Annotated in this window: 45 protein-coding genes and 5 pseudogenes; 27 read left to right on the top strand and 23 right to left on the bottom strand. The window is 68.8% G+C overall.

Annotation, left to right across the window (positions count from 1 at the left end):
* Positions 1 to 135, top strand: a pseudogene (locus DLJ53_RS36265) (VapC toxin family PIN domain ribonuclease); the annotation flags it as partial.
* A gap of 149 nt (positions 136 to 284) precedes the next feature.
* Here the strand turns inward: DLJ53_RS36265 and DLJ53_RS36270 are convergent.
* Positions 285 to 475, bottom strand: a pseudogene (locus DLJ53_RS36270) (IS630 family transposase); the annotation flags it as partial.
* A 256-nt stretch (positions 476 to 731) separates the two neighbouring features.
* Between DLJ53_RS36270 and DLJ53_RS33250 the strand changes: the two are divergent.
* The 3 genes from DLJ53_RS33250 to DLJ53_RS33260 all read left to right on the top strand — a co-directional run bounded on the left by DLJ53_RS33250 (position 732) and on the right by DLJ53_RS33260 (position 2,705).
* Positions 732 to 1,271: an RBBP9/YdeN family alpha/beta hydrolase gene (locus DLJ53_RS33250; protein ID WP_111352618.1), complete on the top strand. Its 540-nt coding sequence runs from the start codon at positions 732 to 734 to the stop codon at positions 1,269 to 1,271.
* 145 nt (positions 1,272 to 1,416) lie between these two features.
* Complete coding sequence (locus DLJ53_RS33255) at positions 1,417 to 2,133, top strand: sulfite exporter TauE/SafE family protein (protein ID WP_244935222.1); 717 nt, start codon at positions 1,417 to 1,419, stop codon at positions 2,131 to 2,133.
* Between the two features lie 59 nt (positions 2,134 to 2,192).
* Positions 2,193 to 2,705, top strand: a complete 513-nt coding sequence (locus tag DLJ53_RS33260) for a 2'-5' RNA ligase family protein (protein WP_162409803.1) — start codon at positions 2,193 to 2,195, stop codon at positions 2,703 to 2,705.
* Between the two features lie 36 nt (positions 2,706 to 2,741).
* On the opposite strand, the gene DLJ53_RS33265 is transcribed toward DLJ53_RS33260, so the two are convergent.
* Positions 2,742 to 4,121, bottom strand: a complete 1,380-nt coding sequence (locus DLJ53_RS33265; RefSeq protein WP_111352621.1) for an aminotransferase-like domain-containing protein — start codon at positions 4,119 to 4,121, stop codon at positions 2,742 to 2,744.
* A 131-nt stretch (positions 4,122 to 4,252) separates the two neighbouring features.
* The gene (locus DLJ53_RS33270; protein ID WP_244935223.1) at positions 4,253 to 5,062 is read right to left on the bottom strand and encodes an aminotransferase class IV; all 810 of its coding nucleotides are present in this window, start codon (positions 5,060 to 5,062) and stop codon (positions 4,253 to 4,255) included.
* Positions 5,063 to 5,337: 275 nt separating this feature from the next.
* Here DLJ53_RS33270 and DLJ53_RS33275 point away from each other — a divergent pair, with 275 nt between their 5' ends.
* The gene (locus DLJ53_RS33275) at positions 5,338 to 6,264 is read left to right on the top strand and encodes a LysR substrate-binding domain-containing protein (protein WP_162409805.1); all 927 of its coding nucleotides are present in this window, start codon (positions 5,338 to 5,340) and stop codon (positions 6,262 to 6,264) included.
* On the opposite strand, the gene DLJ53_RS36475 is transcribed toward DLJ53_RS33275, so the two are convergent.
* Together DLJ53_RS36475 and DLJ53_RS33280 are read right to left on the bottom strand one after the other, a co-directional pair.
* Positions 6,243 to 6,374: a hypothetical protein gene (locus tag DLJ53_RS36475; protein WP_280525539.1), complete on the bottom strand. Its 132-nt coding sequence runs from the start codon at positions 6,372 to 6,374 to the stop codon at positions 6,243 to 6,245. The genes DLJ53_RS33275 and DLJ53_RS36475 overlap by 22 nt on opposite strands.
* The gene (locus DLJ53_RS33280) at positions 6,347 to 6,736 is read right to left on the bottom strand and encodes a cupin domain-containing protein (protein WP_244935224.1); all 390 of its coding nucleotides are present in this window, start codon (positions 6,734 to 6,736) and stop codon (positions 6,347 to 6,349) included. Before DLJ53_RS33280 ends, DLJ53_RS36475 begins: the two co-directional genes overlap by 28 nt.
* A gap of 126 nt (positions 6,737 to 6,862) precedes the next feature.
* On the opposite strand from DLJ53_RS33280, the gene DLJ53_RS33285 reads away from it, so the two are divergent.
* From DLJ53_RS33285 to DLJ53_RS33295, 3 genes and pseudogenes are all read left to right on the top strand, one after another.
* A complete protein-coding gene (locus DLJ53_RS33285; protein ID WP_244935225.1) occupies positions 6,863 to 7,972 on the top strand; it encodes an alpha/beta hydrolase family protein in 1,110 nt (369 codons plus the stop codon).
* The gene (locus tag DLJ53_RS33290; RefSeq protein WP_162409807.1) at positions 7,969 to 8,424 is read left to right on the top strand and encodes a GNAT family N-acetyltransferase; all 456 of its coding nucleotides are present in this window, start codon (positions 7,969 to 7,971) and stop codon (positions 8,422 to 8,424) included. Before DLJ53_RS33285 ends, DLJ53_RS33290 begins: the two co-directional genes overlap by 4 nt.
* Positions 8,425 to 8,471: 47 nt before the next feature.
* Positions 8,472 to 9,632, top strand: a pseudogene (locus DLJ53_RS33295) (YbfB/YjiJ family MFS transporter).
* Between the two features lie 102 nt (positions 9,633 to 9,734).
* Here the strand turns inward: DLJ53_RS33295 and DLJ53_RS33300 are convergent.
* Genes DLJ53_RS33300 through DLJ53_RS33310 form a run of 3 tightly spaced genes read right to left on the bottom strand, consistent with a single transcriptional unit; the run spans position 9,735 to position 11,085 of the window.
* On the bottom strand, positions 9,735 to 10,106 hold the full coding sequence (locus DLJ53_RS33300; RefSeq protein ID WP_111352625.1) for a cupin domain-containing protein: 372 nt from the start codon (positions 10,104 to 10,106) through the stop codon (positions 9,735 to 9,737).
* Complete coding sequence (locus DLJ53_RS33305) at positions 10,103 to 10,495, bottom strand: nuclear transport factor 2 family protein (protein WP_111352626.1); 393 nt, start codon at positions 10,493 to 10,495, stop codon at positions 10,103 to 10,105. The genes DLJ53_RS33300 and DLJ53_RS33305 overlap by 4 nt, the downstream gene beginning before the upstream one ends.
* Positions 10,492 to 11,085 (bottom strand): LysE family translocator, encoded by a 594-nt coding sequence (locus DLJ53_RS33310; protein ID WP_111352627.1) that lies wholly within the window; start codon positions 11,083 to 11,085, stop codon positions 10,492 to 10,494. The genes DLJ53_RS33305 and DLJ53_RS33310 overlap by 4 nt, the downstream gene beginning before the upstream one ends.
* A 296-nt stretch (positions 11,086 to 11,381) precedes the next feature.
* Here DLJ53_RS33310 and DLJ53_RS33315 point away from each other — a divergent pair, with 296 nt between their 5' ends.
* Together DLJ53_RS33315 and DLJ53_RS33320 are read left to right on the top strand one after the other, a co-directional pair.
* Positions 11,382 to 11,852 carry a PaaI family thioesterase gene (locus tag DLJ53_RS33315; RefSeq protein WP_111352628.1) on the top strand — a complete coding sequence of 157 codons (471 nt, stop codon included), beginning with the start codon at positions 11,382 to 11,384 and terminating at the stop codon, positions 11,850 to 11,852.
* Positions 11,853 to 11,952: 100 nt separating this feature from the next.
* Entirely contained in the window at positions 11,953 to 12,762 is an 810-nt protein-coding gene (locus DLJ53_RS33320; protein WP_111352629.1) for a nucleotidyltransferase domain-containing protein, read from the top strand.
* A 321-nt stretch (positions 12,763 to 13,083) separates the two neighbouring features.
* Here the strand turns inward: DLJ53_RS33320 and DLJ53_RS35400 are convergent, their stop codons facing one another.
* Complete coding sequence (locus tag DLJ53_RS35400; RefSeq protein WP_162409809.1) at positions 13,084 to 13,239, bottom strand: hypothetical protein; 156 nt, start codon at positions 13,237 to 13,239, stop codon at positions 13,084 to 13,086.
* A 265-nt stretch (positions 13,240 to 13,504) separates the two neighbouring features.
* On the opposite strand from DLJ53_RS35400, the gene DLJ53_RS33325 reads away from it, so the two are divergent.
* The 5 genes from DLJ53_RS33325 to DLJ53_RS33345 all read left to right on the top strand — a co-directional run bounded on the left by DLJ53_RS33325 (position 13,505) and on the right by DLJ53_RS33345 (position 18,563).
* Positions 13,505 to 14,131 (top strand): (2Fe-2S)-binding protein, encoded by a 627-nt coding sequence (locus tag DLJ53_RS33325; protein ID WP_111352630.1) that lies wholly within the window; start codon positions 13,505 to 13,507, stop codon positions 14,129 to 14,131.
* Positions 14,131 to 15,132, top strand: coding sequence for an FAD binding domain-containing protein (locus tag DLJ53_RS33330; protein ID WP_111352631.1), 1,002 nt, complete (start codon positions 14,131 to 14,133; stop codon positions 15,130 to 15,132). Before DLJ53_RS33325 ends, DLJ53_RS33330 begins: the two co-directional genes overlap by 1 nt.
* Complete coding sequence (locus tag DLJ53_RS33335) at positions 15,132 to 17,300, top strand: xanthine dehydrogenase family protein molybdopterin-binding subunit (protein ID WP_111352632.1); 2,169 nt, start codon at positions 15,132 to 15,134, stop codon at positions 17,298 to 17,300. The genes DLJ53_RS33330 and DLJ53_RS33335 overlap by 1 nt, the downstream gene beginning before the upstream one ends.
* Positions 17,301 to 17,434: 134 nt before the next feature.
* Complete coding sequence (locus tag DLJ53_RS33340; protein ID WP_111352633.1) at positions 17,435 to 18,016, top strand: dioxygenase family protein; 582 nt, start codon at positions 17,435 to 17,437, stop codon at positions 18,014 to 18,016.
* 25 nt (positions 18,017 to 18,041) lie between these two features.
* The gene (locus DLJ53_RS33345) at positions 18,042 to 18,563 is read left to right on the top strand and encodes a DoxX family protein (protein WP_111352634.1); all 522 of its coding nucleotides are present in this window, start codon (positions 18,042 to 18,044) and stop codon (positions 18,561 to 18,563) included.
* Here DLJ53_RS33345 and DLJ53_RS33350 read toward each other — a convergent pair.
* The 5 genes and pseudogenes from DLJ53_RS33350 to DLJ53_RS36285 form a co-directional block, all read right to left on the bottom strand.
* Positions 18,560 to 19,243, bottom strand: a pseudogene (locus DLJ53_RS33350) (alpha/beta hydrolase); the annotation flags it as partial. The gene DLJ53_RS33345 and the pseudogene DLJ53_RS33350 overlap by 4 nt on opposite strands.
* A gap of 57 nt (positions 19,244 to 19,300) precedes the next feature.
* Positions 19,301 to 19,501 carry an alpha/beta hydrolase family protein gene (locus DLJ53_RS36275; RefSeq protein ID WP_202913499.1) on the bottom strand — a complete coding sequence of 67 codons (201 nt, stop codon included), beginning with the start codon at positions 19,499 to 19,501 and terminating at the stop codon, positions 19,301 to 19,303.
* A gap of 78 nt (positions 19,502 to 19,579) precedes the next feature.
* Positions 19,580 to 21,067 carry an adenylate/guanylate cyclase domain-containing protein gene (locus tag DLJ53_RS33355; protein ID WP_111352635.1) on the bottom strand — a complete coding sequence of 496 codons (1,488 nt, stop codon included), beginning with the start codon at positions 21,065 to 21,067 and terminating at the stop codon, positions 19,580 to 19,582.
* Positions 21,068 to 21,303: 236 nt separating this feature from the next.
* The gene (locus DLJ53_RS36580) at positions 21,304 to 21,630 is read right to left on the bottom strand and encodes a helix-turn-helix transcriptional regulator (protein WP_342353618.1); all 327 of its coding nucleotides are present in this window, start codon (positions 21,628 to 21,630) and stop codon (positions 21,304 to 21,306) included.
* 153 nt (positions 21,631 to 21,783) lie between these two features.
* Positions 21,784 to 22,163, bottom strand: a pseudogene (locus tag DLJ53_RS36285) (AraC family transcriptional regulator); the annotation flags it as partial.
* A 201-nt stretch (positions 22,164 to 22,364) separates the two neighbouring features.
* On the opposite strand from DLJ53_RS36285, the gene DLJ53_RS33365 reads away from it, so the two are divergent.
* From DLJ53_RS33365 to DLJ53_RS33375, 3 genes are read left to right on the top strand one after another with little or no spacing between them, the layout of a single operon-like run.
* The gene (locus DLJ53_RS33365; protein ID WP_111352652.1) at positions 22,365 to 23,087 is read left to right on the top strand and encodes an SDR family oxidoreductase; all 723 of its coding nucleotides are present in this window, start codon (positions 22,365 to 22,367) and stop codon (positions 23,085 to 23,087) included.
* A gap of 56 nt (positions 23,088 to 23,143) precedes the next feature.
* The gene (locus DLJ53_RS33370) at positions 23,144 to 23,437 is read left to right on the top strand and encodes an Atu4866 domain-containing protein (RefSeq protein ID WP_202913506.1); all 294 of its coding nucleotides are present in this window, start codon (positions 23,144 to 23,146) and stop codon (positions 23,435 to 23,437) included.
* On the top strand, positions 23,434 to 23,946 hold the full coding sequence (locus DLJ53_RS33375; RefSeq protein ID WP_111352637.1) for a nuclear transport factor 2 family protein: 513 nt from the start codon (positions 23,434 to 23,436) through the stop codon (positions 23,944 to 23,946). The genes DLJ53_RS33370 and DLJ53_RS33375 overlap by 4 nt, the downstream gene beginning before the upstream one ends.
* 108 nt (positions 23,947 to 24,054) lie before the next feature.
* Here DLJ53_RS33375 and DLJ53_RS33380 read toward each other — a convergent pair whose 3' ends face one another.
* The 6 genes from DLJ53_RS33380 to DLJ53_RS33405 form a co-directional block, all read right to left on the bottom strand.
* Positions 24,055 to 24,669: a class I SAM-dependent methyltransferase gene (locus DLJ53_RS33380; RefSeq protein WP_111352653.1), complete on the bottom strand. Its 615-nt coding sequence runs from the start codon at positions 24,667 to 24,669 to the stop codon at positions 24,055 to 24,057.
* Positions 24,670 to 24,695: 26 nt separating this feature from the next.
* Entirely contained in the window at positions 24,696 to 25,340 is a 645-nt protein-coding gene (locus DLJ53_RS33385; RefSeq protein ID WP_111352638.1) for a DedA family protein, read from the bottom strand.
* Between the two features lie 72 nt (positions 25,341 to 25,412).
* Positions 25,413 to 26,345, bottom strand: a complete 933-nt coding sequence (locus DLJ53_RS33390; RefSeq protein ID WP_111352639.1) for an SDR family oxidoreductase — start codon at positions 26,343 to 26,345, stop codon at positions 25,413 to 25,415.
* Between the two features lie 97 nt (positions 26,346 to 26,442).
* Positions 26,443 to 26,913, bottom strand: a complete 471-nt coding sequence (locus DLJ53_RS33395; RefSeq protein WP_111352640.1) for a DUF2147 domain-containing protein — start codon at positions 26,911 to 26,913, stop codon at positions 26,443 to 26,445.
* 118 nt (positions 26,914 to 27,031) lie between these two features.
* Entirely contained in the window at positions 27,032 to 29,350 is a 2,319-nt protein-coding gene (locus DLJ53_RS33400; protein WP_111352641.1) for a xanthine dehydrogenase family protein molybdopterin-binding subunit, read from the bottom strand.
* Positions 29,351 to 29,358: 8 nt separating this feature from the next.
* On the bottom strand, positions 29,359 to 29,823 hold the full coding sequence (locus DLJ53_RS33405) for a (2Fe-2S)-binding protein (RefSeq protein ID WP_111352654.1): 465 nt from the start codon (positions 29,821 to 29,823) through the stop codon (positions 29,359 to 29,361).
* A gap of 259 nt (positions 29,824 to 30,082) precedes the next feature.
* Between DLJ53_RS33405 and DLJ53_RS33410 the strand changes: the two genes are divergently transcribed.
* The 5 genes from DLJ53_RS33410 (at position 30,083) to DLJ53_RS33430 (ending at position 36,227) form a co-directional block, all read left to right on the top strand.
* A complete protein-coding gene (locus tag DLJ53_RS33410) occupies positions 30,083 to 31,144 on the top strand; it encodes an AraC family transcriptional regulator (protein WP_111352642.1) in 1,062 nt (353 codons plus the stop codon).
* Positions 31,145 to 31,316: 172 nt separating this feature from the next.
* The gene (locus DLJ53_RS33415; RefSeq protein ID WP_162409811.1) at positions 31,317 to 32,291 is read left to right on the top strand and encodes an AraC family transcriptional regulator; all 975 of its coding nucleotides are present in this window, start codon (positions 31,317 to 31,319) and stop codon (positions 32,289 to 32,291) included.
* A 95-nt stretch (positions 32,292 to 32,386) separates the two neighbouring features.
* On the top strand, positions 32,387 to 33,055 hold the full coding sequence (locus DLJ53_RS33420; protein ID WP_244935226.1) for a (2Fe-2S)-binding protein: 669 nt from the start codon (positions 32,387 to 32,389) through the stop codon (positions 33,053 to 33,055).
* Positions 33,055 to 34,074, top strand: coding sequence for an FAD binding domain-containing protein (locus DLJ53_RS33425; RefSeq protein ID WP_111352644.1), 1,020 nt, complete (start codon positions 33,055 to 33,057; stop codon positions 34,072 to 34,074). Before DLJ53_RS33420 ends, DLJ53_RS33425 begins: the two co-directional genes overlap by 1 nt.
* On the top strand, positions 34,074 to 36,227 hold the full coding sequence (locus DLJ53_RS33430; RefSeq protein WP_111352645.1) for a xanthine dehydrogenase family protein molybdopterin-binding subunit: 2,154 nt from the start codon (positions 34,074 to 34,076) through the stop codon (positions 36,225 to 36,227). The genes DLJ53_RS33425 and DLJ53_RS33430 overlap by 1 nt, the downstream gene beginning before the upstream one ends.
* 89 nt (positions 36,228 to 36,316) lie before the next feature.
* On the opposite strand, the gene DLJ53_RS33435 is transcribed toward DLJ53_RS33430, so the two are convergent.
* Entirely contained in the window at positions 36,317 to 36,730 is a 414-nt protein-coding gene (locus tag DLJ53_RS33435) for a hypothetical protein (RefSeq protein WP_111352646.1), read from the bottom strand.
* A gap of 466 nt (positions 36,731 to 37,196) precedes the next feature.
* Between DLJ53_RS33435 and DLJ53_RS33440 the strand changes: the two genes are divergently transcribed.
* The 4 genes from DLJ53_RS33440 to DLJ53_RS33450 all read left to right on the top strand — a co-directional run bounded on the left by DLJ53_RS33440 (position 37,197) and on the right by DLJ53_RS33450 (position 41,697).
* Complete coding sequence (locus DLJ53_RS33440; RefSeq protein WP_202913502.1) at positions 37,197 to 38,351, top strand: replication initiation protein; 1,155 nt, start codon at positions 37,197 to 37,199, stop codon at positions 38,349 to 38,351.
* A gap of 543 nt (positions 38,352 to 38,894) precedes the next feature.
* Positions 38,895 to 39,350: a hypothetical protein gene (locus DLJ53_RS34975; RefSeq protein ID WP_146620182.1), complete on the top strand. Its 456-nt coding sequence runs from the start codon at positions 38,895 to 38,897 to the stop codon at positions 39,348 to 39,350.
* 75 nt (positions 39,351 to 39,425) lie between these two features.
* Positions 39,426 to 40,601, top strand: coding sequence for an AAA family ATPase (locus DLJ53_RS33445; protein ID WP_211100729.1), 1,176 nt, complete (start codon positions 39,426 to 39,428; stop codon positions 40,599 to 40,601).
* A 46-nt stretch (positions 40,602 to 40,647) separates the two neighbouring features.
* Positions 40,648 to 41,697 carry a ParB/RepB/Spo0J family partition protein gene (locus DLJ53_RS33450; protein ID WP_111352648.1) on the top strand — a complete coding sequence of 350 codons (1,050 nt, stop codon included), beginning with the start codon at positions 40,648 to 40,650 and terminating at the stop codon, positions 41,695 to 41,697.
* A gap of 309 nt (positions 41,698 to 42,006) precedes the next feature.
* Here DLJ53_RS33450 and DLJ53_RS33455 read toward each other — a convergent pair whose 3' ends face one another.
* Entirely contained in the window at positions 42,007 to 42,336 is a 330-nt protein-coding gene (locus DLJ53_RS33455) for an addiction module antidote protein (RefSeq protein ID WP_202913503.1), read from the bottom strand.
* Positions 42,320 to 42,634: a type II toxin-antitoxin system RelE/ParE family toxin gene (locus DLJ53_RS33460; RefSeq protein ID WP_111352650.1), complete on the bottom strand. Its 315-nt coding sequence runs from the start codon at positions 42,632 to 42,634 to the stop codon at positions 42,320 to 42,322. Before DLJ53_RS33460 ends, DLJ53_RS33455 begins: the two co-directional genes overlap by 17 nt.
* Between the last annotated feature and the right edge of the window lie 482 nt (positions 42,635 to 43,116).

The following is a 43,116-nucleotide window of genomic DNA, read 5'->3' on the forward strand; positions in this document are numbered from 1 at the left end:
CACGTTCCGGATCCTCGATCCGAACGCGACGCGTTGATCGCGGCAACCGCCCTCGTCCATGGCCTCACCGTGGTCACCCGCAACCGCAAGGACTTCGAGCCCACGGACGTCACGATTTTGGATCCTTGGCGATAGCGGGAGCCAAACCGGCTAGCCGTTTCGCGCTTGCAAGCCGCGATTTCGGCCTACATCACTGATGGATAAAGCATATTATCATATGCTTACCGGCGCTATCGGCACTATCGGTTTGGCATTCGTCGAAATTCAAAGCTGACTAACTGGACTCAGCAGGACGGTAGAGTACTTCGCGCACAATCCGGGTCATATCCTGCGGCGGTGAAGTAGGCGCGGACCTCGGCAGGTGCGACGAGGTCGAGGAGGTCGCCGATGCGCTCCCACAGGCCGGCGACGGTGCGTTCACAAGCGCCTTGATCTTGGCGACGGCCATCTCGATGGGATTGAAGTCGGGGCTGTAGGACTGGTCGCGCCTTTTGGGACGGATTGGCAGGGATGGCACATCGGATCCTTCGCGCGCCGCGCCGCTCCGGCGCCAGCGAGGCCACCACCTTTGACTGAGCCGTCGGCCACCTGAGCGATCCTGGCCTTGGAGTGAGATCAGCTCACTTTCCCATCGCCAAGGTTCCGCGGCATGAGGACGAAGAGCTGTCTTCAAAACGGATGGGTAGCAGCCTGCCCGACCCCACGGCGCCACTGAGATGAGCGGAGAGCGAATGCCCGAAACCATCGTGCTTCCCGGGATCGGCGGTTCGGGGGAGACCCATTGGCAGACCCGCTGGGAGGCCGACGACCCGTCGTTCGTCAGGTTCAGACCTGCGGACTGGGATCGTCCGGACCTCACAGACTGGCGCGATGCGCTCGAGGCGGCGATCGCCCGGACGGACCAGCGGGCCGTGCTCGTGGCCCACAGCCTCGCCTGCCTGCTCGTCGTCCATGCCGCGGCGCGCATCGCGGGTGCGGTTCGGGGGGCCTTCCTCGTCGCCGTGCCCGATCCGCATGGTCCCGCATTTCCCGAGGAGGCCACCACGTTCCGCGACGTTCCCTCGCGCGCTTTGCCGTTTCCTGCGCTGATCGTCGCCAGCTCCGACGACCCTTACGGCTCGAGCGAGCACGCACACCGCCGTGCGCGCGAGTGGAATGCCGGGATCGTCGTGATCGGGCCGCACGGGCACATCAACGGGGCGAGCGGCCTCGGGCGATGGGAGGAGGGGCGCAGGCTCCTCGACGCGTTTCGTGCCGGGCTCGGAGGCTGAGGTGCGCGACACCGGCGCGCGAGCCGCGTCCGTCACCGCCAGGCAGCCGGGTCGGACGGCGACCGCGCCGCAGACGCCGACCTCTGGCGGACCGACAAGCCGGTGGTGGGACTGAGCGATGGACCTTCTCGACATCGTCCTCCTCGTGGCGGCGGGCATCGTGGGCGGTGCATGCAATGCGATCGCGGGAGGGGGAACCTTCTTCACGTTTCCGGCGCTGCTCGCCGTCGGTGTGCCGCCGGTCACGGCGAATGCCACTTGCGCGATCTCCATCTGGCCCGGTCATGCGGCGAGCCTCCTCGGCTATCGAAAGGAATTGCGCCGTCAGGCGGGGCGGCTGACGTCGAGCGCACCGGCCTTCGTGCTGGGGGCGACCGTGGGCGCGGGGCTGCTCGCCGTGACCGGGAACGGGCTGTTTCGCCAGCTGATCCCGTGGCTGCTGCTGACAGCGACACTGCTGTTCGCGGCCGGTCCGAGACTGCGGGCCTGGATGATCGCCCGCCGGTCCGGCGAGGTGCCGCGATGGGCGGCGTTCGCCTGCGATTTCGCGGTCGCGGTCTATGGCGGCTATTTCGGCGCCGCGCTCGGCATCCTCCTGATGGCGGTCCTGACGCTCGTCGGGCTCGACGACGTGAACGAAGCGAACGCCGTCAAGAACGCCTTCGCGACGATCGTGTCGAGCCTCGCCGTGGCGACCTTCGTCGTGGTCGGCATGATCGCGTGGGGGCCGGGTGCCGCGGTGCTCGCCGGTGCGATCGCCGGTGGCTATCTCGGCGCGCGGCTCGCCCGATGGGTCAGTCCCTCGGTCCTGCGCGGCGCCGTCATCGCGGTCGGGCTCGCGCTGACCGTCATGTATCTCTAGACGCCCCGGGCAGGGGGAGCGCCGTTTCCCTCTCGCCCCTGCAAGGCCGAATATCCCCGATGCTCTACGTGCTGGCGTTCCCGAAGTTCGCTGAGACGATGGCCCGCTCCATCGATCGCTTTCGCGCACTGCACGAGCCGGAGCGGGCGCGATTGGTCGGGCCGCACGTCACGCTGGTCTTCGCCCTGTCCGAGGCGGACGCCGACGGTGTTTGCGACAGCTGCGGCAGGGCCGCCGCGCAGACGCCCCCGATGGACATCGCCTTCGATCACGTCGAGATCGGCGACGACCCCTACGAGAAGACCCACAAGATATTCATGCTCTGCTCGACCGGCAGCGGCGCCCTCGTCGCGCTGCACCGAAGGCTTTATCGTGGCCTGCATCGCGAGGGCGACGCCGAGTATCGTCCGCACATGACCATCGCCACGAACGCCGCGAGGGAGAGGCTGGAACACCTCGATCCCGCGTCGATCGGAGCCTTTCCCGTTCGCGCCGTGGTGGACGCCATCGACGTGGTCCAGATCACCGGCGGCGCGCTCGAGACGGTGAGGACGATCCCGTTTTCGGCGTGACGGCGTGGCATTTCGCGACGTGGCGCCGGCGCTAGTCTAGCGAAGATGCGCGTGATGGGCGGGCCTCTCCGCCGCCATCGCGTCGAGGATCGAGCGTATCGCGCGAAGCGCGCCGTCCAGATCCTCCAGCGTCGGCGCGCCGATGCAGAGCCTGACGCCCGAGGTGGGATCCTCCGGGTCCGTGCGGGTGGCGGACGGCGGCGTGACGTGGATCGCGTGGGACCGGGCTGCGAGCTCCAGATGCTCCGCGTCCTTGCGCGGGAGCGGAAGCCAGACGTGGTATCCGTCGTGGTCGCAGCGGCGCATCGCATCACCCAGAAGGCTGGCGCAGAGGGCGCGGCGGCGGCGCGCCTCCTCGCGAATGGCCGCGCCGATGATGTCGGCGGTGCCGTCCGCCACCCACTGCTCCATCACCGCGCAGCTCAAGGTTGACACCAGCAGTCCGCCCGCGTGAACCGCCGCTTCGGCGCGGTCGACCATCGATTGTGGCACCACGATGCCGCCGATCCGCAGCGAGGGATTGAGCGTCTTCGACAGGCTGTTGACATAAAACACCCTCTCCGGGGCGAGGACGGCCAGCGGCGGACGCGCGGCGCCCGCATAGAGCGCATAGACGTCGTCCTCGACGATGAAGCGGTCGTGCGTGCGGCAAACCGCGACGATCTCCTGCCGCCGCGCCATGCTCATCGTCCCCGTCGTCGGGTTGTGCATCGTCGGGGTCAGGCAGACCGCGGCGCGGTCCTCGCGCCGGTCCGCCAGCGCCCGATCGAGTGCGCAGGGGAGCATCCCCTCCCCGTCCATCGCCACGGGAACGAGCTTCAGGCCGAGATGGCGGGCGAGGCCGATGATGCCAGGGTAGGTCTGCGTCTCTGCGAACACCGTCCCGCCCGGACCGCACAAGGTGGCGAGGCTGACGGCGAGGCCATGTTGCGCCCCGTTCGTCAGGAGAAGACGGGCGGGGTCGGCGTTCATGCCCGAGCGACGGAACCATCGGGCGACTTCGGTTCTGAAGCGCGTGTGCCCGGCGAGTGGGGGATAGGCGTTGAAAAGGCCCGCGTCGGCCTTCCTGGCGACGGCGGCGAGCGTCTTCGCGAGGGTTCGCTCGCCGAGGGCGGCCGGCGGCGCATTGCGCGACAGGTCGATGAGATCCCCCGACCGCCTCGCCGCGGCGGCGACGAAGGTGCCGCGACCTTTCACTGATCGGACGAGCCCGCGCCGCTCCAAAACGCCGTAGGCCTTGGTCACAGTTCCGATGGCGATGCCGAGCCGCCAGGCCAGATCGCGGTGGGCCGGCAGGCGGTCGCCGCTCTCCAGCCGGCCGGCGAGAATGTCCTGCGCCAGTGCCGCCACGAGGGCGTCGAGGGGCGAGGTATGGTCCCCCGAGAGGCGCGGCCGCCAGGGCGATTGGATGCGCATTCACCAGACTCGATAGTGTCACGTGACGCTTTTGTATTTTGAGCGAAGTGTCGCGTCCAATACGTTCGAGGGAACGGTGCAGGTATCCTCGAATGGACAGACGACGATTGATCGGCCGCATGGACGCGCGGTCAAACGAGGGCTCGAGCGCCGACCGCGCGCCTTTCGCGGACCGAAGCCTGAAAATCGGCGATGAGGGCCCGCGTGATCGGCCCGACCGGCCACCGCGACCGGCGCTCGCCCTCCATCAACTCCACCACGGGCTGGATCTCCACCGACGTGCCGGCGACGAAGACCTCGTCGGCTCGACGAAGATCCTCCAATCTTACCCTCCGCTCCTCGACCGCGAGGCCGCGCCGGGACGCGAGGGCGAAGACGTGGCGTTCGGTGATGCCGTCGAGGAAGCAATCCGCGACGGGCGAGATCAGCGTCTCGCCCTTCACGAGAACGACGTTCGTCGAGGTGGTTTCGGCCACATGGTCGTGGGCGTCGAGCATCAAGGCGTCGTCGAACCCCGCATCGAGCGCAGCGTGGCGGGCGAGCGTTCCGATCATGTAGAGGCCGGAGCATTTCGAGGCGGTCGGAGCGGTGTCCGGCCGGGGCCGGCGCCAGGTGGCGAGCTGAAGACGGATGCCGGCATGGCTGCGGCCGAGCGCGGCGGGGGTGGGCCAATCCCATGCCGCGATGGCGATATGGACGCTCGCCCCGCGCGCGGCGACGGAGGCGCTTTCGCTGCCGCGCCACGCGACGGGCCGGACGTAGGCGTCATGCAGCGCGTTGGCCCACAGCACGGCCTCCACGGCTTTGGTGAGCTCCAGCTTCGCGCGCGGCAGGCCATAGCCGACCCACTCAGCGGACTGGGCGAGGCGCTCCAGATGGGCCTCGCCGAGGAAGATCCGGCCGTCATAGGCGCGCATTCCCTCGAAGACGGCGCCGCCCATGTGGAGCGCGTGGGTGAGAACGTGAAGCCGGGCCTCGGCCCACGGGACCAGAGCACCGTCGAGCCAGATCAATCCGGCGCGGTCGTCGAAGGAAAGCATGGCGGCGTCGCTTTCGGCTGGTGGAGATGGCTGACGGACCGCACTTTCGCGCGCACCCGTCAGCGAGTGCGAGTGAGATCTCGTCATCCTCGCCTGAGGTTCCGTCCCGCGCATGGGGCGACGGGGGTCGGACCGGAAACAGGCACGCGCAAACGGACGTTCGAATGACCGAACCCATGCACCTCGCCGCGCCGCTCAATGCCTTGAGAGCGTTCGAGGCGGCCGCACGCCATCTGTCGATCAAGCAGGCGGCGGCGGAGATCGGCGTCACACCCTCGGCCGTCAGCCATCAGCTGCGCATCCTGGAGCAGCTCCTGGAGGTGGACCTGATGCGGCGCGCCGGTTCTCGCCTGGAACTCACCGAGACCGGCCAGACCTTGGCCCCCGCCCTGACCGAAGGCTTCACACGGATCATCGAGGCCGTCGCCAGCCTGAAGAGCGAACGCAAGCTCGGCCCGCTGCGCCTGTCGATGTTGCCGACGTTCGCCGCCCACTGGCTGTCGCCGCGGCTCGGCGCCTACCCCTTCGCGCGCGCGGGATACGAACTCCTGATCTCCACGACCCAGACGGTCGTCGATCTCGGCGCGGGGGTCGCCGATGCATCGGTTCGGCAGGGGCGCGGTGAATGGCCGGGCGTCATCGCCGAGCTCCTGTTCGAGGAGCACGTGACGCTCCTCGGCCATCCGAGTTGGGCGGGGAGGGACGATGCGGCGCTGCGCAAGGCGATCTCGCAGACCAACCTCTTCCTGTCGCAGCACCGGCGCGACGACTTCACTCGCTGGAACGCCACGTTGCCCGGCGGTCCGATCACGCCGGCGGCGATCACCATCGTCGATTCCGCGGGCCTGGGGCTGAAGGCCGCGATCGACGGCGCGGGGCTGACGTTCGCGGGCGAGGAGATCGCGCAATGCGATATCGCGGAGCGGCGTCTGGTCACCCTGCTCGATCATCGCGTTCCCGCCGACGCCGGATACTATCTTTGCTATCCAGCGGCGCTGGCCCGTGATCGCCGGGTCAGGAACCTCAGGGCCTGGATGCTGAATGAAGCCGCGACGGCGGCCGGTCCGCGGCCTGCCCCGGCTCAGCTCTCGCCGTGCCAGTAGTCGACGCCGCTCCCGGTCAGGACGGTGAGTTCCACCCGCCGCGCGGCCTTGTCGCCGCCCGGCGGCGAGCCGGCGAAGACCGTCATCTTGCCGCTGTCGGGATATTCCATGACGTCCGGCTCGTGCATGCTGCTGAGGCGAGGTAGCGGAGCGGCACGGCACCGACGGCGCGGATCTGGTGCGCCGTCTCCGCCCCGCCGGCAGGGCAGACCACGACGTCGCCGAAGCCGATCGCATACTCCTGCCCTCCACGGCGGAGCACTCCTTCCCCCTGGAGGATCACGAACATCTCGTCGTTCGCGTGATGCGCATGGTAGGGCCAGGCCATCTTCCCGGGCGGCACTTCCACATAGCGCGATCCCAGACGCCGCGCCCCGGCGGGCGCGCCCACGGCCGCCATGCGCGCCTCGAAGCGGTCGCCGTGTGAGTGAGTGACGAGCGGGAGGGACTGGAGCCGGACGACGGGTTTCATAGGTCTTCGCCTCACTGTGTGTACGTCGAGCCGAACCTTCGCGCGGGGGACGACGGATCCGCCGGCCTCGGCCGGGCAAGGGCTCCCCCGAACCGGACCCGGCCCGCCGGGCAGGGAAGTCGAGGGATGTTCGACGCACAAATGAACGCTCCTCACGCCAGCGCGAGGGATGCTCATTCGACACCCGCCCCGTCTCGTCCGCGTATTGCGCACCGACGCGAGCAACCCGATCGGAGGGGAGGCGTGACGAACCAGACCACGGGTACGCGGCCGCCGGGCCGGACAGACCGTCGCCGCAGCGCGGCCCCCTTGCGCCTCTGCGCCCCGGATGGCGTCCCTCTGGGCGGCTTCGTGTGGCGCCACGGCGAGACCGCGCGGCCGGTGGTGGTGATCGCGCCGGCGACATCGGTCCGGTGCCGGTATTATGCGCGCTTCGCGGACGACCTGTTCGCCAAGGGCTTCGACGTCGTCACGTTCGATTACCGCGGCATCGGCGAGTCCCGCCCCGTGTCGCTGCGCGGCTTCAGGGCCGACTGGGTGGATTGGGGCGAACACGATCTCGAGGCGGCGCTTCGCTATGCCGTGGCCGAGTTTCGAGGGGCGCCGATCCACGTGGTCGCCCATTCGATCGGCGGGTTCGCCCTCGGCCTCGCCCCGTCGAACCGAAAGATCGAGCGCATCCTCACCGTGGGGGCGCAGTTCGCGCATTGGCGCGACTACGGTGCGGCGCGGCGTTACCGGATGCTGTGGAAGTGGCATGTCGCCATGCCCGCTTTGACGCAGATATTCGGCTACTTCCCCGCCAAGCGGCTCGGTTGGATGGAGGACACCCCCGCGGGCGTCGTCCGCGACTGGAGCCGCATGACGGCGCGTTTCGAGGACACGGTGCGCCGCGGCAGTTTCATCGCCGGCGAGCGCGAGTCCGAACTCCTCGTCCGGCGTTTCGCCGAAGTGACGGCGCCGATCCTGGCGATCGGTGTCGGCGACGACACCCACGGGACGCCCGCTGCGGTCGACCGGCTGCTGGCTTATTTCACGGCGAGCCTCAGGCGACATCGGCGGATCGCACCGTCCGACATCGGCGCCCCGTCGATCGGCCACTTCGCCTTCTTCCACGACCGCTTCAAGGACAGCCTGTGGCCGCTGGCGCAGCTATGGCTCCGCAATGGCGAGATCGCCCCCGATGCACCCGGGCGGATGGTGGCCGAGATGCTGCCGCGGCAGGCCGGGCGATGACGACGATCAGACTGGCCACCCGTGACGATCGGGCCGGGTGGGAAGCTCTCTGGTGCGCCTGTTGTGCCCATTTCCGCGCCGACCTGATGACCGCAGAGGTTGTAGCCGGGATCTGGCGAAGGATCCTCGACCCGCAGTTCCCCATGCAGGCATGGTTGGCTTTGGGCGATACCGGAGCCGTCGGGCTGGCCCATACGATCCTCCACCCGCGCACCTTCTCGCTGAGGATGGTCTGTACCCTCGAAGATCTGTGGGTGGCCCCCCACGCACGAGGCCAGGGCGCGGCGACGGCGCTGATCGGCCACCTCGCCGATGTCGGCAGGCGGTCTGGGTGGGATCGTGTGCAATGGGAAACCGGGTTGGACAATCAACGAGCGGCCCGGCTCTATGAGAGACTCGCCACGCCTCGTCCCACCAGGACCTATCAGATCGACCTCGTGTCCCGGCCATGACGCAGCGGCCCGCAGCACGTCCCCGAAACGATCTGGCAATCGTGGCTGTGCTCGCGCTGGCGCCGGCCATCGGTCTCGGCATCGCTCGCTTCGCCTACGCGCTGATCCTGCCGGACATGCGCTCCGATCTCGGCTGGTCCTACGCGCAGGCCGGATGGATGAACACGTCCAACGCCGCCGGCTATCTCCTCGGTGCGTTGCTCGCCGCGCGGGCGATTTCGGCGATCGGCACTTTCCGTGTCCTGGCCGCCGGTGCGTAGGCGTGTATGCTGGCGCTCCTCGTGTATGCGCTGGTTCGCCATCCCGTACCACTCAACGCGGCGCGGCTGCTGGCTGGGATCGGTGCGGGCTTCACGTTCGTGTCGGGCGGTGTCCTCGCGAGCGGCCTCGCCCAGCGCAATCCGGCACGCGCCTCGCTGATGCTCGGGCTCTTCTATGCAGGTCCGGGCCTCGGCATCGTGCTGTCCGGCCTCACCGTCCCCTTCGTCCTTGCCTGGTCCGGGCCGGGTTCGTGGGCAAGGGCATGGGCGGCACTCACCATCTGCTCCTTTCCGTTGGCGATCGTGCTGCAAGTCGCGCGTGGCGAGGGCTCGGCCGACCTGCGTCCTCGTCGAAACATGCTGCGCCTTCGCAGCATCGGCTGGCTTCTCAGCGGCTATCTTCTCTTCGGCGCCGGCTACATCGCCTACATGACCTTCATGATCGCCTGGGTTCAAAACAGCGGCCGGGACGCGTCTTTTCAGGCCCTGTTCTGGGTCATGATCGGTGTCGCCGCGATGACTTCGCCCTGGGTCTATGCCAAAGCACAGCGGCGGCTTTTTCATTGTCATGCTTTTGCGGTCCTGATGGGGATCACCGCACTGGGGGCCGCGCTCCCGCTCCTGTCGGACGCGACGCCCGTCCTGCTGGCCTCGGCCGCGTTGTTCGGCAGTGCGTTCTTCGCGGTGGTCGCGTCGACGACGGTCTTCGTGCGCCGCAACGTCTCGCCGGAGGGCTGGGCCGGCGCAATCGGCACGCTGACCGTCACCTTCGGTGCCGGCCAGATGCTCGGCCCGGTTGCGATCGGCTTCCTTAACGACGCCTTGCAGAGCCTCTCCGGCGGCCTCTGGGTCTCGATGTTCCTGCTCGTCCCCGGCGCTCTTTCGGGCGCCATCCAGTCCGATATCGGGATTGAGGGATCCAGGTCGGGGCCTGTCCGCGGGAGATGACGAGGCCGCCCATCGGGCGGATCGTACCGTCGCACGTTTTCGATCGTCGATGCCGCGCCGGTGACGCCCTCCGCGACGCGTGAAGGATTGGGCGCGCCGGTCTCAGATGACGGCCGCCGTCCAGTCGCTCGTCGTCACGGTCAAGCGATCGCCGGTCGTGGTGGGGCTCGAGCAGAGGAGAAATCGCAGGTTCACCACATCCTCGTTGCGCACCCAGTGAGGCTGGCCCGCCGGCACATGGATGCCTTGCCCCGGCGCCACGCGGGACACCCCGTCGGGCGTTCGGACCGTCATCCGCCCCGCCAGGACATAGAAGAACTGATGCGCACGGCGGTGCATGTGCGGCTCTTCAGCCGTCCCGGGGGGCATCGCCTCGTGCCGCACCTGCAGATGATCGAGCTCCAGCAGCCTCCAGCCGGTGCACGCCTCGCCCCATGAATAGACGTTCTGTTCGCCTCCCTCGACCGGCTTCATGCGTTCGCCTGATCGGCCGGCGCCTCATGGAACGCTTCTCCGTAGATCAGCCGTCCGCCGCGAAAGCGCATCAGCTCGGGGGAACGGACCGTGCGTCCGCCCGCGTGTGAGACGTAGTGAACGACGACGGTCTGGGCGGCAGGGTCGCAGACCGCCGATACGAGGTGGAACCGCAGGTGCGGCACTCGGGCAAGGGCGGTCGTCCAGTACGCCAGGAGCGCGGCGCGGCCTTCGACGGTGGCGCTGCCGGTGAGGGTCGCGGCCAGCGGGCTGACGAATGTCGCGTCGTCGCTGAATGGCGCGATCACCGCTCCGACGTCATGGCGATTCCAGGCGTAGATCCACGCCGCGGCGTGGTCTTCGAGGTGTTTTCGCGACAGGTGCGTCATATCCAGAAGAGTCCTGCTGTCAGGGCCGCGAGAGCGGCCATCGCCCGGTTGAGGAAACGAAGTTTCTCCGGATCGCGAAGCATCTTGCGAAGGCCCGCGCCGAAGGCGGCCCAGACGGCCATGCACGGCAGGCCGACGACCGTGAACACCGCGCAGACGAGCGCGAGGCGGACCGTGTAGCCCTCTCCCGGAGCGAGGAAGGACGCGACGACGGTGACGGCGATCAGCCAGGCCTTGGGATTGACGAACTGAAACACCGCCGCTTCCCCGAAGCCGATCGGGCGCGCGAGCGGGGCATCCCGGAGCTCCGCCGCGCGCCACAATTTCCCCGCGAGCCACAGGAGATAGAGCGTGCCGACCAGCTTGAGGCCGAGCTGGATCCGGGGCTCGAACGCGAAAACGGCGCCGAGACCCGTTCCGACCGTCACGAGTTGGACGGTGACGCCGAAGGGAATCCCGAGGAGGTGGGGCCACGTGCGCCGCATTCCGAAGGCGAGGCCGGACGTCGTGAGCATCACGTTGTTCGGGCCGGGCGTGATCGACATCACCACGGTGTAGAGCGCGAGCGCGGCCAGCGATCCGAGATCCATCCCACAGGCCCTCTTCGGCCCCCGCCCGAGCACGATGGGGCCGCTCCATAATGGGCATGGGCGGGACGCGATTGCGCTTGAGAATTCGTCAGCCAGACCTGAGATGGTCTGCACGATGCGGCCGGGTCTCCGCCTCGCGCCGGCACCGATCAGGGCCGGCGGCTACCTCGGCGCGGGCGTGGATGCGGCGAAGGCGTGGGCGAGATTTCCTCAGTTCGGCGCAAAGGTTTCTCACTCCTTGTGCGGGATCGAGCGACTTAGTCTTCGCGGCAGAGAACACGCCCCGGGAGGGGATCATGAAGGCTGAGATCGGCGGTCCGATCGACGGTGAGACCGAGCGGCGCATTCGCGATAGCTTCGGGCGACAGGGGCTCATGGCTCATCTCGGCGCGACGTTGCACGAAGTCCGGCACGGTCTCGTTTCCATCCGGATGCCGTTCCGGGCGGAGCTGTCGCAGCAGCATGGATACTTCCATGCCGGCGGCACGTCGGCGATCGCGGATTCGGCGGGCGGATACGCGGCATATACGACCTTTCCGGCGGCAAGCTCCGTTCTGACCGTGGAGTTGAAGATTAACCTCCTCAATCCGGCATATGGGGAAGCCCTCGAGGCGCGCGGAACCGTGATCAAGGCCGGTCGAACACTCACCGTCTGCCAGATCGAGGTGTTCGCGGAGCGGGACGACGAGAGGGTCCTCGTCGCCCTCGCGCAGCAGACGCTGATCTGCCTGGAAGGACGGCGGGATACGCCGGCCGGCCCGCGTTGATCGCCATCACCTGCGGAGAGGCACGCCGTTCATCCCGGAACATTCCGTCTGGCAGATCTCACCGACACCAAGGAACGGTGGGATCTGACGATAGGGGAGCATGTTGGACTCGGCCCAAGCAATCGACACCATTGCCGCTGCGTTGCGCGAGGAGGACGCCGTCGCCGCCCTCTTCTTGAGCGGTAGCTACGCCACGGGGACGCAGGACGATTACAGCGACTTGGATTTCGTGGTGGTGTCACCAGGCGGTCCCTCGGATCATGTCGTCGAGACATGGCGCGGCGCGGTGGTGCGCACGGGCGAAATCGTCTTCTGGCGGGATCGTCGTCCCCAGGCCGCTCTGATTAATGCGATTACGGATGATTGGCTGCGGATCGACGTCACGATCGTTACGCCCGAGCAGATAAGCTCGCAGCCGAGGAGCCCGCTTCAGCCCTTAATCGATCGTGACGAGATCTCCGACAAAGTGGTGACGCCCGCAGGGCGAACGGGTGCGGATCCTCGCCTTGCGAGATATCAGTTCGAAGAGTTCATCCGGGTTCTGGGACTTGTTTCGGTGGCAGCGGGCCGAGAAGAGTACATCAACGGGGTCACCGGGATCTTCCATCTGCGCAATCTCCTCATCGAGCTTCTGGTGGAGGAGACGGGCGCGCCAGAGAGGGGTGGTGCGTTGCACCTAAACAGGTTGATATCCGACGAGCAAAAGGCCCTGCTGCAGGCATTGCCGCTCCCGGTCGCAACGCGCGAGGGAATGATTACCGCGCACCTCGCCTATGCCGCAGCCTACCTCCCCCGCGCCCGCCGGCTCGCCCGTATATGGGGTGTCGACTGGCCGGAGCGCTTCGAAACGGCCACCTGGAAGCGGCTCCACGACACGCTTTCGATAGAGCCGCCCTATGCACGCGCCTGACGCGGGATGCCGTCAAATGCGCGCCCGCGCCGGTTTCGAGCGCCACCCGGCTTTCCCGAGGCGACCCGCGCCTCCGCGGCTGCGCTGGCTGGCGAGAGGGGGCGGACAGATCGAGGGACGTCGTGGCAAGGCGGTGTTCGCTGGCTGGGCGCCGATCGACGCGTTCGGCGTACGCTGGGCTACGGTTTGCGGACGCCGATCCCTCCAACAGATTGCTGTTCACACCGGAAAACTGCGCAGTAAGGCCCACCGCATCCTCGTCGACGACACCGGCCGACTGCGATCCCTCTGCCTTCAACCATGGATCGAACGGGTCATGAATTAGGCGCGCCGGTATAACAGCACGGTCTCCAGCGGTTCGCGCAGCTCCAGTGCGCGAGGAGTTGGCTTCATTTTCGAGCTGCTCGTCACGAAGAAGCGATCGTCGAAGAGTTCGCGCGGGGAGGCGAGCGCGCGAAACGTCGCCACCTGGCTCATGCCGAGCAGCCTCGCCGTCTGACCAACGTTCGAGGTGACGAGAAAACGGCAGGACCTCCAGAAGGTTGAAGCCGATCGTCCGGAAATTCTGCTCGAGCGTCCTCGCGGCCTCCCCATCCGACGTTATCCATGATGTGGATGATGAGTTTCCGCAAATCGGCATGGCGGAATAACGGAGGCGACCTCACTCTTGGACATGTCAGCGGACGGTGCCTTTCTCGAACACGTCGGAGGGCGCGCTCGCTTGAACTGTAGCGAGGTCTTCATGCACGACGACGACCGCAAGGCGGTGTTCTCCATGACGCGGCGCGAGACCTTGCGCGCCGGAACGGCCACGGCCGCCGCGGCGGTTCTCGCACCCGCTGCGTCCGCCCAGACGGACACCGCCCTCGTGCCCGGCGTCTCTCCCGAGCCCGGAGAGACGACAACAATCAACGTCGTGATCAACGGCGAGCCCAAGAGCATCGCCGTGGATACGCGCGCCTCGCTCCTCGACCTCCTACGCGAGCGACTCGCCCTGACCGGCGCCAAAAAGGGCTGCGATCACGGCCAGTGCGGCGCGTGCACCGTGCATGTCGACGGCCGGCGCGTCGCCTCATGTCTGACGCTGGCCGCCAAGGTGGACGGGCGCGAGGTGACCACCATCGAGGGCCTGTCCGACGGCGAGACACTGCACCCGATGCAGCAGGCGTTCATCGACCACGACGCGCTCCAGTGCGGCTACTGCACTCCGGGCCAGATCATGGCCGCGGTCGCCTGCGTCGCCGAGGGCAACGCCACCTCGCCGGAGCGCATCCGCGAATATATGAGCGGCAACATCTGCCGCTGTGGCGCCTACGTCGGCATCGTCGCCGCGATTCAGGACGCCGCCGCCGAGATGGAGCGCGGCTGATGGAGCCCTTCACCTACACCCGCCCCACGAGCGTCCCCGCGGCCATCGCCGCCTTCGCCGAGGCCGGAGAGCGCGCCCGCTATATCGCCGGCGGCACGACGCTCTACGACCTCATGAAGCTCGGCGTCGACACCCCGGCGCACCTCGTCGACGTCGGCGCCATCGCCGGGCTCGACCGGATCGACACCGCCGGCGATACGCTGCGCTTCGGCGGCGGAGCGCCGATGGCGGACGTCGCGGCCGATCCGGTCGTCGCGGGCGAGTATCCGGTGCTCGCCGAGGCACTTTGGAAGGCCGCCTCGCAGCAGCTGCGCAACATGGCGACCGTCGGCGGCAACCTGCTGCAGCGCACCCGGTGCCTGTACTTCCGCCACGGCGCGGGCGGGCTCTACCCGTGCAACAAGCGCGAGCCCGGCTCGGGCTGCGCCGCGATCGGCGGGCTCGACCGGGGACAGGCGGTGCTCGGCCAGTCGGACGCCTGCACCGCCGTCTCGCCGGGCGATTGGCCGGTCGCCCTCGTCGCGCTGGATGCATCGGTGGAGGTCGAGGGGCCGGAGGGGGCGCGAACGTTCCCCGTCGCCGACCTCTACCGCCTCCCCGGCGAGACGCCGCATCTGGAATTCACGCTGCGGCCGGGGGAGATCGTCACCGCGATCACCGTGCCCGCGACGGCGGCCGGGCGCCGCTCGACCTACCACAAGGTGCGCGAGCGCGAGAGCTACGCCTTCGCGCTGGCCTCCGCCGCGGTGGCGCTGGAGATGGACGGCAACACGGTCGCCGAGGCCCGCATCGCGCTCGGCGGCGTCGCGACGGTTCCCTGGCGCGCCCGTGCGGCCGAGGCCGTGCTCGCCGGAGCCACGCTGACGCGCGATCGCGCGCTGGAGGCCGGCCGCGCCGCGTTCGCGGATGCCCGGTCGGGCCGCCACAACGCCTTCAAGATCCCCCTCGGCGCCGAAACCGTCGCCGATGCCGTCATGATCGCCGCCGGGAGGACCCTGTGATGCTGACCCCCACGAAGGACCGCCTGCGCATCGACGCGCGCGAAAAAGTTCTCGGCCGTCCCATCTTCGCGGCCGACGTCCCACTACCCGGCCTCCTCCACGCGATGACGACCCCCGCGCGGATCGCCAGGGGCCGCATCACGGCGATCGACACCGCGGCCGCCGTGGCGGTGCCGGGCGTGGTTCGCGTCTTCACGCACGAAGATTTCTCCGGCATCCGCGTGACACCGGCGACACTCGGCGGCAACCAGCCCGGCTTCCAGCCGATGACGGGGCCCGACGTCGTCTTCCGCGGCCAGCCGGTCGCGCTCGTCGTCGCCGAGACGCTGGAGGCGGCGAGCGAGGCCGCCCGCCTCGTCGACGTCACCTATGACGCGGCGTCCTTCACCGCGACGATGGACGACCCGGGCGCCGAGCCTCAGCCGTTCGAGACGACCATCGAGGCGGGCGACGCCGCCGCAGCCTTCGCCACCTCGGAGATGACGGTGGAGGCCGAGTACCGCCTCGCGCAGAACCACCACAACCCGATCGAGATGATCTCGACCACGGCGCACTTCGAGGACGGCCGCCTCGTCGTGCGGGAGGGGACGCAGAACTCCAACTCGATGCGGGCTGCCACCGCCGGGGCGCTCGGCCTCGACCCCGGCGCGGTCGATGTCTTGAGCCCCTACTGCGGCGGCGGGTTCGGGCAGAAGAACGTCCTTCAGCTCCAGTCTGTGCTGGTCTCGCGCGCGGCCATGATGCTGGGCCGGCCGGTCAAGCTGGTGATGCCGCGTGCACAACTCTTCCACACCGCCTCGCACCGCCCGGCGAGCCGCCACCATATCCGTCTCGGTGCCTCGCGGGACGGGCGCATCGCAGCGGTGCTCTACGATACCGAGCAGGAGAACGCGCGCTACGACCACTTCTTCCGCACCGGCTACCACGAGGCGACGAGCCGGCATTACGGCATCCCCGCCTACCGCGGGCGCGAGCGGCTGGTGCGGATCGACACCAGTCCGCCCGGTCACATGCGCGCCCCGCACGAGCACCCCGGCAGCTTCGCGCTCGAATGCGCCGTCGACGAGCTGGCGGGCGGCCTCGGCATGGACCCGGTCGCGCTGCGCCTCGCCAACGACGCCGCGCGCGATCCCGTCACCGGAAAACCCTTCTCGAGCCGCACCCTTGGCCAGTGTCTCTCGCGCGGCGCCAAGCTGTTCGGCTGGGACGACCGAAGCGCCGAGCCGGGCTCGATGGTGGCGGGCGACGGCTCGCTGATCGGCTGGGGCGTCGCCGCCGGCATCTACAAGGGGTCGATGTTCCCCTGCGTTGCGCGGCTGCGCGTGCAGGCGAACGGGGTCACGCGGCTGTCGCTGTCGGGCCACGAGATGGGCCAGGGCTTCCGCAGCGTCGCGGGCGCGGAGCTGATGGAGCTTTTGTCGATCGACGCCGACCGGCTCGAGATCCGCTGCGGCGACACCTCCGCGGTCCAGCAGCACCACACCGCGGGCTCGTGGGGCGCCGCCGGCGCGGCGTCTGCGATACGCGCGGTCGCCGAGAAGTTCATCGCGGCGCTGACCGATCTCGGCGGCGCGCTCAGCCCCGGGGAGAGCGTCCACCAGCGGCTGATGGCGCTCAAGCGGCCGGTGCTGGAGGTGGAGGTCGAGCATCTGGGGACCAGCCAGGGGCCCGAGGCGCTCGAAACGCTGCGCCGGGGCGGTGTGGCGGTCGTCGGACCGGAATACCCGGACTTCGTGTCGTTCTCGTGGATCGCGCACTTCGTCGAGGTCCGCGTCGAACCGTCGACCCGGCGGATCCGCGTGCCGCGCGTCGTCTCGGTGGCGGACTGCGGGCGGGTGATGAACCGCCGCACCGCGACGAGCCAGGTCCAAGGCGGCGTCGTCTGGGGCATCGGCGCGGCGCTCCGGGAGGCGGCCGAGATCGACCCCGCCACCGGCTTCGTCCTCAATGCCGACCTCGCCGACTACGTGGTGCCGGTGAACGCCGACATCGGCGACATCACCGTTGAGCTCCTCGACGTCCCCGACCCTATGCTCAACGCCTCTGGCGTGCGCGGCGTCGGCGAGGTCGCGATGGTCGGCGCCGCGGCGGCGGTCGCCAACGCCGTCCACCACGCGACCGGGCGGCGCGTACGGCATCTGCCGATCCGCATCGAGGATCTTCTCTGACGGTCCGGGCGGCCCGACCACCCCGACCGGCGCCCCGCCCAGCCTCACCTTCGGGGCCACGCGCGGCCGGATCCACCGGCGGTGGCACCCGTCCATCGTGAGAGGCCCCGCCCATTGTGAAAGGAGCGCGTTCCATGCAGTCGCGTCGCGAGATCCTGCACGTCCTCGCCGCGGGAGCCGGCCTGTCCGCCACACCGGTGGCCGCGCTGGGAGAGCCCGTCCGGCTCGATCCCACACCCTCCTGCGCCGATGACGGCGAACCGACGCCCACCGCCACCAGGGGCCCCTACTTCCGTCCGGGAAGCCCGGAGCGGGCGGACGTCACCGGGGGCCGGGCGGAGGGAACGCCGCTCTTCGTCGGCGGCAGGGTGCTGGGGCGCGATTGCCGCCCCGTCGCCCGCGCCCTCGTCGACCTCTGGCAGGCGGACGACAGCGGACGTTACGACACGAGCGGCAACCATCTGCGCGGCCACCAGTACACCGACGAGGGCGGCCGCTGGGCCTTCGCGACCATCGTCCCGGCGCCCTACACCTTCCGCAGCATGCACATCCATTTCCGCGTGCAGCGGCCGGGCGGAGCGGTGCTCACCACCCAGGTCTTCTTCCCCGGCGACCCCGGCCACGACCGCGACCCGCAGTTCGACCCGCGCCTCGTCCTCACGGTGTCGCGCGAGAGCGGCACCCGCCGCGGCCGCTTCGATTTCGTCCTTGCTTGACCTTCTTCGACGACAGGAGACACACATGACGACCGAGACCGAGATCTCCGGTACCCCCGCGTCCCGGCTCGACGTCACCGTCGCCCGCCAGCCACGCCTGATCATACCGGCGCTGCGGGACTTCTACGACCGGTTCGAAGGCGTGAGCTACGCGCTCCTGAGGGCCGCGTTCGGCCTGACCATCATCACCCACGGCATCCCGAAGATGCTCGGGATCCCGCACGGCTCAATGGCCGACCCGATGGCGGGCTCGACCAACCTCATCGGCAACGTGCTCAGCTTGCCGTTCGCCCCGCAGCTCGCGATGGTGGTCGCGCTGCTGGAGACCTTTGGCGGTCTCGCCGTCGCGCTCGGCCTCGCGACGCGCGTGTTCGCGCCGATGCTCGCCGTCCAGATGGCAGCGATCTGCCTCGCGATCGGCCCGACCTATCCCTGGATCGACCGGGACATCGAGTATCCGATCATGCTCGGCTTCGTAGCGCTCGCCATCGCGATCCGAGGCGGCGGCCCTTACTCGCTCGACCGCCGCCTCGGCATCGAACTCTAGGACCGCCCGGCCGCAAGTGTCCCGAGGTGCCTCGCGAAGAACGAGGCGAGCCGTTCGACGGCCGGGTCGACATATTCGGCCCTGTGGTAGAGGTCGTAGTGGCCGGCGCCTTCGATGACGAAGACGTCCTTGTCGCGTGCCGGGGACAGCTCCACCAAACGATGGCCGGCCTCGTATTGGCCGGTTTTTCCCCGCCGCCCGCCGACAATCGCGAGAAGCGGTTGAACCAGAAGCTCCGGCACCAGGGCGAACGCGTCGAACGCCAGGATGTGGGCGTAGCTGCGGAAAAGCAGACGGTTGCTCGAATTCGGGTGCCGGTACTTGGACTCGCGGTAGAACGCGATCGCCTCCAGAAGCTCCCCGTCGTCGATCCCGGCGTCCTGCGCCGCCTTGAGACTGTCCGGAATCCACGGATCACGCCGCGCCGCGGCGCCGCGGGCTTCGGCGGTGCGTTGCCGGCCGAGCTCCCCTAGCGTTCCGAGGAGCGCCTCGCGCGGCTGCATGGTGCGAAACGCGTGGCCGATGTCGGTGGCGACGACCGTGCCCAGCGCCTTGAAGCGATGATCGGTCAACGCGGCGCCGATCGCGTAGCCGCCGCCCGCGCAGATGCCGAGGAGGCCGAGGCGCTCCTCGTCGACGAAGGGCAGCGTCACCAGAAAGTCGGCCGCGCAGCGGATATCCTCGACACGGACGGCCGGGTCTTCGAGGTCCCGCGGCTCGCCGCCGCTCTCGCCCTGTTAGGACGGGTCGAACGTCAGCGCGATAAACCCGCGCGCGGCGAGACGCGCCGCGTAGTTCGCGCCGATCTGCTCCTTCACGCTGCTTCCGGGCGTCGCGATCACGAGGGCGGGGTGGCGTCCGGTCTCGTCGAACCCGTCCGGAACGTGAAGTGTCGCCGCGACGTCGATGTCTCTGTTCTTGAACGAGACCCGTTCCATCCATGGTCCTTTGTGATCGGTGCCCTGAGTCATCGTGCTTGGCGCGCCGCCGCCCCAAGGGTTCCGCGGCCGTCGCCGTCAAACCTCGCGCGGGAGCGTTTCGACGGCACGGCCCGTGATCGCGACGCCGGCGCCGGCTCGGAGAGGCCGCCCACGGGACGGCGCCTCGTGGGCGGCCGCCGGCATGCGCCCTGTGGGTGCTCCGAAGGTCAGCCGCAGCCGGCGGGCCGAGACGGGATCGCGATGTCCCTTCAGGGTGAGAGTTTCGGTTCCCGCGTCGACGAGCCGGCACGTCGAGGGCGGCACGAGCGCCACCGACGCGACGATCTCCCCCGCCCTCGCCGTGCCGCAAAGGCGGGCACACACGTTGACGGTACGCCCGAGGATCGTCGCGTCCGCACGGTCGCCGACGGCGATCGTCGCCTCAACCACTTCGCCGTCCATCAGGCCGATCCCGACACCACGCGCCGTCCGCGCCGCAGCGGTCCGGCGCAGGATCTCGGCGGCGGCGTCGAAGGCGCGGTCGATGCGGTCCGGCCCGTCGAAGCGGGCTATAAGGCCGTCCCCGATCAGCCGGTCGACGTCGCCGCCGTGCGCCTCGACCGCGGCGAAGCCAATCCCGGCGATGGTCGTCACGAGCGCGGCCGTCGCGTCCGGCGAGGCCGTCTCGGCGAAGCTCGAGAAGTCGCGGATGTCCATGAAGAGGACCGTGCAGTCGGAACGCCGCGCCCGCTCAGGAGCGAGTGCCGAGGTGCGCACATGACGCGACACGAACCGCGCGATCCGGTCGCGCGCGGAGCTCAGCGTCTCGGAGCGCCGGTCGATCTCGTTCTGCGTCTGCGCCACAAGGAACAGCGCGATCCCGACGGCGACGACGAGGGCGAGGCCGAGGCCGCCGATCCAGCTCATGATGCTGGCGCCGATCACCTCGTCGAGCGGGGTGGACGCCTGGAGCGTCGCGATCACGACCGGGCCACCCGCCCCCGGCACCACGCTGGCGACGAGCCAGGCGGGGATCGGCTGCTCGATCGCCTTGAAGAGCCGCGCATCGGGCGTCGAAAGCTGATCGGCGATGTAGGCGACGATGTCCTTGCGCCGTTCGCGGCCGAGCGCGGGGCAGGCCGGTCCCTCGTTGACGTAAGCGGTTCCCGCCGGGGCGATGAGGGCGACGCAGGTCAGGGAGAACATCTCGGCCTTCTCGGCGAGGAGCGCCTGCGTCCGGGCGGCGTCGGCCGGCTCCGGGAAGCGGCCGCCCGCGATCGCCTCCAGCGCGTCCGGCGCCGCGGTGCCGACGATGGCGGCCATCGAGACGTGCCGTCCCGCCGCGTCGGCCTCGTAAACGCGCTCGGCGATCGTCGACAGGGCGTGGACGGAGGCGATGAGAAGGCCCGTCAGGGCGAGCGCCAGGACCGGCAGCACCACGACGAGGAAGCGCCGCAGCAGCGGATAGGGGTTGGCCGCCCCTGTGGGACGGGGCGCAGGGCGGCGCGCAAGGGACGGGAAATCCGTCTCGATAAGATCCGTTGCGGGCCCGGCGGCGACGTCCGAGGCGTGAGCGTTCGGCATGGAGACTCCTGGCACTGCAGCGGCCGGTCCGTCCGCCTCGCGCCGCGGGACGTGCAGACGGCCCGTCGCACTCGGGATCGCGATGCCGGTTTGCCGCTCCGGGCGATGTATTCCCGCGGCCGGTCCCCGCAACGCCGCGCACCGATCCGAAGGAACGATTTGGACCCTGAGGACAGCCTTTCGGACGATCGGACAACTTCGGCGGCGCAAGGTGCGGCGAAGGTCGCCCGCCGCGGTCACACGGTGACGTCACCGCGGCGGCCGAGGCCGTCCCGCTCGCCGCACCAGCCGGCGGGGCGCCGCTCCGGCATCAGCCGGGCGACGTCGGCCTTGGGCGGACGGCCGAACGTGCGGGCGTATTCGCGGCTGAACTGCGAGGGGGAATTGAAGCCGACCGCAAATCCCGCTTCGCGCGCGAGCATACCCTCGGCCAGCATCAGACGGTGCGCCTCCTGAAGGCGCAGCCGGGTTCCATATTGGAGCGGCGTCATCGCGGTGACCGCGCGGAAGTGGGCGAAGAACGACGAGCGGCTCATGCCCGTGAGCGCGGCCAGCTCGCCCATGTCGAGTTCGTCGCGGAAGTGCCGCGTCAGATGGTCCACGGCCTTCGCGATGCGCGAGACGCGACTGCCCGGCGCCGCGATCGCATGGACGAGCGCGCCCTGCGGCCCGTTCAGGAGCCTGTAATGGAACTCGCGCAGCACCAGCGGCGCCAGCGCCGCGGCCTCGTCGGGGTCGTCGAGCAGCCGCACGAGGCGGACCGCCGTGTCGACGAGGCTCGGCGTCACCTCGGCGACCGCGGTGGCATGCGGCGCTGGGGCGCGTCGCGGCCTGCCACCAGATCCGAGATGACAGCGCGATCGAGCTCGACCTTGAGGCAGAGATAGGGCTCCTCGCGGCTGACCTCGACGACCGCGCCGAGTGCCGGCAACTCCAGCCCGACGACGAGGTAGTGTCCCGGATCGTACACGAGGTCGCGACCCGCGATGCGCACGTTCTTGCGACCCTGACCGATCAGACAGCACGAGGGCGGATAGGTCGTATCGGCTCGCTCGCTGCGCTCGGACAGCCGGATGAGCCCGACGACCGGCAGCATCGTCTCGCGGGCGCCGTCCTGCTGCTGGTGGCGTGCGATCAGCGCGGCGAGGTCCTGGATCTGTTGCACGAGCCTGAAAATGGCGCGTTTGGACGATCGTGCAAGACTATCGCATCTCCGTTCTATCGGCACCGGCGCCCGGTGGCCACGTCAGACCCCGACCGCCATGAAAGCGGCAGGGAAAGGATCCGAATGGAGCGTATCGACAAAGTCATCCTCGTGACCGGTGCCAGCAGCGGGATCGGCGCGGCGATCGCGTCCGAACTCGGCGCCGCCGGCGCGAAGGTCATGCTGGGGGCCCGGCGGACCGACCGGCTGGACGCCCTCGCCGCCCGGATCAACGAGGCCGGCGGAACGGCGCTCGCCGCCCCGCTCGACGTCACCGACCGCGACGCCGTGCAGGCGTTCGCGAACCGCGCCCTCGACGAGTGGGGCCGGATCGACGTCCTCGTGAACAACGCCGGCGTCATGCCGCTGTCGCCGCTCGCCGCGCTGAAGGTCGACGAGTGGGAGCGGATGATCGACGTCAACGTGAAGGGCGTCCTGTGGGGGATCGCGGCCGTCCTGCCGGCAATGAACCGCCAGGGCTTCGGCCAGATCGTCAACATCGCCTCGATCGGCGCCCTCGCCGTATGGCCGAACTCGGCGGTCTACTGCGCCACGAAGTTCGCCGTGCGCGCGATCTCCGACGGGCTGCGTCAGGAGAGCGATCACATCCGCGTCACGAACGTGAACCCGGGCGTCGTGGAATCGGAGCTCGCCGATTCGATCACGGACGAAGCGGTGGCCGAGGCGATGAAGACGTGGCGTGCCATCGCCCTTCAGCCGGACGCGATCGCGAAGGCCGTGCGCCACGTCGTCGAGGCACCGGCGGACGTCGACACCAACGAAATCACCATCCGCCCCACGGCGGCGGCACACTGATGAGCGGGAGCACCAACACGACGAAGCTGCGCAGAACGCTGACGGCCGCGGTCCTCATGACGATCGCGGGAACGGCACAGGCGAGCGAAACGGAGACGGCGATGACAGACCATCCCTATGTCGGCATGTGGGTGACCGAGGACGGGCACGTCCGCCAGGAGCTCCTACCGAACGGCCGCTACGACGAGACCCGAGGCACACGGCAGAGCGCCTACACCGGCCGCTACGAGATCGACGGCAACCAGATCCAGTACTGGGACGACACCGGCTTCACTGCCGACGGAACGTTCGTCGACGGGGTGCTGCATCACGGCGGGATGATCATGTACCGCGAGGAGACCGCACGATGACCCTCGCGCGGTCCCTGATCCGCCGCCGGCGGGCGCCCCTTGTCGCGGTCGCCGCCCTGCTCGCCTCTCTCCTCACGGCGCCGCTCTCCGCGCAAGCGCAGACGGCGGAGGACAACCGGCGTATCGTCCGGGAGGCTTACGAAGCGTGGGCGAGGGGCGAGAACGTCTTCGCCCGTGTGCTCTCCGAGGACGTCGTGTGGACGATCCATGGCTCCGATCCCGTCGCCGGCACATACGTCGGCCGCGAGGACTTCGTGGAGCGTGCGTCGGTCCCGCTCGTCTCGCGGCTCGTCGCCCCCATCCGGCCCGAGGTGCATCGGATCTGGGCGGAGGACGACACCGTCGTCGTACGCTTCTCCGGCAGCACCACCACCACCTCCGGCGCGCCCTACCATAACGAGTTCGTCTGGATCTTCACGCTGGAGGACGGCAAGGTGACCCGCGCCGAGGCGTTCCTCGACCTCGCCGCGTACCGGACCGTGGTGGAGAACAACGAGCCGCTGGACTGAGATTTCAGAGTCCAGGACGATCCCGTCGGCGGGACGGGTCGAGCGCGCCGCGCCACCAGCATCGCCCCGCCGGCCCCGCCACGCCGCAGTCGGCAGCGCGGTTCATCGTCACGACACGTGGCGCAGGCGATGGGCCGGAGGGTCGCCATGCAGTCGAGTCAGCCGGTAGACCGAGGCCGGGGGGAGGTTGGCGAGCGTGCCGCCGATCCGCTCGGCCCTCAGCCCCACCTCGGCGAGGAGCGGCGGCCCGACCGGGCACCGGAGGCCATAGGTGAACTGATAGAAGGCGCCGTCCGGCTCCAGCTTGTCGAAGGCGCCGGTGAGGACCCTGAGCACCTTGCCCGCCTTCATCGACAGGAGCGGCAGTCCGCTCACGACCGCACCGGCGGGCGCGCCATCGAACAGCTCGACCTCGCAAAGTCGCGCCGCGTCCATCCAGAGCGTTCGCGCGGCGGAATAGCGCAGTTGCAGCGCGATCGCGAACTCCGAGCCGAGCTCCACGAGGGCGAGGTCCTCCTGCCGGACGCCGCGGGCGATCAGCGCCCGCGTGAAGACGCCCGTGCCCGGGCCGAGCTCGATCACCGGCCCGGTCTCGTCCGAGATCTCGGACGTGATGAGGCTGGCGAGTGCCCGCCCCGACGGTGCGACGGCCGCGACCATGAGCGGATCTTTCAGCCAGGCGCGGAAGAAGCCGAACGCGTCGGCGACGGTGTCGTCGGTCATGGTGCCCCGTTTTTGCTGGAGGGCGGTCAGCACGGCGCGGAGGACGCGTCGGGTCGGCCCCTCCCCGTGCGGATCTTGCGCAAGGTCCAGAACAACCCGCCCTCCACGGCGAGGAGGGCGCCGAGCGCGGCGAGGGTGAGCGTCGTCATGTTCGTCGGCTCGCCCCACCGCGCCGCGCCGAAGCCGATGGCGATAAACATGGCGTTCCAGACCGCGATACCGAGGGCGGACGCGGCGAGGACGCCGCGCGGGCGCGCGCCGACCAGCGCCGCGAAGGCCGGCGCGAACAGACGCACGGTCGGAACGAGCTGAAGGGCGAACGCCAGAATGGTCTGCCGCCGTCGGACCGCCTCGATCCCGCGGTCGATCCGCTCGGCGGAGAGGCCGCACGAGCGTCCGCACCTCATGACCAACCGGGTGGATCGCGCCTCCCCCAGCCTGCCGACGCCGCAGAAGACCGCGGCGCAGCCGGTGACGCTGCCGAGCGTAGCCGCAGTGACGGCGGCGGGAAGGCCGAACGCGCCGTCCGCCGCCATGATGCCGAGCGCCAAGAGAAGCCCGTAGGACGGGATGATCGGGACGATGCGCTCCGCCAGCGCCAGGGCGAAGACGCCGGCGAGCCCATGGCCGCTTACGAGGGACATGCCGGCGCCGAGCGGATCAAACTCCACGGCCGGACCTTTTCGCGCCGGCCCTCTTCGGGGAGGACGGGATGGCGACCGGGCGGGCCTGCGGGACGCCGGTCATGGGAATCCAGCGCCCGTCATCGCCTCGGAGATCTCCCACAGCCGCGCGTTCGTTGCCGGATCGTCCGTCGCGGGCGGCACCTTGGCAGGCGCGGGGTGCCCGCGCGTCTCCCTCATGCGGTCCGGGCCGTAGTAGACGCCGGGAACGGCCTGCGGCGCCGTTCCGGCGTAGAGCATCGGCAGCGCGCCCTGGTCCACGGGCTGGAACAGGAACCACAGCGCCGACCGGGCGATCCCGCGCATGCTCCACCGGCCCGGCGCGTTGTGGAGAAGCTCGGTCCGCGCGATGCCGGGATGCGCGGCCATCGAGGCGACGCCCCACCCGCCGGCCTCGCTTCGGCGCTGCAGCTCGCGCGCGAACATCAGGCACGCGAGCTTGGAGCGGGCGTAGACCGGCATCGGCCTGTAGGACCACGTCGCGCCGAGATCGTCGAGGTCCATCGTACCGCCCTGCGCCGCGATGCTCGACACGGTGACGACACGCGCCCCCGCCCCGTCCCGCAGCAGCGGCAGAAGGCGCGCCGTGAGGGCGAAGTGGCCGAGATAGTTGGTGCCGAACTGCAGCTCGAACCCGTCCGCGGTCTCCTGCCGGCGCGGCGGCGTCATGACGCCGGCGTTGTTGACGAGGAGGTCGATGCTGCCGAAACCCGTCGCCATCCGCGACGCGAAGTCGGCGATGGACTCGAGGCGCGCGAGGTCCAGCGCCTCGAACGTGGCGAGCGCGCCGGGGACGGTCTTCGCGATGCGGAGGGCCGCCGCCTCCCCCTTCTCGGGGTTGCGGCCGGCGATGATCACGCCCGCGCCGGCCCGGGCGAGCGCCAGGGCGATCTCATAGCCGAGACCGCCCGTCCCGGTGACGACGGCCGTGCGTCCCTGCTGCGACGGGATGTCGGCCGCCGTCCATCGCGCTTTCGGTGTCGGTGCCAGCATCGTTTGCTCCTGTGGTCGATCGTGACGAGCCGTGCCGCCGGGCTCCGTTCCGAGGGAGGCGCCTCTGACGAGACGGACGGCCCGGCCGGCGCGCGCGTCAGCGGCCGACACGACGGAACTCCAGCGTCCGGCCGAGCATCGGCGTGCCGCGATAGGCGCGCAGCTCCATCGTCTCGCCCTCGACCGTGACGCGCGCCGAGGCGGTCTCGCCCCTCGGCGCCAGGTAGAGGCTGCCGTCCTCCAGCCGCTGGTCCTCAGGATCCCAGGTGAGCCCGGTGAGGAAGACGATGCCCTCCAGGGAGCGCCCCCTCAGAGCGGGATCGGGATTTTTGACGTCCCGCTTGAAGGTCCCGTCCGGCTCGACCATGAGCGCGCCGTAGATGATGCGGCCCGCGTACCGGTCGTCATCGGCGAACATCTCGAACCTGATGTCGCCGTTTGCGGTCTCCCAGATGCCGAGAGCCGCGTCCGGCCCCGACGACTGGGCGCAGGCCGGGCCGACGAGCGAGAGGCCGGTCTCGACGACCACGGCGGCCGTCAGCAGGGTGGCCCGTAAGGTCTTGAACATGCTTTCGATCCTTCGGAATGAGGTCGGTTTGCCAGCGGAGCACGGGTCACGGCGGCGGAGCCGGCGCGCCACGCTCGCGGTCGCAGGAGCCCGGTGGCGGACGTCGCGGTACGCCGGTTCAACCGGCCTCGGCGGCGAGGACGGTGCGGAGCCGCCCCGCCCCGGTGGTCTCGGCGAGCGCCAGCGGGAGGGAGCGGGGCCGGGTCCCCGTCGCGGCAAAGATCGCGTTGCCGACCGCAGCGGCGATGGGAGCGACGCCCGGCTCCCCTGCCCCGCCCGGCGGCAGTTCGCTCGGCACGATCTCCACCACCACCTCGGGTGCGTTCGCCAGTCTCGGCATGGTGAAGTCGTGGAAGTTGGACTGCTCAATGCGGCCATCGCTGAGCGTGACCCTGCTGATCAGGGCCGTGGTCAGGCCGAAGAGAATGCCGCCTTCCATCTGCGCGACGACCGCGTCGGGGTTCACCACGGTGCCGACGTCTACGGCGCAGAACACACGCGGGACCCGAACCTCGCCGTCGCCCGTTACGATGACCTCGGCGACCACAGCGACGATGCTCTCGAAGCAGTGCTCCATGGCGATGCCACGGCTGCGCCCCGCCGCCATGGGCGCGCCCCAGCCGGAAAGCGCGGCCACACGCTCGATGACGGCGAGGTGCCGCGGACTTCGGGCGAGGAGGGCGCGGCGATAGTCCACCGGATCGGTCTCGGCGGCGGCGGCGCACTCGTCGACGAACGATTCCGCGAAGAAGGTGTTGAAGCTGAAGCCGTTGGATCGCCACAGGCCGATCGGCACGTGCGAGGGGACGTGGACGCTGCGCACCCGCCTGGCGGGGAGCGCATAGTACGGCTTCTCGAGACCCTCGGCGGTGAGGCGGTCCCCGTCCGGGCTCGGCGTGATCGGCAGCGTGCGGCTCCCGATCGACTGCATCAGCGACTGCGCGGCGACGAGCGCATCCCAAGCGGCGGGCAGTCCGTCGGCGCCGAGGACGGCCGTCAGCCCGGCCCGCGCGTGGCTGCGATACATCGCGCGCCCGATGTCCTCCTCGCGCGGCCACAGGAGCTTGACCGGCCTGCCGGGATGGCGCGCGGCGAGGAAGGCGGCCTCGGCGACCACCTCCGTCTCGGTGCGGCGTCCAAACGCGCCGCCGTTCATGGTGATGTGGCTGACGACCTCCGCCGGATCGACACCGGCCCACCCCATGCCGCGAAAGACGGCCCATCTTGTGAGGCTGATCGACTGGGAGGGCACCCATGCCTCCGCCCTCCCGCCTGGCCGCAGCACCACGGTGGCGTTCATCGATTCCATGCAGGCATGGGCCACCAGCGGCGCGACGTAGGTCGCTTGGACGACCCGGGCTCCATCAACCGCTAAGGCCGCGCCGACGTCGCCGTCCTCGACGTGAATGTACGGCTCGCCGCCCTCCAGCGCGTCCGCGAGACGCGCGTCCAGCGCGTCGCTCGACACCGCGTCGGCCTCCGATGCGCTCCACTCCACGTCGAGCCGCGCGGCGGCCGTCTCGGCCTGCCACCAGGAGCGCGCGACGACTGCCACACTGCGGTCCTCGATGATCGCGACGTCGAGGACGTCCGGCTCGGCGCGGACCTCGGCCTCGTTGGCGATCCGCACCACCCTCGTCCCGAAGACCGGCGCGTGGCGGATCGAGGCGTGCAGCATGTCCGGCAGGACGACGTCGATGCCGAAGACCGGCTCGCCCTTCACCTTCGCCGGGATGTCGACACGACGCTGCGAGCGACCGATGATCCGCCACTCGGACCGCGGCTTCAGGGCCGGCCGGTCGGGCGGCGCCAACACGGCGGCCTGCCGCGCGAGATCCGCGTAGGGAATGCTTCGCCCCGACGCGGCGTGATGGACGGCGGCGTCGGAGGTGGTCAGCTCGGCGACGGGAACGCCGAGGCGCGCGGCACCCGCGGCAAGGAGCATGTGCCGCGCCGCTGCGCCCGCGACCCGCATCGGGTGCCACAGGTTGAGCGTCGACGCGGACGCGCCGGTCGTGATGAGCGGGATCGACGAGATCAGGCGCCGGCCGATCCACGTGACCGGCCCCTGCGGCTCCTCCGGGCGCACGCCCAGCATCTGGGCCCAGTGCGCATAAACGGGAAGAAGCTCCACTGGATGCTCGACGCTGATGCGCTCGTCGAACGGGATGTCCATTTCTTCGGCCACCAGCATGGCGAGGCCGGTGTGGATGCCCTGCCCCATCTCGGTGCGCGGCACCTTGACGACCACGCGGCCGTCGTCGTGGAGGGTCACGAAGGCGTTCATGACCGCGTCGTCGCCATCGACGAACCCGCCGAGGCCGTCGACGTCGACGGTCGCGAGATAACCGAGCCCGCCGAGCGCGGCCACGAGGGCGGTGCCGCCGAGGGCCGCACCGGTGAGGAGGAACGTGCGGCGGGAGAGGAGCTTTGTCATCGCCGGCCTCACCCTTCGGCCCGCAGTGCGGCGGCGCGGTGGATCGCGCGGCGGATGCGCGGGTAGGTGCCGCAGCGGCAGATGTTGGTGATCGCCGCGTCGATCTCGGCGTCGGTCGGATCGGGGACGCGCTCCAGAAGCGCCGTCGCGGCGACGAGGAAACCCGGCTGGCAGTAGCCGCATTGGGGCGCCTGCTCGTCGATCCAGGCCTGCTGCACCGCGGACAGCGTGCCGTCCGGAGCGGCGAGGCCCTCCACCGTCACCACGGTTCGGCCCGCGACGGCACCGAGCGAGGTCACACAGGACGGGGTCGACTGCCCGTCAACCAGGACCCGGCAGGCCCCGCACTCGGCGATGCCGCAACCGTACTTGGGCCCGAGAAGGCCGGCATCTTCCCTGAGCGCCCACAGGAGAGGCTTGTCCTCGGGCGCCTCCACGTCGACAAGGCGCCCGTTTAGCGTGAGAGAAACCATGGCGAACTCCACTACCTGATCGTCTGGCCGGATGAGCGATGCGCCGTGCGGGCCCGACCGGAGATCGGCGACCTGGAAAGGCGGGCCGCGAGGGGCCGTCCATCCTTCGAGCGCATCGTCGGAGTGGAAGATGCGGTTGCGGGCCCCTCCCCGCTTGCCCGTGCGCCCGAAAAACTTGCCTATTCGTCCAATCGCTCTGGCAGCGGCAGGGTCGACTGCGTAGCTACGCCAAGCACAGTCACACTTGCGGGGATGAGCGATGGCTTCGACGCTGACAACGGCCCTCGAGACCTACATCGCAGAGATGGGGGGCGGCGACGGCCTTTATGCTACGCCGATGCAGGACACCTTCATCATGCGCACGAGCCGGACGGTGATGCCGTTCCGCAGGCTCTACCGGCCGGCGCTGTGCGTCGTCGCGCAGGGGGCGAAGCAGCTGAGGGTTGGCGACGAAGTGCTGAACTATGCGGAAGGGACGGCGGTCGCCGTCACCGTGGAGGTGCCCGGCAACGGGACGGTGACCAAAGCGAGCGCGACCGAGCCCTTTCTCGGGCTGACAATCGACTTCGACCCCCGCCTCTTGCGCGAGGTCATGGAGCAGCTCGAAGCCCCGCCGACGCCGACCGACACGCAGCTCGGCGCCTTCGTCGAGACGCTGTCCGAGCCGCTCCTCGACTGCATGGCACGGCTCGTGCGCCTGCTGGCGACCCCCGAGGCCGTTCCGATCCTCTATCCGGCCATCCTCAAGGAGATTTACTTCTGGCTCCTGACCGGACCGAACGGCGGCGAGGTCGCCAAGATCGTGCGCTCGGACAGCCACACGCGGCGGATCGCCGACGCGGTCCACTTCCTGCGGCAGAATTATACGCGGACGATCCGGGTAGAGGAGGTGGCGGAGGCGGCGCGAATGGGTCTGTCGTCCTTCCACCATCATTTCAGGCTCATCACGCAGCTTTCGCCGCTGCAGTTCCAGAAGCAGCTGCGGCTCCTGGAGGCGCGCCGGCTGATGGTGGCCGAGTCGGCCAACGTGACGAGTGCGGCGATCAAGGTCGGCTACGAGAGCGTGTCGCAATTCAGTCGCGACTACACGCGCCAGTTCGGCACCCCGCCCAAGCGCGACGCGATGGCCCTGAAGGCGGTGGCGCTGCCGAACTGGGCGCCGGGCCTCACGCCCATCGCCGATGAACTTCTATACCGGGAGACACCGGCGGTCGAGCGCGTGCGGTCCCCGGTGGCGTTTCGGCCGACGCCGCACGTGGCCGCCGCCCGCGAAGCGGGGCGGCCTGAGCGCGAGCCGGCCCTCGGGCTGAGCGCCCCGTGACGGCGGCAAGTGTCCACTGCCGCACCGGTCTTCGTCGTCGGCCGCGAGCGTCGCCCGGCTCGCTGATGTCCTTTCGACGAACGCCGACGGCACAGCGCCTCGGGTAATGCACCTGCCGTCCGCGGCGCGCTCTGCGCTCGGGATGTGGCGAAGGCCGGGGGGATTGACGCGGATGCAGCTCTTCGACGATCTCCTGGAGAGGTTGCGGCTCGACAGCACGGTGTTCTGCCGGATGTCGCTGGCCGGCGACTGGGGCTTCACGAAGGCCGCGCTGCAGGGCGCACCGTTCCACATCGTTCTGTCGGGGCGTGCTTGGGTTGAACTCGCCGGCGAGCGGGGCTTCCAGCTGGCGTCCGGCGACGTCGTCATCCTGCCGGGCGGGCAGCCCCATCGTCTACTCGCCCGCCCCGGCGTCGCGCCGGTTTCCTGGAGCGATATCGCCGACGAGATGGGACTTTCCCCCTGGGAGCCTGGCGCTCGGTTCAAGGCGCTGGACCTTTCGTTCGGCGATGGCCAGCCCGTGACCCGCCTCATCTCCGGCGTCTTCGCGTTCGAGGATAAGCGCCGCAACCCGGTCCTCGCCGCCCTGCCGCCGATCCTGCACCACAAGACGAGTGGCGACCCTGAAGCCGCGCGGTCGGTGGCGAGCCTCGTCTCACTGCTCGAGACAGAGCTGGTACCGGATGCGCCGGGGGCCGCGGCCGTCTGCACGCGGCTCGCCGACATCCTCTTCATCCAGATCGTCAGGCACCACCTCGCCGCCGCAAGCCTCCCCGCAGGGTGGCTGCGGGGCGTCGCTGACCCCCGGATCGCCCCGGCTCTCGTCCTCATCCAGAACGCGCCGCACGAGACCTGGTCCGTGGCGGCGCTGGCGAAGGAAGTTGGAATGTCGCGCTCGCATTTCGCGGCACGGTTCCGGGACGTCGTCGGCAAGCCGCCGCTCGACTTCCTCACCGATTGGCGGATGTACCAGGCGACGATCCAGCTCGCGGACATCGGCGTGCCGGTAAAATCCGTCGCGGCGTCGATCGGGTATGCCTCGGACGTCTCGTTCAGCAAGGCGTTCAAGCGCTGGGCGGGTCATTCGCCCGCGGCCTACCGCCGGCGGCTCGGCAACGCGAACGGCGCCGAGGGGATCGAGGCGTGACAGGCTTGGACTGACGGTGTGGTTTCGTGGACGCCCGAGGCGGCGCGTCCGGGACCAGTTGCGACTACCTCTTGTTCCAAAGAGGAGTTTCGACGATGGCCTCATCCAGATCCGACGATTTGGTTCCCCCCGACACCCCCAAAACCCAGACCCGAGACGGCGGCGCCGGCTTCCCGATCACCCGCCGCGATGCGCTCGCGACCGGAGCGGCCGCCGCCGCAGCCGTGCCGCTCATGCGCGCGGGCGGCGCGGCGGCGCAAGGCGAGGCGGCGCGCTCCCCGCTTCGCCAGGGCGCCACCGTGGTGCGCGCGACCGTCAACGGCGAGTCGGTCGAGGTGGAGATCGATCCCCGCTCCTCCCTGCTCGACGTGCTGCGTGAGACACTCGGCCTGACCGGCGCCAAGAAAGGCTGCGACCACGGCCAGTGCGGCGCCTGCACGGTCCATGTGGACGGCCGGCGCGTCGCCTCGTGCCTCACCCTCGCCGCCAAGATCGACGGTCGCGAGGTCACAACCATCGAGGGTCTTTCGGACGGCGACACGCTGCACCCGATGCAACAGGCCTTCATCGACCACGATGCCCTCCAATGCGGCTACTGCACGCCGGGCCAGATTATGGCCGCGGTGGCGTGCGTCGCCGAGGGCAACGCGACGAGCCCCGAACGCATCCCCGAATACATGAGCGGCAACATCTGCCGCTGCGGCGCCTACGTCGGGATCGTCGCCGCGACCCTCGATGCCGCCGCCAAGATGGGAGAAGGCTGATGCAACCGTTCACCTACGCGCGCCCCGCGACGGCGGACGAGGCCGTCGCGGCGTTCGCCTCCGCCGGCGAAGGCGCCCGCTACATCGCCGGCGGCACCACGCTCTACGACCTGATGAAGCTGAGGGTCGAAGCGCCGCGTCACCTCATCGACGTCACCGCGATTGCCGGACTGGACGCGGTCGACACCTCGGGCGACGTGCTGCGGTTCGGGGCCTTGGCGCCGATGAGCACGGTCGCGCGCGATCCGGTTTTGGAGTGCGATTACCCGGTGCTCGCCGAGGCGCTGTGGAAAGCCGCCTCGCAACAGCTTCGCAACATGGCGACCGTCGGCGGCAACCTCCTGCAACGCACCCGCTGCATGTACTTCCGTCACGGGGCCGGTTCTGTCTCGGGCGGTGTCGCGCCCTACCCGTGCAACAAACGCGAGCCGGGATCCGGCTGCGCCGCGATCGGCGGGCTCGACCGCGGGCAGGCCGTGCTCGGGACCAGCGCGGCGTGCACCGCCGTCTCGCCGGGCGACTGGCCGGTCGCGCTGACGGCGATGGATGCCGCCGTCGAGGTGCGCGGCCCAGGCGGCGACCGCACGATCCGGATCGCCGACTTCTACCGCCTTCCCGGCGACACGCCGGAGCGTGAAAACGTCCTGGAGCCGGGCGAGATGATCGTCGCCATCCTCGTGCCGAAGACGCCGGCCGGGCGGCGCTCGACCTATCACAAGATCCGCGACCGCGAGTCCTACGCCTTCGCGCTCGCCTCGGCGGCGGTGGCGCTCGAGATGTCGGGTGAGCGGATCACCGACGCCCGCATCGCGCTCGGCGGCGTCGCGACCGTGCCCTGGCGCTCGGCGGACGCCGAGGCGGTGTTGACCGGCGCCGTCGTGACGCGCGAGCGCGCGATGGACGCCGGACGGGCCGCATTCGCCGACGCGCGACCCGGCCGCCACAACGCCTTCAAGATCGAGCTCGGCGCCCGCACCGTCGCCGACGCCATTATGATCGCAGCCGAAAGGAACGCGTGATGCCCGTTGCACCCTACCCCGAGCGTGAGCGGTTCGACGCGCGCGAGAAGGTCCGCGGCCTTGCCGCCTACGCCGCCGACGTGCGGCTCGCGGGCATGCTCTACGCAATGACCGTGCCTGCGCCCGCCGTGCGCGGCCGGATCACCGAAATCGACACATCCGCGGCGAGCGCGGTCCCCGGCGTCGTACGGATTCTCACCGCGGACGACTTCCCGCACGAGGTGGAAGAGGGTCCGTTTCCGGGCGCCGCGCGGCCAACGTTGAGGAGGACCGTCGTCTCCCGTGGCGAGCCCGTCGCGCTGGTGGTCGCCGAGACCCTCGAAGCCGCGATCGAGGCGGCGGAGGCCGTGCGCGTGAGCATCGACGACGAGCCCTTCGCGGTGCGGATCGACCAGCAGGGCGCTGTCCGCGAGGACGCGGAGGGCGTGCACGCCGGAGACGCCGCGGCGGCGCTCGCCTCGGCGGCGACGGTGATCGAGGCCGAGTACGTCTCGCCCACCCAGCATCACAATCCGATCGAGCTTCTATCGACGACCGCCGTCTGGGCGGACGGGCGGCTGACGATCTGGGAGGGCTCGCAGAACGTCGGCGCCATCAAGGCGGCCGTCGCCCAGTCGTTGCAGCTCGACCCGGCGATCATCGACGTGAAGAGCCCGACGGTCGGCGGCGCCTTCGGCCAGAAGGGGTGGACGCAGCGCCAGACCGCGATCGTCGCGCAGGCGGCGATCTTCACCGGCCGGCCGGTGAAGCTCGTGATGCCGCGGGCGCAGATCTTCCACGTCGCGACGCATCGGCCGCACATCGTCCACCGCATCCGGATGGGCGCCGACGAGGCCGGCCGGATCGCCGGCGTCGACTACGATGCGGCGCAGCAGAACTCGCGCGGCGGCGGCTTCCCGCCGGAGTACCATTTGGGTGCGATCCGGCTCTACGGGATCGACAACTACAACGGCACCGCCGCCGACATCCGGACCGACGTCCAGAGCCCCGGCCACATGCGCGCGCCCTACGAGCATCCGGCGTGCTTCGCGCTCGACTGTGCAGTCGACGAGATGGCGGCGGCGCTGGGCCGCGATCCTGTCGAATACCGCCTGGCGCACGACACGACGACGGACCCGGCCACCGGGCAGCCGATGTCCTCGCGCTTCCTCAACGAGTGCCTGACCGAGGGGGCGAAGCGGTTCGGCTGGGCCCGCCGCTCGCCGGCCCCCGGCTCCATGGTCGAGGCGGACGGGACCCTCGTCGGCTGGGGCGTCGCGGGCGGCACCTACCCCGCCCTCGTCCACCCCGTGTTGGCGACGCTGCGCGTCACGGCCGACGGTCGCACGCGGTTCGCGGTCGCGGGCCACGAGTTCGGCCAGGGCATCCGCACGGTGCTCGCGAACGTCCTCCTCGAGGCGCTGGGCGTCGAGGCGGACCGGCTGGAGATCCTGATCGGCGACACCACGGCCGCGCAGCAGCACCTGACGGCGGGCTCCTGGGGCAGTTTCAGCGCGGCGCCGGCGGCCGTCGCGGCGGCCGAGAAGATGAAGGCGGCGCTGGCCGAGTTGTTGGACGGCCGCCAGATCGGCGGCACCGTCCACCAGCAGCTCGCGACGGTGAAGCGGCCTTATCTCGAGGTCGAGGTGACGCAGTTCGGCCCCGGACAGGACTCGGCACTCCTCGACCAGTGGCGGCAGTACGGCTTCGCCGTCACCGGCCCGGTCTACCCGGGGTTCACGTCGATGAGCTACATCGCCCACTTCGTCGAGGTCCGGGTGGAACCGCGGACGCGGCGGGTGCGCGTGCCGCGCGTGGTCTCGATCGCCGATTGCGGTCGCGTGCTGAGCCCGCGCACGGCAGCGAGCCAGGTGCGCGGCGGCGTCATCTGGGGGATCGGCCACGCGCTGCGCGAGGCGACCGAGGTCGATCCGCGTTTCGGCGGCTATCTCAACTGCGACATCGCCGACTACGTGATGGCGGTGAACGCCGACATCGGCGACATTGATGTCGGCTTCATCGACCGGCCCGACCCGCACGCCAACGCGCTCGGCGCCAAGGGTCTCGGCGAGGTCGCGATGTGCGGCGTCTCGGCGGCAGTGGCGAATGCCGTGTTCCACGCCACCGGCCGCCGGCTGCGCACCCTGCCGATCCGCATCGAGGATCTCATGTAGGGGCGTCTCGCGAAGCCGATGCCGGCGCGGCCCCCTTCATGAGGTCGCGCCGGTGCGGTCTCGGCTTTCAACGGCCGCTCACCGCGTGGCTACCGGGAGCGGGTCGCGATGAAGCGCCAGTCGGCGAGGACGGCGAAGCGGTGCGGTTTCGCGCTGCGGATGTACGTCTCGCTGGCCAATACTCTCCTGAGATCGGCGAAGCGATCGTACCACACCACCGCGATGTCGTCCCACGCGTCGTCCTCGCCAACCATGATTCCGCCGAACTGCCTCCCCGCATAGAGGGGTTGGGGCGTGACGCCGACGTCGCCGCACGCCGCCATGAATCCACCGACATAGCCCTCGAAGTAGCCGGTGCGGGAATCGGACCTCGCGCCCTCGAAATTCTGCGGATAATCGGGGCGATCGCGAAACTTCAGAAGATTGACCATGACGACGGGGCCGTCGCCGGCCGCCTGTTCGGCAGCATCGAGGGCCGCCGGCGAAAGTTCGATGGAATGCATGATAGGCTCTGGCTAATGTGCTCGGCCGTGGGCTTTCGCGTGGAAGGTCTTTTCAGCTCGTTTTCGATTCTCGGCGATAGAGTACCGGACTGGCGCTGGCGTAGGTCGATACCGGGGCATTTCACCGTGTCAGATAGGTGCTGCATGGCTCATGGCCGACGAGGAATGGGATGCGACGCCTCTCATTCGGATCAGCGAATTTGGATTCGTAGATTCTAAGAGATTCTAATTCAGATGCGCCAATCGATTGATTTCGGTCTGGGATTGGGCCCCGTCCTGTCTTTATGGGGGCTTTGTCCTGTCTTTATGGGGGTACTATCCTGACCTGTTGGGGGAGGAAACCTGTCTTCGCTGGGGGAGCGGCGTCCCCTGACCTGACTTGACTAGGTGGGGTCAGGACAGGCAGTGTTGATACGAATCTATCCACGAATCGTAGATACCGAGTGTGTCTGAATGAGAGTAGCACATGGACGAGGATGACGCCTCCTCCGCCCGGCCCATGCGTGTGGCCGCCGTCTTGGCCCGGAAGGGAGGCGAGGACTTCGCCAAGCCGGGCAAGCTCGTAGAAGTCCGCTTCGTGAAGGGGCAGTCGCTCAGCCTTACGGCGTCGAGGCTCATGGCCTTGATGATCCTCGTGGCTGGCGGCGATGCCTGGCGTGACATCTCGCACCGCATGCGAAAGGCCGATATTCGCAGGAGCCACAAAGGCAACGAGCGCATCGTGGACATGCTGGAAGAGCTGCATCGAACCCTGTTCGCCGAAGACGATCTGTCGTGGCGTGGCAAGAAAGCGACGAAGCGGTTCAATCTGATTCAGGCCTCGTGGGAGGAAGTCGAAGAGGGCGACAAGGAGACCGGGTGGATCGAGTGGCAGTTCACTGCGGACGCGCGGCGTCTGATCCAGGAGTCGGAGACCTACGCCGTGATGAACCGCCAGGCGGTGCTGGGATTTCGCTCCGCCTACGCGCTAAAACTGTATGAAGAAGGCGCCTTGCGGCTGCATCGACGCCAGCCGGTCTGGAAAGTCGACATTGTCGGGTTGCGTGCGGCTCTGGGGATCGACGAGACCAAATACTCGGACTTCGCCCAGTTGAGGCGCAAGGTCCTCGTCGTGGCCAAGGGCGAGATCGACCAACTGGCTCACTTTACGGTCGATTGGACCGAGACGCGCCGTGGCCGCGCGGTCGCGGAACTGGAATTCCGGTTCACGCCGAAGGACGCGCCGGCGCAGATCATGACGGTCGACGAGGTCAGCCGGCACTCGGCGGGCCGCCGCGCTCGCAGGAGAGGCGAGGTCGAACGCGAGGTCGGGCCCCTTCCACCCGGCGTCGAGGCGCCAGAGTCCCCTGCCCCGCGAGCCGCGCCGGCACGGCAGCGAAGCGCCAAGTACGGTGCGGTGGTCTGGGATCGCTTTCCGGACGGCGGGCTTCAGTTCGGACCCACCGGCCAAGCGGCGCGCGAGATCGCGCTCAAGGTCGGCGGCGGATGGGATGTGGACCTGATCGCGGACGCCTATCGGGAACACATGGGAAGCCGATTGACGTCCCTGTCGGGAACGAAACTGGAGAAGTCTTGGAAGGGATTTTGCGAAGCGTTCTACGCGCGGCGGGGTCGTCCGTGACGCGAATTGCAGGGCTGCAATTCGGGGTTTGAAGGAAGCTGATGGCCCTATCCCTTGATCGGTCCGCAGCAAAGCTTTCCTATCGGGGTCCATCGCTCTGGGTCCTGCTTCCCGCCCGGGTTGCGCGACGTCCATGCCGAATACGTAGGTCCGGGATCCGGTGAGCCGGCCGACTTCGCCGATGGCCGAGGGACAGGATGGGCCTGCTCTCTCGGGGCTTCTTCGTGCAAGCGTCGAGACGGTCGGGCTATCGCGATCTCTTGAGGCGACGCGGCGAGGCGCATGCCGAGAATCCGCGCTGCGCCCCTTCTCCGTGTCACGCCATTTCCTTGGAGTGAACGATCGGATGATCCGCTGCGACGTTGCGGCCGAACCTCGTTGGGCGTGATTTGTATGAGACGACGTGATCGCCCGCGTGGTCGTCGAATGGAGCGCCCCCTAGCGGCGACGGGACCGTCTGAGCATCGTGCCGGTCGAATCGCTCGGCGCTCCGATCCGACGGCTGTGGCACTTCATCACGAACACGTCCATCGGGAGGCGGTCGTGCATATGTCTGCGAGAATGTTTTCGCTCGGACTGCCTTGGTGTCTCCGAACGCTCAACCGTCGATTGTTCGGCGCGCTGACGCTCTGTGAACGCCGTGTTCCGAAGCGGTTTGGCAGCGTGATCGGAGTGTCGCTCGCCACGGGAAATTGCAGGGCTTCAATTTCGGTTGTCCAGCGCTGGAGAATCGCCCATGAGTCGAAATCGGGAGTCGCGCTGTGGTCAACTTTCGAACTTGGAGGCGCCACCACCATTTTTCTGCAAGTGGCGCCATTCCGTGAAGATTATCGCAAGGGAGAGGCCGTTAGTGTATTGCCGACTCCGGCGACGCGCATTGCCCGCCGCGCCAGCGTCGAGGCGGTCTCTCGGCCCCCAAAAGGTCAGGATGGAGCGCCTGCTTTCCATTCGGATGTCGAAATGGGCCGGCTTTCACTTTTTGGGAGTGAATGTCTGTGAATGTGCAAATGCGGCCGTTGTGAGTGTGGCGGTGATTAGGTGCGACAGATGGCAACGACGATAGATGACGTGCGAATGACGGAGCTGCTCGACGTGGCATCTCTGGCGGGACGGTCCTCGACTGTCATCGAGAAGCTGCGCTCCGCGGCGCAGGGGGCGCGGGCCGCAGAGCGCCGGGAACCAACCTTTCCGATCGGAAAGGCGGCGGATCTCGTCGGACGCACCACGGCGGCCATCCGGGATGCTGAGAGCGACGGGCGCCTCGTCGCACCAGCGCGCGGGGAGAACGGGCGGCGTTTCGGCTACACGCTCGCTCAGCTGAACGACATGCGCGGGACGTTCGGCACACGTCCGTGGCGCGATGCGGACGACCCGTGCTCGATCGTCGCGGTGCAGAACTTCAAAGGCGGCGTGGGCAAATCGACGGTGTCGGTGCACCTGGCGCAATATCTGGCGATCCGCGGCTATCGCGTGCTCCTGATCGATTGCGACAGCCAGGCCTCGGCGACGACGCTGTTCGGCTACGTTCCGGACCTCGACCTTTCGGAAGGCGACACGCTCTATCCCTATCTGCGCGAGGGGGAGCGCGTCTCGCTGGACTACGCGATCCGCAAGACACACTTCGACGGGCTGGATCTCATCCCGGCGAACCTCAGACTGTTCCAGTCCGAATACGAGCTCGCGGCGCGCATGGCGCGAGGGCAGGGCACTCTGCTCAACCGGTTGGCTCAGGGTATCGCGTCGGTGCAGGACCTCTACGACATCGTCGTGTTGGACCCGCCGCCCGCGCTCGGCGCGATCTCGCTGTCGGTGCTGCGTGCGGCTAACGCACTCGTCGTCCCGGTGCCGCCCACGGTAATGGATTTCTCGTCGACCGCCGCGTTCCTAGCGATGCTGGACGAAACGATCGCCGAACTCGGATCACGGGATCTAGCCCCGCAGCTCTCGTTCCTCCGATTCGTGGCATCGAAGGTCGACGAGGGCAAGTCGATGCAGAAGGGGCTGCTCGACCTCATGCGCCAGCTCTACGGCAATTCGATGCTGCGCACGCCGCTCAAGGACTCGGCTGAGATCGACAACGCCACTGCGCGTCTGATGACGGTCTACGAACTGGACGGACCGATGACGAGCAAGGCCGTCCGCGATCGGTGCCTGACATATCTCGACGGGGTGAACGGCGAGATCGAACTCGAAATCCGCAGGACTTGGCCGAGCCATCTGGCCCGCTTACGCAAAGAGGGGCACGCATGACGGGCGTAAATTGCAGCCCTGCAATCAGCTTCGGGTGGGGCGTCGTATGAGCTCGAAAAACCGCAATTTCATGAGCGATCTGGCGTCCTCGGTCGAGCAGGCCACGGAGCCGGTGGACCGGTCGACACGGCGTGGGGGCGGTGTTCTGGGCGGGCGGAGCAACCGGCTCGCCGAGATCGCCTCGGGCGCGGCCGTCGACAATCCGCAGGAATTCGTCGATCCCGCACGGTGCCGGATCTGGGAGCGTCACAACCGGGACTATACCGCGCTCAACTACGATCGCTGTCGCGATCTCATCGATAGCATCCTGGCGCAGGGCAAGCAGGAGGTGCCGGCGATCGTCCGTCGTGTCTCCGACGACCGGCATTACGACTACGAGGTCATCTGTGGCGCGCGGCGCCACTGGAGCGTTCTGTGGTTGCGGCGAAACAACCATCCGGAAATCCGCTACCTCATCGAAGTGCGTACGCTTACCGATGAGCAGGCGTTCAGAATTTCTGACCTCGAAAACCGCGCCCGGGAAGATCTTACGGACCTAGAGCGTGCCAGAGATTATCTGAAGGCACTTGGCCTATACTATAACGGCCGGCAGAAGGATATGGCGAAGCGGATCAACCAGTCGGAGGCCTGGCTCAGCCGGTATCTCGACTTGGCACGGTTGCCGCCGGAGCTCGTCGAAGCATTTCCGGATCCGTACGAGCTGAAGATCTCGCACATTGGCGCCCTCAAACCGATCCTCAAGGCCGACGACATGCGCGCTGCCGTCCTGGTCGAGGCGCGCCGGATCAGCGAACAGCGTGACGGCGGGGTGGTGGGGGGACCGACCAACGCGCCAGAAATGATCCGCCGACTGGTCATCGCCGCCGAGCGGGTGGCGCGATCTGGCACACCGGCGAAGGCGCAGACAGCCCCCAAGAGGTCAGGAATTGGCTCGGGCACGATCTGCGACGACGCTGGTGCGCCGCTCTTGCGGGTCGATGGGAAGGATCGCAGGGCGCTGACGCTGACACTGTTCCACAAGGGGGGAGGGGACCGGGCCGCCGCCGAGGCCGCCCTCAGAGATCTGCTGGACCGGTACTGGCCCAAGCCATCGTAAGTGCCATTTCGCCACCCTCGCGTGCGAGCTTCTCAATCGGGCAAGTTCGGCACGAAGGCTGATGCCAAGATGACCATCCTGGCCGGCGCCACTCCGCGCTCGCTTACCTCTCACACATCAACTACGAAAGTGCCGTCAAGCTGCGCCTTTAATCAGTAACCTCTCATTAATGTTCGCTGAAATGGGGCAACTCCAACTCCACTTTGAACCCTACTGTAGGTGTGCCCCTGGAACGCCGGAAGGCAGGCGAGCACTTACCGCACCCGATCAACTTAGAAGGGCAAGGGGCACGATAGCAGTCCAGGCCGGTCAAGTCTGCCGTGGATCCATCTCGGCAGGATCGAGCGGCCGGGCCGAAAGCCCCAATCCCATCGCAGCCATCACGCGCAGCACCGTTGAGAACTTCGGGTCGCCTTGCTCGCCGAGGGACTTGTAGAGGCTCGTCCGCCCGACATTCGCCTCGGCGGCGATCTCCCCCATGCCGAGGGATCGCGCCACCTGGCTGAGGGCCCGTCGAAACTCCGCGGGATCGCCGTCATGCATGGCATCCGACAGGTAAGCCGCGCGCGCCTCCGCGCTGTCGAGATAGTCGGCCTCGTCGAACTCCGGCAGCGTGCTCACATCAATCTTCTTCGTCATCGCCCACATCTCCAATCGTCGATGCAAGAGTTTTCGCTTTCGCGATGTCGGCTTGCTGACTGTCCTTGCCGCCACCCAACAAAAGCACCACGATCGTTCGGCCTCGCTGGGTAAAATACACGCGGTATCCCGGCCCGAAGTCGATACGCAGTTCACTGACACCGCCGCTGACCGGCTTGACTTCACCGAAGTTGCCGGCCTTCATCCGCCCGATCCGACGGGCAATGACAGCACGGGCACGTACCTCTCGGAACCGCCGCAGCCACTTGTCGAACTCGGGAAGCGGAACGATACTCATTCCGACAATGTATCCTACAGGAGACACATTGCAAGAGCTTTGTCTCCTGCAGGAGACACTAAGAATCGACATCTAGTCGCAACGCGGCTTTCGGCGCGAAGCGCCAGTGCGGGCCGGGGGAGGGCGCAGCTCTCGGCCGGCCCGCACAATTTTGGGCTATCCGCCTCGTCTTGGTCGTCCTTGCCTTGCTCGGCGCTCCATCTGCCCGGCGCGTACGAAAAAAGCCGCCGCACCATCTGGCGCGGCGGCTCGATCTGCCTGCTGCGGGGTCGGATCAGGCGGCAAGCGCCTCCTCGATCTCTTCGGCCTTCGGGGCCTCCTCGCGGCGGCCACGCTGCAAAATGAAGTCGGCTGTGGATCGGCGTGGAATAGGGGTCCTGTCGCATTCTCGATGCAGGCCACTATGGCATCGGCAAGAGCCTCGCGCGCAGCAGGTCGACGTTGGCGCGCCCGCCCATTTGCCGCTTCAGGGTCTTGAGGCG

The sequence above is a fragment of the Acuticoccus sediminis genome, from assembly GCF_003258595.1.
GTDB lineage: Bacteria > Pseudomonadota > Alphaproteobacteria > Rhizobiales > Amorphaceae > Acuticoccus > Acuticoccus sediminis.

What these genes read in the sequence shown, in the direction of transcription:
- DLJ53_RS33375 (WP_111352637.1), top strand. Translation starts at nt 23,434, where the DNA reads ATGACCCTCGCGCGGTCCCTGATCCGCCGCCGGCGGGCGCCCCTTGTC.
- DLJ53_RS33260 (WP_162409803.1), top strand. Translation starts at nt 2,193, where the DNA reads ATGCTCTACGTGCTGGCGTTCCCGAAGTTCGCTGAGACGATGGCCCGC.
- DLJ53_RS33300 (WP_111352625.1), bottom strand. Translation starts at nt 10,106, where the DNA reads ATGAAGCCGGTCGAGGGAGGCGAACAGAACGTCTATTCATGGGGCGAG.
- DLJ53_RS33415 (WP_162409811.1), top strand. Translation starts at nt 31,317, where the DNA reads ATGCAGCTCTTCGACGATCTCCTGGAGAGGTTGCGGCTCGACAGCACG.
- DLJ53_RS35400 (WP_162409809.1), bottom strand. Translation starts at nt 13,239, where the DNA reads ATGAGCCAGGTGGCGACGTTTCGCGCGCTCGCCTCCCCGCGCGAACTC.
- DLJ53_RS33395 (WP_111352640.1), bottom strand. Translation starts at nt 26,913, where the DNA reads ATGTTCAAGACCTTACGGGCCACCCTGCTGACGGCCGCCGTGGTCGTC.
- DLJ53_RS33335 (WP_111352632.1), top strand. Translation starts at nt 15,132, where the DNA reads ATGCTGACCCCCACGAAGGACCGCCTGCGCATCGACGCGCGCGAAAAA.
- DLJ53_RS33320 (WP_111352629.1), top strand. Translation starts at nt 11,953, where the DNA reads ATGTTGGACTCGGCCCAAGCAATCGACACCATTGCCGCTGCGTTGCGC.
- DLJ53_RS36475 (WP_280525539.1), bottom strand. Translation starts at nt 6,374, where the DNA reads ATGGAATATCCCGACAGCGGCAAGATGACGGTCTTCGCCGGCTCGCCG.
- DLJ53_RS33250 (WP_111352618.1), top strand. Translation starts at nt 732, where the DNA reads ATGCCCGAAACCATCGTGCTTCCCGGGATCGGCGGTTCGGGGGAGACC.
- DLJ53_RS33425 (WP_111352644.1), top strand. Translation starts at nt 33,055, where the DNA reads ATGCAACCGTTCACCTACGCGCGCCCCGCGACGGCGGACGAGGCCGTC.
- DLJ53_RS33435 (WP_111352646.1), bottom strand. Translation starts at nt 36,730, where the DNA reads ATGCATTCCATCGAACTTTCGCCGGCGGCCCTCGATGCTGCCGAACAG.
- DLJ53_RS33445 (WP_211100729.1), top strand. Translation starts at nt 39,426, where the DNA reads ATGACGGAGCTGCTCGACGTGGCATCTCTGGCGGGACGGTCCTCGACT.
- DLJ53_RS33460 (WP_111352650.1), bottom strand. Translation starts at nt 42,634, where the DNA reads ATGAGTATCGTTCCGCTTCCCGAGTTCGACAAGTGGCTGCGGCGGTTC.
- DLJ53_RS33315 (WP_111352628.1), top strand. Translation starts at nt 11,382, where the DNA reads ATGAAGGCTGAGATCGGCGGTCCGATCGACGGTGAGACCGAGCGGCGC.
- DLJ53_RS36580 (WP_342353618.1), bottom strand. Translation starts at nt 21,630, where the DNA reads ATGGGCGAGCTGGCCGCGCTCACGGGCATGAGCCGCTCGTCGTTCTTC.
- DLJ53_RS33390 (WP_111352639.1), bottom strand. Translation starts at nt 26,345, where the DNA reads ATGCTGGCACCGACACCGAAAGCGCGATGGACGGCGGCCGACATCCCG.
- DLJ53_RS33430 (WP_111352645.1), top strand. Translation starts at nt 34,074, where the DNA reads ATGCCCGTTGCACCCTACCCCGAGCGTGAGCGGTTCGACGCGCGCGAG.
- DLJ53_RS33270 (WP_244935223.1), bottom strand. Translation starts at nt 5,062, where the DNA reads ATGGGCGGCGCCGTCTTCGAGGGAATGCGCGCCTATGACGGCCGGATC.
- DLJ53_RS33455 (WP_202913503.1), bottom strand. Translation starts at nt 42,336, where the DNA reads ATGACGAAGAAGATTGATGTGAGCACGCTGCCGGAGTTCGACGAGGCC.
- DLJ53_RS33450 (WP_111352648.1), top strand. Translation starts at nt 40,648, where the DNA reads ATGAGCTCGAAAAACCGCAATTTCATGAGCGATCTGGCGTCCTCGGTC.
- DLJ53_RS33265 (WP_111352621.1), bottom strand. Translation starts at nt 4,121, where the DNA reads ATGCGCATCCAATCGCCCTGGCGGCCGCGCCTCTCGGGGGACCATACC.
- DLJ53_RS33355 (WP_111352635.1), bottom strand. Translation starts at nt 21,067, where the DNA reads ATGCCGAACGCTCACGCCTCGGACGTCGCCGCCGGGCCCGCAACGGAT.
- DLJ53_RS33285 (WP_244935225.1), top strand. Translation starts at nt 6,863, where the DNA reads ATGTTCGACGCACAAATGAACGCTCCTCACGCCAGCGCGAGGGATGCT.
- DLJ53_RS33345 (WP_111352634.1), top strand. Translation starts at nt 18,042, where the DNA reads ATGACGACCGAGACCGAGATCTCCGGTACCCCCGCGTCCCGGCTCGAC.
- DLJ53_RS33290 (WP_162409807.1), top strand. Translation starts at nt 7,969, where the DNA reads ATGACGACGATCAGACTGGCCACCCGTGACGATCGGGCCGGGTGGGAA.
- DLJ53_RS33325 (WP_111352630.1), top strand. Translation starts at nt 13,505, where the DNA reads ATGCACGACGACGACCGCAAGGCGGTGTTCTCCATGACGCGGCGCGAG.
- DLJ53_RS33370 (WP_202913506.1), top strand. Translation starts at nt 23,144, where the DNA reads ATGACGATCGCGGGAACGGCACAGGCGAGCGAAACGGAGACGGCGATG.
- DLJ53_RS33305 (WP_111352626.1), bottom strand. Translation starts at nt 10,495, where the DNA reads ATGACGCACCTGTCGCGAAAACACCTCGAAGACCACGCCGCGGCGTGG.
- DLJ53_RS33310 (WP_111352627.1), bottom strand. Translation starts at nt 11,085, where the DNA reads ATGGATCTCGGATCGCTGGCCGCGCTCGCGCTCTACACCGTGGTGATG.
- DLJ53_RS33405 (WP_111352654.1), bottom strand. Translation starts at nt 29,823, where the DNA reads ATGGTTTCTCTCACGCTAAACGGGCGCCTTGTCGACGTGGAGGCGCCC.
- DLJ53_RS33420 (WP_244935226.1), top strand. Translation starts at nt 32,387, where the DNA reads ATGGCCTCATCCAGATCCGACGATTTGGTTCCCCCCGACACCCCCAAA.
- DLJ53_RS33275 (WP_162409805.1), top strand. Translation starts at nt 5,338, where the DNA reads ATGCACCTCGCCGCGCCGCTCAATGCCTTGAGAGCGTTCGAGGCGGCC.
- DLJ53_RS33280 (WP_244935224.1), bottom strand. Translation starts at nt 6,736, where the DNA reads ATGAAACCCGTCGTCCGGCTCCAGTCCCTCCCGCTCGTCACTCACTCA.
- DLJ53_RS33400 (WP_111352641.1), bottom strand. Translation starts at nt 29,350, where the DNA reads ATGACAAAGCTCCTCTCCCGCCGCACGTTCCTCCTCACCGGTGCGGCC.
- DLJ53_RS33330 (WP_111352631.1), top strand. Translation starts at nt 14,131, where the DNA reads ATGGAGCCCTTCACCTACACCCGCCCCACGAGCGTCCCCGCGGCCATC.
- DLJ53_RS33380 (WP_111352653.1), bottom strand. Translation starts at nt 24,669, where the DNA reads ATGACCGACGACACCGTCGCCGACGCGTTCGGCTTCTTCCGCGCCTGG.
- DLJ53_RS36275 (WP_202913499.1), bottom strand. Translation starts at nt 19,501, where the DNA reads ATGGAACGGGTCTCGTTCAAGAACAGAGACATCGACGTCGCGGCGACA.
- DLJ53_RS33340 (WP_111352633.1), top strand. Translation starts at nt 17,435, where the DNA reads ATGCAGTCGCGTCGCGAGATCCTGCACGTCCTCGCCGCGGGAGCCGGC.
- DLJ53_RS33440 (WP_202913502.1), top strand. Translation starts at nt 37,197, where the DNA reads ATGGACGAGGATGACGCCTCCTCCGCCCGGCCCATGCGTGTGGCCGCC.
- DLJ53_RS33410 (WP_111352642.1), top strand. Translation starts at nt 30,083, where the DNA reads ATGGCTTCGACGCTGACAACGGCCCTCGAGACCTACATCGCAGAGATG.